The organism is Pseudomonas sp. C5pp, from assembly GCF_000814065.1.
Lineage (GTDB): Bacteria > Pseudomonadota > Gammaproteobacteria > Pseudomonadales > Pseudomonadaceae > Aquipseudomonas > Aquipseudomonas asiatica.
The window spans coordinates 1-57,671 of sequence record NZ_JWLN01000020.1 but is presented as its reverse complement, the minus strand read 5'-3'; the positions used below and the strand labels follow the sequence as shown (position 1 = coordinate 57,671).

Sequence of the window (57,671 nt, the reverse complement as noted above, 5' to 3'; positions counted from 1 at the left end):
GTCGCTGCGGCCGCTGGACCTCTACGCTGCCGCCGAGCGCCTGGACAAGACCAGCCTGCAGGAACTGCGCCTGGATGCCTGCATCGAATGCGGCAGCTGCAGCAGCATCTGCCCAAGCAATATCCCGCTACGCGAACGCTTCCGCCAAAGCAAGACGGAGGTCCGCGCATGAGCCTGATACGCCACCCCATCCCGCAACGGCTGCGCACGGTGATGCTGCTGGTCGTCCTGTGCCTGCTGCCGGGCACCGTCCTGTATGCCTGGCAATTCGGCGTCGTGGTCTGGTTGCAGGTGTTCTGGTGCGTGCTGTTCGCCCTGGGCTTCGAAGCCGCCCTGCTGCGCCTGCGCGGGCATGACGTACGCAAGGGTTTGAGCGACTTCAGCTGGCTGGTGCTGGGCCTGATACTGGCTCGGGCATTGCCGCTGATGGTGCCGTTGTGGTTGATCGCCCTGGCCAGTTTTGCTGCTCTGGCACTATGCAAGCACGCCAGTGGAGGCCTTGGTCGCAACCGTCTCAACCCTGCCATGGTTGGCCTGGGGGTCGTTGCCATCTGCTTCTATCAGCAGCTGTACCCCGCGCCATCGAACCATGCCCCCTGGACCGCAACCCTGGACGCCAAGGCGGTTCTGCTCCAACAACTACAGTTGGTGCCACGCCTGGAGCTCGATGCGTTCGCCGGCGCCACTCAACTGGCGCAGAACGAGTTCACCCATGTTACCCACAATCTGTCGGGGTTCGGCTACATTGCCGGCGGTTTGCTGCTGGCTTCGCTGCGGGTGATCCGCATCGAGATTCCGCTGGCGATGATCGCGAGCACAGTATTGCTGTGCATGGCTGCCGGCCACAGCCTGCAGGAAGCCGTTTACAACCTCAGCCTCGGCGGCTATCTCTTCACCGCCTTCTTCATCGCCACCGATCCGGTCACCAGCCCCGATACCCGCGCCGGTCGCATCCTCTTCGGCGTGACCGTCGGCACGCTGACCGAGCTGATTCGCGAGTTCGGGCTTTACGCCGATGGCCTCTGCTTCGCCGTGCTGGCCGGCAACCTGCTGGTGCCGCAAATCGACCGGTTGGTGCTGCGCATGCAGCGGCCCTGGTACGCAGCAGCGAGTGCCTGACATGGCATTTGGCAAAGAGCCTGGGCCTTGTTCTGGCCCGGCTCAGTGCCCTGCCGACGCCGGCCCCGCCTTGGCGGTAAAGGGCGGTTTGGCGAACCACACCAGCAGGATCAACCCGGCAAACACCCAGGTCATCAGGGTGAAGTAGTCCACCGTCGACATCATGTACGCCTGCCCGTTGAGTATCTGCTCCAGCTGCGCATAGCTCTGCGGGCTGGCCCCGCCCAGCTGCTCCAGGGTATGCCGCGTGGCCGGGTCGAACTGGCTGATGTGCTCGCTCAGGTAGGCATGGTGCTGGTCCGCCCGGCGAATCCAGATCCAGGTGGTCAGCGACGCCGCGAAACTGCCGCCCAAGGTACGCAGGAAGGTCGCCAGGCCCGAGCCATCGGCAATCTGCTGCGGTGGCAGGTCGGACAGCAGGATGCTCAAGGTCGGCATGAAGAACAGCGCAACGCCAATACCCATGAACAACTGCACCAGCGCCACATGCTGGAAGTCCACCTCGCTGGTGAACCCGGCACGCATGTAGCAGCTGCTGCCGATCGCCAGGAACGCCAGCCCGGCCAGCACACGCAGGTCGAAGCGGTGCGCGTACTTGCCCACGAACGGCGACATCAGCACCGGCAACAGGCCGATCGGCGCCACCGCCAGGCCGGCCCAGGTAGCGGTATAGCCCATCTGCGTCTGCAGCCACTGCGGCAGGATCAGGTTGATGCCGAAGAACCCGGCATAGCCCCCTACCAGCACGATGGTGCCCACGCGGAAGTTGCGGTGCGCGAACAGGCGCAGGTTGACCACCGGGTGACGGTCGGTCAGTTCCCAGATCACGAACACCGCCAGGAACACCAGCGAGACCAGGCTTCCGGCAATGATGAACGACGATTCGAACCAGTCCAGGTCGTTGCCTTTGTCCAGCACCACCTGCAAGGCGCCAACGCCGATGACCAGCGTCAGCAGGCCGATGTAGTCCATCGGCTGGCGGCTGGTGACCACCGGCCGGGTGCGCATCTGCTGGCGGACCACGGCTGCGGCGAACAGGCCAATGGGCACGTTGATGAAGAAGATCCACGGCCAGCTGTAGCTGTCGGTTATCCAGCCGCCGAGAATCGGCCCGGCAATCGGCGCCACCACCGTCACCATCGCCAGCAGCGCCAGGGCCATGCCGCGCTTGGCCGGCGGGTAAACGGCGATCAGCAAGGTCTGGGTCATCGGGTACAACGGCCCGGCCACCACACCCTGCAACACGCGAAAACCGACCAGCTCCGGCATCGACTGGGCAATACCGCACAGGAACGAGGCCAGCACGAACAGCAGCGTGGCCCAGATGAACAGCTTCACCTCGCCAAACCGTCGGCTGAGCCAACCGGTGAGCGGCAAGGCGATGGCGTTGCTCACCGCGAACGAGGTGATGACCCAGGTGCCCTGTTCGTAGCTCACCCCCAGGTTGCCGGAAATGGTCGGCAAGGCCACGTTGGCGATGGTGGTGTCGAGCACCTGCATGAACGTCGCCAGCGACAGGCCGATGGTGGTCAGCAGCAGGCTCGGCGGCGTGAACTGGGCAGCAGCGTTGTTGCTCATCGCTGGGCCGTCTTGCCGGTTGCGCTGTTTTCGTGGATCAGCCGGGCGATCAGGTTGTCGGCTTCGACCAGCTGGCGGTCATACACCTGGGTGGTATAGCTGGCCTGCTGCGGTGGCTGCTGGGCCAAGGTCGGGCCGCTCTGGTCGTGCAGGTCGACCTCGACCACGGTGGACAGCCCGATGCGCAGCGGGTGGTCCTTGAGCTGGTCGGGGCTGAGGTGGATGCGTACCGGCACGCGCTGGACGATCTTGATCCAGTTACCGGTGGCATTCTGCGCCGGCAACAGGGCGAAGGCGCTGCCGGTGCCGGCGCCAAGGCTGTCGACCGTGCCGCTGTACCTGACCTCGCTGCCGTACAGGTCGGCACTGATCTGCACCGGCTGGCCGATACGCATGTCGCGCAGCTGGGTTTCCTTGAAGTTGGCATCGATCCACACCTGGTCCAGCGGGATCACCGCCATGGTCGCGGTACCCGGTTGCAGGCGCTGGCCCAGCTGCACGGTACGCTTGGCAACGTAGCCGGTTACCGGTGCCACCAGCGTGGTGCGGGCATGGTCGAGGTAGGCCTGGCGCAGGTCGGCGGCGGCGGCCATCACTTCGGGGTGCGAGGACACCACGGTGTCGTCGACCAGTGCGCTGCTGGTGCTGAGCTGCTGGCGTGCACTGTTGACGGCGGCCTCGGCCACGCTCAGGTCGTCGCGGGCATGGGACAATTCTTCCGCAGCTATCGCGCCGCTGTCGGCCAGTACCTTGCGCCGGTTGAAGTCCTGGCGGGCCTTGCGCAGCTCGGCCTGGCGGGTTTCCAGCTGGGCCTTGAGCGCGTCGACGTTGCTGTACAGCCCGCGCACCTGGCGCACGCTGCGCGCCAGCCTGGCTTCGGCGGCCTGCAAGGCCACCTGGCTGTCGGCCGGGTCGAATTGCAGCAATACCTGGCCGGCGTGGACCAGGTCGCCGTCATCGGCACCGATGCTGGTGACAGTGCCGGTGACCAGCGGGGTGATCTCTACCACGTTGCCGTTGACGTAGGCATCGTCGGTGCTTTCGTGCCAGCGCCCGACCAGGCTGTACCAGGCCCAGGCTCCGACGCCGGCAAGAATCAGCAGCAACACCAGGCCAAGCAGCCAGGCCTTGCGCTTGCGCGACGGTTCGGGCGCGGCGGAGGGAGTCGGGGTGTCTGCGGGAGTGGCCATGGCAATACCTTGGATAATTCGTGACAGGGATCAACGATCGCCGAAGCGGCGGATCGTCAACGGGTCGCCGGCAGCGAGCAGGACCTTGGCCAGCAGGCCTTCCAGGGTCGCGAGCTCTTCGGGTGCCAGCGCGCCGCACAGCTCGTTCATGGCCGCCGCGCCGATTTCCGGCAGGCGGTCAGCCAGGCGCTGGCCATCGGCGGTAAGCGCCAGGCGCACCTGGCGACGGTCGTCGGCGCAACGGTTGCGCACGATCAGTTCCTTCTGCTCGAGGCGGTCGAGCATGCGGGTCATCGATCCGCTGTCCAGGCCCAGGTACCGGCACAGCTCGGCCGGGGTGTCCACCTGGTACTGGGTGACGATGATCAGCACCTTGAACTGCGCGGCGGTGACGCCTTCGGATTCGAGGTGCCAGTCGAGAATGCGGTCCTTCAGGATCGCCGCCCGGCCAAGCAGCATGCCGATGGCGCAGGTCTGGAAGTTTTCGGGAGAGAAATGGGCCATCGGAGGCTGCTCGGGTAATTGTGTAAAAATATTACTGCCTAGGCAGTGAATGTCAAAGCTTTGATTAGGTTGCTATGGAAAATTTCATGATTTCTGCCCCTTGCGCAGCCCCCTGTAGGAGCGGCCTTGCGTCAGGCCTGCTACGGTGTTCGCAGGCCCAGTGCCTCCACCGCCCCGCAGGCAATGGCCATGCCCACCAACTCCGCCAGGCTATCGGCCTGCAACCGCTTCATCACCCGCCCCCGGTACAGGTCCACCGTCTTCACACTGACGCCCAACCGCTCGGCAATTTCGCGGTTGCTCAACCCTTGGGCCAACGGCACGAACACGTCGCGCTCGCGTGGGGTCAGGCCGTCGATGCGCGCCTGCACCCGGGCCAGCGCCTGGTCGTCCTGGCGTGCCCGCCCGGCGCTTTCCAACGCGGCCTGCACGCTGTCGAGCAGCAACTGGTCGTTGTAGGGTTTCTCGATGAAGTCGCAGGCGCCGGCCTTGAATGCCCGCACCACGATCGGCACATCGGCATGCCCGCTGACGAAGATCACCGGCAAACCCAGGCCACGCTCGCGCATCGCCTGCTGCACCGCCAACCCGCCCAGCCCCGGCATGCGCACATCCAGCAGCACACAGGCCGGCCCATCGTCGACGCAGGCGTCGAGAAACGCCTGCCCGCCGGCGAACGGCAAGGCCTGCAAACCCACCGACTGCAACAACCACACCGTCGAGTCGCGCATACCCTGGTCGTCATCGACCACATACACTTTCGCTTGCACCGCCACCTCCCCTTACCCCCTGCTGACCGCCAGGCGGCAGCACAGTACCAGTCCGCCATTGTCACCGGCTCGCGCCCACAGGCTGCCGCCAAAACCTTCGATCAGGCTGCGGCTCATGCTCAAGCCCAGGCCCAGGCCATCGGCCTTGCTGGTGGTGAACGGCGTGAAGATTTCATCCAGGCGCTCGGGCACCACGCCCGCGCCCTGGTCGGCCACCTCGACCAGCACGCCATCACCATCGCGCGCAGCGCCCAGCAGGATACGTGACGGCCGCTCGCCATGCTGCTCGCGGTTGGCATCGATGGCGTTGCGCAACAGGTTCAACAGCACCTGCTCCAGCAGTACCCGGTCGGCATACACCAAGGGCAGCTGCGCGCTCATGCGCAACTCGACCACCACCTGGTCACGCGCGGCTTCCCAGGCGCACAGGCGCATGGCTTCGCCGGCCACCTCGGCCACGTCCAGCGCCTGCAGGCGGCGCGGCCCCTTGCGCAGGAAGGCGCGCAGGCGGCGGATCACTTCGGCGGCATGGGTGGCCTGTTCGCTGATGCGCTGCAGGCCCTGCCCTACCCGCTCTCGGGCCTGCGGGTCGCGCTCCAGGCCCTGCAGGTAACGCTGGCTGGCGTTGGCATAGTTGACCACCGCAGCCAACGGCTGGTTGATCTCGTGGGCAATGCCCGAAGCCAGCTCGCCCAAGGTGGCCAAGCGGGCACTGTGCGCCAGGCTTTCCTGGGCTTCGATGCGCAGGGTGATGTCGCGAGACACGCTGACCACCTCCACCACCGCGCCGGTGTAGGTTTCGCGGATGGCCCGGCTGGCGATTTCGAACCAGCGGTAGCCGCCTGCGGCCTGGCGCACTCGGCAGGTCATGGTGTGGTAGCCGTCCTGGTCCAGGGCAGCGGCGGCCTGGCGCAGCACCTGGCGGCGCTCGCGCGGGTGCAGCAGGGTATGCACGGCCATGCCGCGCAGTTGCTCCGGCCACAGGCCAAGCAGGCGGAATGCTGCCGGCGAAGCATCGAGGAAACGGCCATCGGGGCTATGCCGGGAGATCAGGTCGGTGGTGTTCTCAATGATCAGCCGGTACAGGCGCCGGGCGCGGCTGGCCTCGCGTGCGCCATGACGCTCGTCGCTGGCGTCGCGGCCACGCGCCAGCACCTGCTGGCCCTGGTCGTCAGGGATGAAGCTCCACAGCACGATGCGTTCACCGACCTGCACCTCGACATCGGCGATCGCCCGGCGCTGGCGCAGGCAGGCGCGCACCAGGGCGGCGCAGTTGCCCGGCAGCCAGCTGGCCAGTGCCGGGCCTTCATCGACCCAGGCCTGCAGCGCCGGGTTGAGTGCCAGCGGCCTGGCGTCGCCGGCCAGCATCAGGCTGGGTTGCGGGTCCTTGGCGAGCAAGGGATAGGCAGTGTTGTCCACGGTAGGCGGCTCGTTGTTATAGTAGTTTTACTATATTGCTATAGTCGATATTCCTAATACCATAGCGACTCGCGTAAAACTGCGACAAGGGGAGCGGCCCACCGTCCGCCTCCCTGCACCCTGAACAGAGCTAACAATCAGCCACCGGGGGTCAAGCGCACGGGTTGTGCCTGCCTCCTCTACAGGATTACCGCATGTCGATCTATGCCCAGGGCCTGATGCCCGCTGCCGTCAACCATGTCGCCCTCACCCCGCTGAGTTTCATCGAACGCACCGCTGCCGTATATGGCGATTATCCGGCGGTGATCCACGGTGCCATCCGCCGTAACTGGCAGCAGACCTACCAACGCTGTCGGCGCCTGGCCAGCGCCCTGGTGGGCCGGGGTATCGGCCGTGGCGACACTGTGGCGGTGATGTTGCCCAACATTCCGGCCATGCTCGAAGCCCATTTTGGCGTGCCCATGACCGGCGCCGTGCTCAATACCCTGAACGTACGCCTGGACGCCGAGGCCATCGCCTTCATGCTGCAGCATGGCGAGGCCAAGGTGCTGATCACCGACCGCGAGTTCCACACGGTCATCGAGGCGGCCCTGGCCTTGCTCGAGCACCCGCCATTGGTGGTGGATGTGGATGACCCGGAGTACGGCGAAGGCCGTGCGGTCAGCGAACTGGATTATGAAGCGTTCCTCGCCGAAGGCGACCCGGACTTTGCCTGGGAATGGCCCGATGACGAGTGGCAGGCGATCTCGCTCAACTACACCTCCGGCACCACCGGCAACCCCAAGGGCGTGGTCTACCACCACCGTGGCGCTTACCTGAACGCCCTGGGCAACCAGATGGTCTGGGGCATGGGCCATCGCCCGGTGTACCTGTGGACCCTGCCGATGTTCCACTGCAATGGCTGGTGCTACCCATGGACCATCACCGCGCTGGCCGGCACCCATGTGTTCCTGCGCCGGGTCGACCCGCAAAAGATCCTGACCCTGATCCGCGAGCACCGGGTCAGCCACCTGTGCGGCGCGCCGATCGTGCTCAACGCCCTGGTCAACATGCCCGAGGCGGCCAAGGCGGCCATCGAGCACCCGGTGCAGGCCATGGTCGCCGGCGCCGCGCCACCCGCCAAGGTCATCGGCGCAGTGGAAGAGATGGGCATCCAGGTCACCCACACCTACGGCCTGACCGAAGTCTACGGCCCGGTGACCGTGTGTGCCTGGCATGACGAATGGGATGACCTGTCGCTGGAAGAGCGGGCACGGATCAAGTCCCGCCAGGGCGTGCGCTATCCGACCCTCGACGGCCTGATGGTCGCCGACCCGCAAACCCTCGAGCCGGTACCGCGCGACGGCAACACCCTGGGCGAGATCTTCATGCGTGGCAACACGGTGATGAAGGGCTACCTGAAGAACCCCGAGGCTACCGCCGAAGCCTTCCGTGGCGGCTGGTTCCATACCGGTGACCTGGCTGTGTGGCATACCGACGGCTATGTCGAGATCAAGGACCGGCTCAAGGACATCATCATTTCCGGTGGCGAGAACATTTCCACCATCGAGGTCGAAGACGCCCTGTACAAGCACCCGGCGGTGCTGGAGGCCGCGGTGGTGGCACGCCCGGATGAAAAATGGGGGGAAACCCCGTGCGCCTTCGTTGCCCTCAAACCGGGCCGCGAAGACACCCGCGAAGCCGACATCACCAGCTGGTGCCGCGAGCACCTGGCCGGGTTCAAGGTACCGAAGACCGTGGTGTTCGGCGAACTGCCCAAGACCTCCACCGGCAAGATCCAGAAGTACGTGCTGCGCGACCGGGCCAAAGCCCTCTGAACCCGTAGCGGCCTCTTCGCGGGTAAACCCGCTCCCACAGGTACAGCAATGTGCTCAGGTTTGGCGCGATCCCTGTGGGAGCGGGTTTACCCGCGAAGAGGCCAGCCCAGATTTCCCACTTCTCAAGAGCTACCGATGACCACCTACACAGCCCCCCTGCGCGACATGCGCTTCGTCCTGCATGACGTGTTCAACGCCCCGGCCCTGTGGGCCCGCCTGCCCGCCCTGGCCGAGCGCATCGACGCCGATACCGCCGATGCCATCCTCGAGGAAGCAGCCAAAGTCACCGGCCAGCTGATTGCCCCGCTCAGCCGCAACGGTGACGAGCAAGGCGTGCGCTTCGCCGCAGGCGAAGTCACTACCCCTGACGGCTTCCGCGAGGCCTGGCACACCTACCGTGAAGGCGGTTGGGTCGGCCTGGGCGGCAATCCTGAACATGGCGGCATGGGCATGCCGAAAATGCTCGGTGTGCTGTTCGAAGAAATGCTCTACGCCGCCGACTGCAGCTTCAGCCTGTATTCGGCATTGAGCGCCGGCAGCTGCCTGGCGATCGATGCCCACGCCAGCGAAACACTCAAGGCCACCTACCTGCCGCCCCTGTACGAAGGCCGCTGGGCTGGCACCATGTGCCTCACCGAACCACATGCCGGCACCGACCTTGGGCTGATCCGCAGCCGCGCCGAGCCCCAGGCCGATGGCAGCTATCGCATCAGCGGCAGCAAGATCTTCATCACCGGCGGCGAACAGGACCTGACCGAGAACATCGTCCACCTGGTGCTGGCCAAGCTGCCGGATGCGCCCACCGGTGCCAAGGGCATCTCGCTGTTCCTGGTGCCCAAGTACCTGGTCGAGGCCGATGGCCGCCTGGGGGCGCGCAACGCCGCCCATTGCGGCTCGATCGAACACAAGATGGGCATCAAGGCCTCGGCCACCTGTGTGATGAACTTCGATGGTGCCGTCGGCTACCTGGTCGGCGAGCCGAACAAGGGCCTGGCGGCGATGTTCACCATGATGAACTACGAGCGCCTGTCCATCGGCATCCAGGGCATCGGTTGTGCCGAGGCGTCCTACCAGAGCGCCGCCCGCTACGCCAACGAGCGCCTGCAAAGCCGCGCCGCCAGCGGCCCGCAGGCACAGGACAAGGTCGCCGACCCGATCATTCACCATGGCGATGTGCGGCGCATGTTGCTGACCATGCGCACCCTCACCGAAGGTGGCCGGGCGTTTGCCGCCTACGTCGGCCAGCAGCTGGACCTGGCACGCTACGCCGAAGACGCCGGCGAGCGCGAACATGCGCAACGCCTGGTGGCGCTGCTGACGCCGGTGGCCAAGGCGTTCTTCACCGACAACGGCCTGGAAAGCTGTGTGCTCGGCCAGCAGGTGTATGGCGGCCATGGCTACATTCGCGAATGGGGCCAGGAGCAGCGGGTGCGCGATGTGCGCATCGCACAGATCTATGAAGGCACCAACGGCATCCAGGCCCTCGACCTGCTCGGGCGCAAGGTGCTGGCCGACGGTGGCCAGGCGCTGGCCGGCTTTGCCGCCGAGGTGCGGGCCTTCAGCGTTGATGCGCCGCTGCACCGTGAAGCCCTGCAAGCAAGCCTGGCGCGGCTGGAGGCGACCAGCGCCTGGCTGCGGGCGCGGGCCGGCGAGGATGCCAACCTGGTCAGCGCGGTGGCGGTGGAATACCTGCAGCTGTTCGGGCTGACTGCGTATGCCTACATGTGGGCGCGGATGGCGGCGGTGGCGTTGGCCAGGCGTGACGAGGATGCCGCATTTCATGGGGCCAAGCTTGCGTGTGCGGAGTTCTTCTTCCAGCGGGTCTTGCCGCGCGGGTTGGGGCTGGAGGCCAGTATCCGGGCGGGTAGTGGCAGCCTGTATGGTTTGGAGGCGGCGCAGTTCTGAGAGGCCATGGGGGCGCTTTGCGCCCCATCGCGACACAAGGCCGCTCCTACAGGGGAACGCGATTCCATGTAGGAGCGGCCTTGTGTCGCGATGGGCTGCAAGGCAGCCCCAACGATTTCAGCCATTGTTTTACCTGCGCGAAGGGTTCTCAAACGCTGAAAAACCATCACCAATCCGACGAAAACCGGCACAACTGATAGTCATTCGCCATTACCTCGGTTCTCGGGAGCCCTCCTGCAAGGGTAGAATGCGCAAAACCCGGAGCCGCAATGAACCACGACCGCCTCAATTCCAGCCCAGACGATGCCATCACCGACGCCGCCGCGCACTGGTGCATGCGCCTGCACGCCGAAGATTGCTCGGTGGCCGAGCGCGAGGCGTTCGCCCGCTGGCTGGCGGCCGACCCGCGGCATGCCGAGGAATACCAGGCGATGCTGGAAATCTGGCAAACCGCCGACCTGCTGCCGCGCAATGCCACCGTCATCGACTTCAACCCGCCGCTGCAAAAGGCCGCGCGCCAGCGCAACTGGCGGCCGCTGGCATCCGCCGCCGCGATCGCCCTGGCAGTGCTGCCGCTGGCCGGCTGGGTGGGCTGGGAACAAGGCTGGCTGCCCAATCGCTACCAGCACTTCGAAGCCGGCGCGCACATGCAGACCGTGCAGCTGAGCGACGGCAGCTCGGTGCAGCTCAACCTCAACACCGAGCTCACCTACCTCAACTACAAGGACCAGCGCCAGGTCACGCTCAAGCGTGGCGAGGCGTTCTTCAAGGTGCAGCACGACAGCAGCCACCCGTTCATCGTGCATGCCGGTCGTGGCCAGACCCGCGTCACCGGTACCCAGTTCAACGTGTGGAAGTACCAGGACCAGGTCAAGGTCACCCTGGTGGAAGGTTCGGTACTGGTATCCAGCGACGGCAGCACCGGTGGCTACCGCCTGGGCCCTGGTATGCAGGCCAGCTATCACAAGGGCGACTTCGAGCCGCAACTGGAGCAGAGCGAGGACTACGGCAACAGCCTGGCCTGGCGCGACGGCAAGCTGGTGCTCGACAACCTGAGCCTGGAACAGGCCCTGCCGATAATCAACCGCTACCTCGACGCACCGCTGCTGCTGGCCGACGCCAGCACCGGCCGCATCCGCATCAGCGGTATCTACAACACCCGTGAGGTGGGGCGCCTGGTCAACAACCTGCCCAAGGTGCTGCCGGTCTACCTGACCCGCAGCAAGGACGGCAGCACCGTGCTCAACCGCATCTCGCCACCGCCCGACAAGGGCTGACGCCCTCCCCGTCTTACAGCGTCATCGCCGCCAACCAGCCGAACGCCAGCAGTGGCAGGTTGTAGTGGATGAAGGTAGGCACCACGGTGTCCCAGATATGGTGGTGCTGGCCATCCACGTTCAACCCCGAGGTCGGGCCCAGGGTCGAGTCCGAGGCAGGCGAGCCCGCGTCGCCCAGGGCACCGGCGGTACCAACGATGCACACGGTGGCCAGCGGGTCGAAGCCCAGCTGCACGCACAGCGGCACGAAGATCGCGGCCAGGATCGGCACGGTGGAGAACGACGAGCCGATGCCCATGGTCACCAGCAGGCCCACCAGCAGCATCAGCAAGGCACCGACGCCCTTGCTGTGGTCGATCCACTGCGCCGAGGTTTCCACCAGGCTGTTCACCTCACCGGTGGCCTTCATCACGTCGGCAAAGCCTGAGGCGGCAATCATGATGAAGCCGATCATGGCCATCATCTTCATGCCTTCGGTGAACAGGTCGTCAGTGTCCTTCCAGCGCACGATGCCCGACAGCGAGAAGATCAGGAAGCCGACCATGGCGCCGATGATCATCGAGTCCAGCCACAACTGGACGATGAACGCCGAGGCAATCGCCAGCCCGGCCACCAGCAGGGTCAGCGGGTTGTACTGCACGCTCACCTGCTCCACCTGCTCGATGCGCGCCAGGTCGTAGTCACGCTTCTTGCGGTAGCTGACGAATACCGCCAGCAACAGGCCTGCCAGCATGCCAGCGGCCGGGATGGCCATGGCGTGGGTGACATTCACGCCACTCACGTCGACACCCGCGCGGGCGACGTTGGCCAGCAGGATTTCGTTGAGGAAGATGTTGCCAAAGCCCACCGGCAGGAACATGTACGGGGTGATCAGGCCAAAGGTGATCACGCAGGCGATCAGCCGACGGTCGATGCGCAGGCGGGTCAGCACGTACAGCAGCGGTGGCACCAGCAAGGGGATGAAGGCGATGTGGATAGGCAGGATGTTCTGCGAAGACACTGCCACCACCAGCATCAGGCCCACCAGCAACCATTTGACCTTGCCGCCACTGGCATGGCCCTGGCGGTCGATCATGGCCAGGGCGCGGTCGGCCAGGGCATGGGCCAGGCCGGACTTGGCGATGGCCACGGCAAAGGCGCCCAGCAGTGCATAGGACAGGGCTACCGTGGCCCCGCCGCCGAGGCCGCCGTTGAAGGCCTTGAGCGTACCTTCGATGCCCAGCCCCCCCACCAGCCCACCGGCCAGGGCCCCGACGATCAGGGCGATGACCACGTGCACGCGGGACAGGCTGAGTATCAGCATGATGCCGACCGCGGCGATCACTGCATTCATGGTTGGCTTACCTCATTGCGACAGAAAAAAAGCGCGCACTCTGAAGCAGTGGGCAGCAGATGTCAAAAGCGCCATGTTGCGGCGGATTACACGAGGGCTGAAATTTAAATTGAATGTTTGAATAAAGAAAAAATGGGATGGGCCGATATGGTGGGAAGGCTGGGAGATGCCTGGCTGGAGATTTCTGTCGCCTGTGAGATCGAGCGCCGCCGCGGCGGCGCTCGATCTCACAGACGACACACATCTCCAGCCAGGCACCTCTCAACCCCGCCCAGCCCCAAAGCCATAACCCTTACTGTCCAAAAAAAGGGATACGCCCCATGCCTTTGCGACAACTTTCCATCCAGTGGAAGATCACCCTGCTCGCCGGTCTCTGCCTGGCCGGCATCGTCACCCTGCTCGTCGGCCTGTCGCTGTATCGCATGGACCACAGCTCGGACCTGGTCAAGGCCAGCAGCATGCAGATGCTGACCGAGTCGGCGCAGTCGCGCATCGAGTCGCAGGGCGAGGTGCAGGCGCTGAACATCCGCCGCCAGTTCATGGACGCCTACCAGTACGGCGCCGGTTTCGCCCGCCAGGTGCTGTTCCTGCGCGAGCAGGCGGAAAAGCGCTTTCTCGATGCCTTCGACCTGCGCGAGGACATGACCCGCCAGGTGCGCGCCGCCCTGCAGGCCAACCCTGAGCTGCTCGGCCTGTCGCTGGTATTCGAGCCCAACGCCCTGGACAACAAGGACAGCCTGTTCGCCGGCAAGGCAGAACTGGGCAGCAACGAAACCGGGCGCTTCGCCCTGTACTGGTCGCAGCCGCGTGTCGGCCAGCTGACGGCCATGGCCCTGCCCGAACATGACATGGCCAACACCGAGATCGGCCCCAGCGGCCAGCCAGCCAATACCTGGTGGGTGTGCCCGCGCACGTCCGGCAAGGTGTGCGTGGTGGAGCCCTACTTCTACGACATCGATGGCCAGCAGGTGCTGATGACCAGCATCGTCTTCCCGCTGGCAGTCGACGGCAAGGTGATCGCCACCCTGTCCATCGACATCAACCTCAACAGCCTGCAGGCCCTGAGCCAGGAGGCCAGCCGCAGCCTGTACGAAGGCCGCACCACGGTCGGCATCCTCAGCCCGGTCGGCCTGCTGGCCGGCTACAGCGCCGACGCCAGCAAGCTGGCCCAGCGCTTCGACCAGGTCGACACCGCCAAGGGTGCTGAACTGGTGCGCAAGCTGGCCGACGGCAAGATGACCATCGTGCACGACCAGCAGCGCCTGAAGGTGCTGGCCGCCTTCCAGCCGATTCCGGATGCCCAGCCCTGGGGCGTGCTGCTGGATGTGCCGGAAAACGCCCTGACCGGGCCGGCCGAAGCGCTGAAACAGGAACTGGACGCGCTGAACACCAGCGGCACCCTGCTGGAACTTGGCCTGGGCCTGGCGGCGGCGATTGCCGGCCTGCTGATGGTGTGGCTGATGGCCCGCGGCGTTACCCGGCCGATCCTCGGCGTGGCAAGCATGCTCAAGGACATTGCCAGCGGCGAAGGTGACCTGACCCGCCGCCTGAACTACCAGAAGCAGGACGAACTGGGCGAACTGGCCGGCTGGTTCAACCGCTTCCTCGACAAGCTGCAGCCGACCATCGCCGAGGTCAAACGCTCGGTGCAGGCCGCCCGGGGCACCGCCGACCAGTCTTCGGCAATTGCCACCCAGACCAGCGCCGGCATGGAGCAGCAATACCGCCAGGTCGACCAGGTGGCCACTGCCTCGCACGAAATGAGTGCCACCGCCCAGGACGTCGCCCGCAGCGCCGCCCAGGCCGCGCAGGCCGCCCGCGATGCCGACCAGGCCACCCGCGAAGGCCTGGCGGTGATCGACCGCACCACCCACAGCATCGATGCCCTGGCCGCCGACATGAGCAACGCCATGAGCGAAGTGGAGGGCCTGGCGCAGAACAGCGAGAAGATCGGTTCGGTGCTGGAGGTGATCCGCTCGATCGCCGAACAGACCAACTTGCTGGCGCTCAACGCCGCCATCGAGGCGGCCCGCGCCGGTGAAGCCGGCCGTGGCTTTGCCGTGGTCGCGGACGAGGTACGCAACCTGGCCCAGCGTACCCAGGAATCGGTGGAAGAAACGCGCCAGGTGATCGAGGCCTTGCAGAACGGCACTCGCGAGGTGGTCGGGGCCATGGACAACAGCCACCGCCAGGCCCAGAGCGGCGTGCAGCAGGTTGGCCAGGCAGTCACCGCGCTGCAGCGCATCGGCCAGGCAGTGACGGTGATCACCGACATGAACCTGCAGATCGCCTCGGCCGCCGAGGAGCAAAGCGCAGTGGCCGAGGAAATCAACAGCAACGTGGCAACCATCCGTGATGTCACCGAATCGCTGTCGGGGCAGGCCAACGAGTCGGCGCGGGTAAGCCAGTCGCTGAACAGCCTGGCCAACCAGCAACAGGCGCTGATGGACCAGTTCCGCGTCTGAGTCACTTGCAGGCCGCTGCCAATCGCGTGCAGCGGCCTTCCTGCCGGGCCTGGAGCCGGTCGTCTACACTTGCGGCAACTCAGTAGCGCCACTCCAAGAGGCCCCATGAAAAAGATTCCGACGTTGCTGGCCGGCCTGCTGCTCGCCGTCGGCCTGGCCAGCACCGACAGCGCCGCCTCCGCAGAACGCACCACGCCCATCCGCTTTGGCGCCATCGGCTGGGAAAGCGGTGCCCTCACCACCGAGATCCTGCGGCTGATCGTGGAGCGTGGCTACGGCTACACCACCGACACCCTGCCCGGCAGCACCGTCAGCATGGAAGTGGCCCTGGCGCGCAACGACCTGCAGGTAATCGCCGAGGAATGGGCCGGGCGCAGCCCAGCCTGGGTCAAGGCAGAACAGGCCGGCCAGGTGTTTGCCTTGGGCGACACGGTCAAGAACGCCGAAGAAGGCTGGTGGGTGCCGGCCTACGTGATCGAAGGCGATGCCGCGCGCAAACTGAAACCCGTGGCGCCGCAATTGCGCAGCGTCGAGGACCTGAAACGTTACCCGCAGGTGTTCCGCGACCCCGAGTCACCCGGTAAAGGGCGCTTTCTGAATAGCCCCAGCGGCTGGACATCCGAAACCGTCAACAGCCAGAAACTCAAGGCCTACGGGCTGAATGATCTCTATACCAACTTCCGCAGTGGCTCCGGGGCTGCAATGGATGCCGAAATCGGCTCGGCCATCCGCCGTGGCCAACCGGTGCTGTTCTACTACTGGAACCCGACCCCTTTGATGGGGCGTTACAAACTCATACGCCTGCAAGAGCCACCGTTCGATGCCCAGGCCTGGGCCACCCTCACCGATGCCGGCAACCCCGAGCCCAAGGGCAGCAGCTCGCTGCCGGCCAAATTGTCGATTGGCGTGTCCAAGGCCTTTCGCGAGGGCTACCCGGAACTGGTGAGCATGTTCGAGCGGGTCGACCTGCCCATCGACCGACTGAACAAGGCACTGGCCGACATGAGCGAAAAGCGAACGCCGCCCCGCGACGCTGCCCTCACCTTCCTGCGCAATAACCGCGAGGTGTGGAAAGCCTGGTTGCCTGCGGACATTGCCACCAAGGTCGAGGCCAGCCTGTGAGCGGCGGCTTCCCCGAGGCCCTGCAATTCTCCTTTGCCGACAGCGTCAACAGGCTGGTCGACTGGCTGGTACTGCATTACGGCGATCACCTGCGCAGCGTCTCGGACCAGTTGCTGCAACTGCTGGTCGGCCTGGAAACCCTGCTGCGCCTGATGCCGTGGTGGCTGTTGCTGTTCCTGATCGGCCTGCTGGCCTGGCATGCCAGCCGCAGCGTGCTGCGCAGCGCGGTACTGGTGGCGCTGCTGGCCCTGATCGGCATGCTCGGGTTGTGGGACAAACTGCTGCAGACCATGGCGTTGGTGCTGGTCAGTAGCGGCCTCTGCGTGCTGGTGGGCGTGCCGCTGGGCATCCTGCTGGCTGCCCGGCCACTGGCGAAGCGCTTGCTGTTGCCGGTACTGGATGTGATGCAGACCTTGCCGGCCTTCGTTTACCTGATCCCGGTGCTGATGCTGTTCGGCCTGGGCAAGGTGCCCGCCGTGTTCGCCACACTGATCTATGCCCTGCCACCGCTGGTGCGGCTGACCGAACTGGGCCTGAGCCAGATCGACCCTTCGCTGCTGCAAGCCGCCCATGGCCTGGGGGCCAGCCGCTGGCAGCGGTTGCGGCGCATCGCCCTGCCGCTGGCGCTGCCGAGCATCATGGCCGGGCTCAACCAGTCGGTGATGATGGCCCTGTCGATGGTGGTGGTGGCTTCGATGATTGGCGCCCGCGGGCTGGGCGAGGACGTGCTGTCGGGGATCCAGACGCTGAATGTCGGCCAAGGCGTCGAGGCCGGGCTGGCGATCGTCGCCCTGGCCATGGTGATCGATCGGATCAGCCAGGCCTATGGGCGTGGTGTGCGCTGAGAAATATTGCCTCTACCGGCCTCGACTCGCTGTAGGAGCAGCCTTGTGCTGCGAAAGGGCCGGGCCTGACAATGCATCTCTGTCAGCTTGAAACCGGACCACATCCGCATGTCCCTCAAAGCCCTGCGCACCCTGGTAACCATCGCCCGCCACGGCACCTTCGCCCGTGCCGCCGACCTGCTCAGCCTCACCCCTTCGGCGGTAAGCCTGCACATCAAGACCCTCGAAGACGAACTGCAGGTGACCTTGTTCGACCGCAGCCGCAGGCAGGTGTCGCTGACCGAAGCCGGCCAGTTGGCGGTGGCCCGCGCCGAGACCATCCTGGCTAGCTATGACGAACTGGCCGACGCCCTGGCCAGCGGCCCGAGCCTGCGCGGCCGCCTGCGCCTGGGGGCGATCCACACCGTGCTGGCGCGGCGCCTGCCCAAAGCGCTGGTGTGGATCAAGGCGCACCATCCGCAGCTGCATGTCAGCGTGGCCTCCGGTATGTCGGCGGAACTGGCGCGACGGGTTGAAGACGGCGAGCTCGATGCGGCAATCACCACCGAGCCGGTCAGCCCCTACCCGCAAAGCCTGGACTTCACGCCGTTGTTCGAAGACCGCTTCTGGGCGATCGCCAGCCCCGACCTGGCCGGGCTAAGCGTGCCGCAGTTGCTGGCCAGCCAGCCGTTCCTGCGCTTCGACAAGCGTGCCTGGGCCGGGCGGCAGATCGAGCAGGAGCTGCGCCGCCAGCATCTGCAGGTGAGCGAGCAGATGGAGCTGGACAGCCAGGAAGCGCTGGCGCGCATGGCGGTGATGGGCCTGGGCGTGGCAATCATCCCCATGGCCGATGACGACCTGCAACGCTTGCCACCGGCTACCTGCCTGCCATTTGGCGAACCGCAGCTGACCCGGCGCGTGGTGTTGCTGGAGCATGAGAAGAGCCAGCGGCGGCATTTGAGCGCGGTGCTGAAGACTGCGCTGGAGGCGTGAAGGTTCGCAGGGCCTTGTAGGAGCGGCCTTGTGTCGCGAAAGGGCCGCAAAGCGGCCCCGGCAATTTTGCGGCGATGCCGATATCCTGGGGGCGCTTCGCACCCCTTTCGCGACACAAGGCCGCTCCTACAAGAGCAAGTGTCGACTTCAACCATGCATTTTTTCTCAATGGTCAGTGCAGAAAACAACGTTTTTACAGATCGATCCGCACCAGTAGTCTGTGCCCCGTACCCGACCACGGAACGTCGATCATGCTCCACTTGCTGCTGACTACCCTGCTGCCGATCATCCTGCTGATTGCCCTGGGTACTTTCCTGCGCCTGCGTGGCTTTCTCGCCGATAACTTCTGGCCCGGCGCCGAGCGCCTGAGCTATTACGTACTGCTGCCGTCGCTGTTCCTCCATGGCCTGGCCACCGCCAACCTCGATGGCGTACCGGTGCTGGGCATGGTCGGCGTGCTGATGCTCTCGACCCTGGCCGGGGCCGTGCTGCTGGTGCTGTACCAGGGCGCCATGAACCACGACGGTGCCGACTTCACCTCGGTGTTCCAGGGCGGTATCCGCTTCAACAACTACATCGGCGCCACCCTTGCAGCGGGTATCTACGGCAGCGCCGGCATTGCCCTGGCAGCGGTGGCCAACGCCGCCATCGTGCCACTGGTCAACCTGCTTTGCGTGTTGGTGTTCGCCCGCTTCAGCGCCCGCCATAGCTCACCGGCCACGGTGCTGCGGGCCATCTTCGCCAACCCCTTGATCGTCGGTTGCGCCGGCGGGTTGCTGCTGCGCGCCAGCGGGCTGGGTTTGCCAGCGGGTATCGAACCCACGGTCAAGGCCCTGGGCCAGGCCGCCCTGCCGCTGGGCCTGCTGTGCGTCGGCGCAGCCCTGGGTGGTGCCCGCCTGGGCCAGCAGGTGCGCCCGCTGATGGCGGCGTCGGCATTCAAGTTCCTGGTCATGCCGCTGACCACCTGGGGCTTGTGCCGCCTGCTTGGCCTGGGTGGCCAGGCAGCGGTGGTGGCGGTGCTGTTCCAGGCACTGCCGACCGCGTCATCTTCCTATGTGATGGCCCGGCAAATGGGCGGTAACGCACCGCTGATGGCCACCATCATCGCCCTGCAGACCGTGTTGGCCGCCGCCACCCTGCCTTTGGTGCTGATGCTTGCGCTTGGCTAGACTGTGAACCAGCCCACAGTTCGGGAGCTTGCATCATGCGCCTTTCGTGGATGGTGATCGGCCTGGTTTCGGCCCTGCTCGCAGGCCCCTTGCACGCGGCCGACCCGGCCAAGGCTGCCGTCGCCGAGGACAAGGCCGAGGTGCTCGAGGAAAAAGTGGTGAATGACACACCACCCCCGAAAAAGGCCGAGACCCTCACACCGGGCGAAGCACAGGCAGTGGACCCGGCCGGCCAGGCGCCGCTGGATGACAGCATCACCTGCCTGGCCCGCACCATTTACTGGGAGGCCAAGGGTGCCGACGCCGAAGACATGGCCGCCGTGGCCAACGTCGTGCTCAACCGCCTGGGCCACGATGGCTTTCCGGATACCATCTGCGGCGTGGTCAAGCAGGGTGTGGAAAGCAAAGCCTGCCAGTTCTCCTGGTGGTGCGACGGGCGCCCGGACCAGGTCGAAGAAGCGCAACGCTACGACATTGCCAAGGAAATCGCGCGCAAGGCGCTCAACCAGCAGTTGAAAGACCGCACCGGGGGTGCCTTGTACTTCCATGACCGCAATGTGCACCCGGACTGGGCCAAAGCCTACCGCCGGACGGCGCAGACCAGGCATTTTCTGTTCTACAAACCGAACCAGGCGGTGGCGCGCTGATAGACGCCGGGCGCCAGCAAATCGGCAGACAGGCGTGGTTCGATAGGAATGATTACCAACTATTCGCACTTTTCAGATGATCAGTGGTCTACTTCCTCTTTTACCGCCAGCAACGAATGCCGGCGTTTTCATTGCTTTGCACGATCCCGGGCCAAAAGCCCCGGGCTTGTGTAGGATGAGCAGCGCAAACCACGACGCTGCCAGTCATAGGGAGATCCACATGCGCGTCCTGTCATCCGTTGCCGCCTTGTCGCTGGGCCTGCTCGTCTCGGCCGGGGCCATGGCTGCCACCGGCGAAGAAGCGCAACTGATCGATTCGATCAATGTCTACCGCAGCAAGGCCCAGCCCTGCGGTGGCGAAGCGTCGTTGGAGCTGCCACCGCTCAACAGCGATACCCGCCTGGCGCTGTCGCCAGAGGGTACCCGCGACCTGCAGCAGGCCATGACCCGCGCCGCCTACCCGATGGTCAATGTGCAGGCCATCAGCCTGTCGGGGCCGCGTGATGCGCGCGCTGCCATGCATGCCATCGAAGAGAGCTTCTGCCAGGTGGTGCTCGACCCGCAGTTCGTCGATATCGGCGTCAGCCAGGAAGGCCGCGACTGGCGCATCGTGCTGGCCCGGCCGCTGCTCAGTGGCCGCCTGGGCGATTGGCAGGCCGAGGGACAGAAGGTGCTGCAGGAGATCAACGCCGCGCGCAAGGTGCCGCGCCAATGCGGTGGCCAGCCCTTCGCCGCCGCCCCCGCACTGAGCTGGAGCACGGTGCTGGCCGGGGTTGCCGCCAACCACACCCGGGCCATGGCCAACCAGAACTTCTTCGACCACATCGACAAGGATGGCCGCACCCCCGGTGACCGGGCAGAGCTGGCCGGCTACCTGTACCAGCAGATCGGCGAAAACATCGCCGCCGGGCGTGACACCGCGCGCAAGGTGGTCGATGGCTGGCTGGATAGCCCGGGGCATTGCGCGACGCTGATGAACCCGGACTTCCGCGAGCTGGGCGCTGCGTATGCAGTGGACCCGAAGAGTGATGCGGGGATTTACTGGACAGGGTTGTTCGGGATGCCGCAGTAGGCCGGCTCCCACAGGACTCATTCAAATAGCAGGGACCCTGTGGGAGCGGCTTTAGCCGCGAACACCGGCGCAGCCGGTGCCATGCACCGCGGTGGCTTCTTCGCGGGTAAACCCGCTCCCACAGGGTACGTGGACCGCTTGTGAATTCAGTTCTCTGCGTGACAGCGCAGCTCAAGGGCCGTGCAACCAAACCGTCGCCGCACGCACTTGCCCAGGTAACTGGCATCGCCCAGGCCCACTTCATCGGCAATCTGCGCCAGGCTGTGGCTGGAATTGAGCAGGCGCCAACGCGCCTGTTGCAGGCGCATCTCCAGCCACCAGGCCTTGGCGCTCATGCCATGGCTGGCGTGAAACTGCCGGTCCAGCTGGCGCCGGCTGATGCCCAGCTCAGCCGCCAGCTGCTCCGCGGTCAACGGCGTACCCAGGTGATGACGCATCAATGCCTGCGCGCGCTGCACCTGCCGCCCCTGCCCGGCCCCCAGCTCCAACGAGCGCAAGGCATGGCGGCTGTCACGGGTTTCATCCACCAGCATGTCGGCCAGGCCTTTCAGCGCCCTGGCCCTCCCGCAGGCGCGTGACAACAGCGCGACGGCCAGGTCGATGGCCGCGGTGCCGCCGGCGCAGGTGATGCGGCTACCGTCGATGCAATACAGCTGCTCACTCAGTACCTGCAAATGCGGGAAGGCTGCACGGAATTCGGCTTCGTGGCGCCAGTGCACCACTACCTTGTGCCCTTGCAGCAACCCGCAGGCAGCCAACAGGAAAGCACCGTTGTCGACCGCCACCAGCTTGACGCCGGCCTTGCCAGCCTGCCTGAGCAAGGCCCGGTAGCGAGGCGCCAGCGCGGCAGTGGCCAGCGCGTTGCGCCCGCCGAACACCACCAGGTAGTCGAAACTGGCCAGCTCGAGCTGGCCAGCGACGGCCTCGACCTGCACCACCGCGCCACTGCTCGAAGGCACCGGGTCGAGTGTCAGCCCTGCAACGGTCCAGCTGCAGTAGCGCTGCTGGCTGTAGTCCTCGTCGTCGGCGCTGAAACGCAACTTGTCGAGAAAGGCACCGAACGGCAGCAGGGCAAAATCCGGTAACGGCAAGATCAGCAAGCGGATATCGGGCTGCATTGGCATCACGTCCAGAAACGACCATTCAATGTCCGGATCATACCCTTGCCCGACAAGATCGGCGCCATAGACTGGCGCCCTCTCCATCAACAAGGCATTCCCCACCATGGCACTCGACACCTGGCTCATCTATCTGCTGGCCAGCATCGGCCTGTCGCTGACCCCAGGCCCCAACAGCCTGCTGGCCCTGACCCACGGTGCCCTGTATGGCGCACGCCGGACGTTGTTCACCATCATCGGCGGGGTGTTTGGCTTCAGCGCCCTGATTGCCTTGGCCATGTTCGGCCTCAGCGCATTGCTGCAGGCCTCGGCCTCGGTGCTGAGCGTGCTCAAGTGGGTGGGTGGCGCCTATCTGGTCTGGCTGGGTATCCAGCTGTGGCGCAGCCCGGGCCTGCACCTGGAACTGACCGCGCAAAGTGCGCGGCTGGGCAATGCCGGCCTGTTCCGCCAGGGCCTGCTGTCGGCCATGGCCAACCCCAAGGTGCTGCTGTTCTACGGCGCGTTCCTGCCGCAGTTCATCGACCCGCAGCGTGGGTTGCTGCTGCAGTTCGTGGTGATGGCGGCGACCTTTGCCAGTGTCGAGTTCCTGGTCGAATACCTGTTGGCACGCCTGGCGTTTCGCATCCGGCCATGGCTGGCCAAGGGCGGCAAGGGCTTCAACCGCTGCTGCGGCAGCCTGTTTGCCTTGATTGGTGTGGCGTTGCCGCTTGGGCGGTAGCACTATGCAAAGACTGTCGCGATCGTACAGGGATCGCGACAACCTGCGGGCTCGCATTCAACCCCGGCGTGCTTTGGCCAGGAAGATGATCAAGGCCACGCCCGGCAACCCCGCCCCCACCAGCGCCACACCGTGCCAGCCGAACTGGCTGAACACCGCGCTGGCCACCGCCGAACCCAGCGCCCCACCCAGGAAGATGCTGGTCATGTACACCGCGTTCAGCCGCCCGCGGCTGGCCGGGTCCAGCGCGTACACTTCACGCTGGCCGATGACCATGTTCATCTGCACCGCAAAATCCAGCAGCACGCCAGTCAGCCCCAGGCCGATCACGCTGTAGCCCGGCACGGTCAGCCCCAGCAACAGTGCCGCCGGTGCCAGTAACAACGCCAACAGCGAACCGGCCCGGGCATGCCCGGCATCGGCCAGGCGGCCGGCCATGGGTGCGGCGACGGCGCCTACCGCGCCTACCAGGGCGAATACTGCGATCTGGCTCTGCGACAGGCCATGCTCGGTTGCCAGGGCCATCGGCACCGCCGTCCAGTACAGGCTGAACGCCGCGAACATCAACGCCTGGTACAGCGAGCGCTGGCGCAGCAAGGGATAACGGCGCAGCAGCGTGAGCAGCGACAGCATCAGCCCGGCATAGCTGGCCTTGTGCTCGGGCACCCGCCGCGGCAAGGTCAGGGCCAGCAGCAGGATGATCGCCAGCATCACCCCGGCAGCGCCAATGAACACCGCCCGCCAGCCGAAGTAGTCGGCCACCAGGCTGGACAACGGCCGCGCCAGCAGGATACCCAGCAGCAGGCCGCCCATGATGTTGCCGACCACCCGCCCACGCTGCTGCTCCGGCGCCAGGTGCGCCGCCAGCGGAATGAGCATCTGCACCGCCACGGAACTGAAACCGATCAGCAGTGCATAGCCGAGGAACAGCTGGCCCTGGCCGCTGCTGCTGGTGCCCGCCAGCAGCAGGCTGACGCAGGCCAGCACGGCGGTAGCCACCATCAAGCGGCGGTTTTCCAACAGGTCGGCCAGCGGTACCAGCAACAGCAGGCCCAAGGCATAGCCAAGCTGCGTGAGCGAAACGATGAGGCTGGCATGCTCGGTGGACAGCCCCAGGTCCGGGGCGATCAGGCCGACGATGGGCTGGGCATAGTAGATATTGGCGACGATCGCGCCGCAGCAGAACGCCAGCAGGGCGACCAGGGCCCGGCTGAGGCCGGTGGCGGCAGGCTGCGCGGCGGCAAGGGAGGGATTCATGCGAGTGTCCTCGGCGATGGCTGGAATATGCCGGCCACCTTACCCAGACGCACTCCTGGCGAGAATCCAGCGCTGGCGCAACAGGGCTTTGCGCACTGCGCAACACTAGGTGCTGCGCTGCAACAGGTTTTCGCAAAAGTCGATGAACGCATTCACCCGCCGTGAACCACGATGATTGGGCAGATACAAGGCGTTGATGCTGTCATTGGCCGCGCCGGGGCTGGCCTGCCAATCGGGGAACAGCCGCTGCAGGCGCCCGGCCGCCACATCCTCACGCACCAGCCAGTCGGCCAGCAGCGCGATGCCGCTGCCCGCCAGTGCGGTTTCGCGCAGCATGTCGGCATTGGCACTGCGCAACGGCCCGCTCACGTCCAGTTCCAGACTGTCCTGCCCACGGGCCAGGCGCCAGGGGCGGCCTTTCTGCCCGTAGCGAAAGCGCAGGCAGGCGTGCTCGAGCAGCTGCCGCGGATGCTCCAGCGCGTCACGCCCGGCCAGGTAGCCCGGGCTGGCCACCAGCCAACGCTGGAAGCGACCCAGCTGGCGGCATACCAGCTCGTCATTGGGCGAGGGGTCGCCCAGGCGGATCGACAGGTCATAGCGCCCGTCAAGCAGGTCATCCAGGCGGTCGCTGAGGTCGATGTCCAGCTCCAGAGCCGGATGTTGCGCCAGGAACGGCCCCAGGTGCGGGGCGATGACCCGCCTGCCGAACTCCACCGGCAAGCACAGGCGCAATACACCGACAGGCTCCTCGCCCCGGTCGGCGACACTGGCATCGGCCTCGTCCAGGGCCTCGAAAATACCCCGCGCGCGCTCGTAATAACGGGCGCCGGCCTCGGTCAGGCTGACCTGGCGCGTGGAGCGGTTGAGCAAGGTGGCGCCCAACGCCGCTTCCAGGGCATCGACCAGGCGCGTCACCGACGATGTCGCCAGCCCAAGCTGGCGTGCGGCGGCAGAAAAGCCTTGGGCATCGACGGTGGCCACGAACATTTTCATCGCCAGGAGTTTGTCCATTTGTTGCCCGTCTTCCAAATCCCGGAAAGTTCTTACAAACAGCCGGGCCGGTCAAGAAGCGCGGCGCACGGCAATTGCGTCCATAGTGGAACTACCCCCTTCCAAGCGAGGTTTTCCATGATCCCGACCAACCTGCTGACTACCCTGCCCCCTTGCGACCCCACCAGCTCCGAACGGGTCGATCAACTGCTCAGCCGCCCGGGTGTGCGTGTGGAGCGTATCGTTTCCAGCGGCCAGGCCAGCCCGCCCGGTTTCTGGTACGACCAGGCCGAAGGCGAATGGATCGTGCTGCTCAGTGGCGCCGCCGGCCTGCGCTTCGAGCACGAGAGCCATACCCGCCTGCTGGCGCCGGGCGATTGCCTGGACATCCCGCCGCATTACCGCCACCGCGTGGAATGGACCGCCCCCGGCACCGCCACCATCTGGCTCGCGGTGTTCTACAGCAGCGGCACGCCGTGGCCGGCGTGAATCCGGTAATCGAAAATCGAATGCGGGTTAACCAGCCGACATGAACACCCTGCTTACTGCAATTTTAAGCGCATGATCTAGACTTTTAGCCACACCTTGCAGAGTTCAACCCTGCGACAATCCGCCCCACAGAATTATGTACCAACTTGTTAATTAGCAAGCTAAGAGATTACACTGCGCGCATTCCACCTGCTGAGATCCCTGGCATGAAAGAAACACCGCGCGCCTCTGGCGCCACAAACATCATCCTGGTCGGCCTGGGCGTGATCATCGCCCTGCTCGGCCTCCTCCTGGCTGCGGGCGGCGTCAAGCTGGCCGGCCTGGGAGGTTCCTGGTACTTCCTGATCGGCGGCCTGGCCATGGCCATCGCCGGCGTTCTCATCGCTCGCCGCAAGCCGGCTGGCGCCTGGCTGTACGCGGCGTTCCTGGTCGGCACTGCCATCTGGGCGCTGATCGACGCAGGCCTGGTGTTCTGGCCGCTGTTCTCGCGCCTGTTCATGTTCGGCGCAATCGGCATGGTGGTGGCACTGGTCTACCCGCTGCTGGCCCGTGCCAATGGCGCCAGCGCCGGTCGCGGTGCCTATGGCGTTGCCGGGGTGATGGCCGTGCTGCTGGTGATCGCCGCCGGCAACATGTTCGTCGCCCACCCCAGCGTCGCCCCCACCGGTAAAGGCCCGGGCATGACCCCGGTCGAGGCCGGCAAGGCGCAGAAGGACTGGGCTCACTACGGCAACACCGAAGGTGGCAGCCGCTTCGCCGCGCTGGACCAGATCAACCGCGACAACGTCAACAAGCTGAAAGTGGCCTGGACCTACCGCACCGGTGACGTGGCGCTCAGCGACGGCAACGGCGCCGAAGACCAGCTGACCCCGCTGCAGGTCGGCAACAAGGTGTTCATCTGCACCCCGCACAACAACCTGATCGCCCTTGATGCCGACACCGGCAAAGAACTGTGGAAGAACGCGATCAACGCCCAGTCCAAGGTCTGGCAGCGTTGCCGTGGCATGGCCTACTTCGACGCCACTGCCGCCATCGCCCAGCCGACCCAGCCGAACAGCTCGCCAATCACCGCGGCCAGCGTACCGGCCGGTGCCAACTGCCAGCGTCGCCTGCTGACCAACACCATCGATGGCCGCCTGATTGCCGTCGACGCCGACACCGGCGAGTTCTGCCAGGGCTTCGGCAACAACGGCCAGGTCGACCTCAAGGCCGGCCTGGGCGATGTGCCGGACTCCTACTACCAGCTGTCCTCGGCCCCACTGATGGCCGGCACCACCGTGGTGGTCGGCGGCCGCGTCGCCGACAACGTCCAGACCGACATGCCAGGCGGCGTGATCCGTGGTTTCGACGTGATCACGGGTGAAATGCGCTGGGCCTTCGACCCCGGCAACCCGGAAGATCGCCAGGCTCCGCAGGGCGACAGCACCTATGTGCGCAGCACCCCCAACAGCTGGGCCCCGATGTCCTACGACCCGGCGATGAATACGGTGTTCCTGCCGATGGGCTCGTCGTCCACCGACATCTACGGTGTCGAACGCAGCAAGCTGGACCACACCTATGGCGCTTCGGTACTGGCGCTGGACGCCACCACCGGCAACCAGAAGTGGGTGTTCCAGACCGTGCACAACGACCTGTGGGACTTCGACCTGCCGATGCAGCCGAGCCTGATCGATTTCACCAAGGACGACGGCCAGTCGGTACCTGCAGTGGTAATCGGCACCAAGGCCGGGCAGATCTACGTGCTCGACCGCGCCACCGGCAAGCCGCTGACCCAGGTCGACGAAGTACCGGTCAAGCCAAGCAACATCCCCAACGAGCCGTACTCGCCAACCCAGCCGAAGTCGGTGGGCATGCCGCAGATCGGCGCGCAGACCCTGACCGAATCGGACATGTGGGGCGCAACCCCGTACGACCAGCTGCTGTGCCGCATCGACTTCAAGAAAATGCGCTACGACGGCCTGTACACCGCGCCGGGCACCGACCTGTCGCTGAGCTTCCCGGGTTCGCTGGGCGGCATGAACTGGGGCAGCATTTCCACCGACCCGGTACATGGTTTCATCTTCGTCAACGACATGCGCCTGGGCCTGTGGATCCAGATGATCCCGTCGCAGAACAAGGGCGGTGCCGCTTCCGGTGGCGAAGCGCTGAACACCGGCATGGGTGCAGTACCGCTCAAGGGCACCCCGTATGCAGTGAACAAGAACCGCTTCCTGTCGGTGGCCGGCATTCCGTGCCAGGCGCCGCCATTCGGCACCCTGACCGCCATCGACATGAAGACCCGCCAGGTGGCGTGGCAGGTACCTGTGGGTACCGTCGAGGACACCGGCCCGCTCGGCATCCGCATGCACTTGCCGATCAAGATCGGCCTGCCGACCCTCGGCGGCACCCTGTCCACCCAGGGCGGCCTGGTGTTCATCGCCGGCACCCAGGACTTCTACCTGCGCGCCTACGACAGCAGCAACGGCAACGAAATCTGGAAGGCTCGCCTGCCAGTGGGCAGCCAGGGCGGCCCGATGACCTACGTTTCGCCGAAAACCGGCAAGCAGTACGTGGTGGTCACGGCTGGCGGCGCGCGCCAGTCGACTGACCGTGGCGACTACGTGATTTCTTACGCCTTGCCGTAACACCGCGTCGCCCCCTTCGCGGGTAAACCCGCTCCCACAGGAACTGCACAGTTTGCAAGGGCAGTGAAAATCCTGTGGGAGCGGGTTCACCCGCGAAGAGGCCTTAGAAGACAACCCGAGATTCAGCAATGCCATCCGCAATTCGCATCACCCCCACCCTGTTGCTGGCCCTCGCCAGCAGCACCGCCCTGGCCGACGGCGACCTGATGACCCGCAGCACCCTGACCGGTGACTGGGGCGGCCTGCGTCACCAGCTGGAAGAAGACGGCGTCAGGTTCACCGGCGACTACAGCGGCGAAACCGCCTACAACGCCCACGGTGGCCTGCACCGCTCGGCGCGCTACTCGCAAAACCTGAAACTGGGCGTGCAGTTCGACCTGTCGAAACTGTATGGCCTGGACAACGGCGGCAAGGTCCAGCTGACCATCAACGACCGCCGCGGCAACAGCGCCTCGGAAGACCTGGTGGGCAACCGCCTGCCGATCCAGGAAAACTTCGGTGGCCTGTACACCCGCCTGACCGAGCTGAGCTACGAGCGTACCCTGTTCACCCCGGCGCTCAACGTCAAGCTCGGCTACATGGCCATGGGCAACGACCTCGGCGGCCTGGACAGTGGCATCCTGTGCAACTTCATGAACGCCGGCTTCTGCGGCCACCCGCTGAACATGTCTGGCGGCAGTGGCTGGACCAATTACCCCAATGCCCACCTGGGCGTACGGGTGAAGTACGACCTGTCGCCATCCTGGCAACTGCGTGTGGCGGCGTTCAACGTCGACCCGGAAAGCAATGGCAACTCCAGCCGCGCCTGGCACCTGGGCCCCAAGCACACCACCGGCACCGTGGTACCGGTAGAGCTGGTCTACAAGCTGCAGGGCGAGCTGCCTGGCGAGTACAAACTGGGCTACTACTACGACAGCTCCGACGTGAAGCGCATCGGCAGCGACGAGGAAGTGTCCGGCCGTGGCGGCCACTACCTGCTGGTCGACCAGGCGGTGTGGAACGACCAGGGCTTGCCGGGCCGCAGCCTGCATGCCTTCGGCCAGTACTCGGCGTCGAGCAAGGCCGCCTCGCCATTCACCAAGTGGTATGGCGCCGGCGTGGTGCTGTACAAGCCGTTCGCAGGCCGCGCGAAGGATACTGTGGCCCTGGGCTATGGCCGTGCCGTACCCAACCCGCGTAGCCGCGACGTGCTGGAAGATGCCGCGTTCGATGCCGGGCAGCAGTTCCCCGATATCGACAGCGCCGAGCAGCTGGTCGAGCTGAGCTATGGCTACCAGGCCACGCCGTGGCTGAATCTGCGCCCGGATGTGCAGTACATCATCGAGCCGGGCGCGTTCTCCGGGAAGGACATCGACAACGCGCTGGTGGTTGGCCTGCAGGTCAAGGCTACCTTCTGAATATCCGGGGCCGCGCTGCGGCCCATTCGCGGGTGAACCCGCTCCCACAGGTACTGCACAGCCCTTGAGACTGACGAGGTCCTGTGGGAGCGGGTTTACCCGCGAAGAGGTCAGCGCAATCAACCCTGCCTGAGGTAATCCACCAGCCTCAGCAACATGGCATCACACCCCCGCAACTGCTCGACACTGACGAACTCATCCGGCTTGTGCCCCTGGTCCATGCTCCCAGGCCCGCACACCACAGTCGGGATGCCCGCCTGGTCGAACAGCCCACCTTCGGTACCAAACGCCACCGTACCAAACTCATCCGAGCCACTGAGCAACGCCACCAGGCCTGCCGCCTCGCTATCCGCTGGCGTGGCCAGCCCCGGATATGCACTCAACGGCTGCAGGCGAATGGCGCTTGCGGCGTTGACCTTGCGCATGCGCGGTAGCAGTTCGGCCTCGGCATAGGTTTGCAACTGGTCGGCCACTGCCTGCGCCTCGAACCCCGGCAAAGCCCGCACTTCGAAATCGAATTCGCATTCCGCCGGCACGATGTTCAGCGCCCTGCCCCCTTTGATCACACCGGTCTGCACAGTGGAGAACGGTGGGTCGAAGCGCTCGTCGTGATGCTCCGGCAACGCCAGGGCATCACCGATATCACCGAGCTTGCCGATCAGCTTCGCCGCATACTCGATGGCATTCACCCCATACGGCGCATACGCCGAGTGGCAGGCCGCGCCATGCACCTGGCAACGCATCGCCAGCTTGCCCTTGTGCCCCAGCACCGGCTTGAGTTCGGTGGGTTCGCCAATCAGGCACAACCGTGGCTTGTGCGGGCGCTGCTCCAGCGCGGCCAGCATCGAGCGCACCCCCAGGCAGCCGACTTCCTCGTCGTAGGAGAACGCCAGGTGCACCGGCATGCGCAACGGCTGTGCGAGAAACGCCGGTACAGCCGCCAGCACCGAAGCGATGAAGCCTTTCATGTCGGCCGTACCACGGCCATACAGACGCCCGTCGCGCTCACTCAGGGCAAACGGCTCGACTGTCCAGGCCTGGCCGTCCACCGGCACCACATCGGTATGCCCGGACAACACCACGCCGCCAACGTCCCGGGGGCCGATGGTGGCGAACAGGTTGGCCTTGGTGCCTTCCGGATTATGGAACAGTTCGCTTTCCACCCCCAGCTCGGCCAGGTAGTCGCGGATGAAGCTGATCAGTTCGAGGTTGGAATCCCGGCTGACCGTGGCAAAGCCGATCAGCCTGGCCAGCAGCGCGCGACTGGCAAATTCACTCATCGCCCGGCACCCCGTAGCTTGGCGCGGCAGTCGGGTTGAGGGCGCGGGTGACGTAGTCCTGCATCTGCGGCCGATACGCCTGCCACAGGCCATCGAGCACACCGATCGGGTCTGCTTCGGCCCAGTCCACACGCAGGTCCACCAGTGGCCAGGTCAGTTCGCCGGCAATCTTCAACGCCGCCGAGTGCACAGGCCCCGCCTCGCCACCTGCGGCCATCGCCGCGTGCATGGCCGCCAGCAGGCGGTCGGCCAGATGCCCGCCGGCTTGTTCAAAGGCCTGCACCATCGCCTCGATCACCTGGGTCGAGGCCAACAGGTTGCCTGCCGCCGCACATTGCTCACCGGCCACGGCGTGGTTGGTGCCAAGGGCTTCCTTGCCGGTGAACAGCGCCACCTGGCCATTGCTATCGATTACGGTGACCTGGCGGTACTCGCTCCAACCATTGGCGCTCAGCACCCGGTCCAGCGCAGCGGCAGGCGGCAACTGGCCCTGTTCCAGGGCATCGAGAATCTGCGGGCCCAGCGCCGGCAAGGTGATGTTCTGGGTGGCGACCGCGCCCACACCGGCACGTACCCACGGGCAGCGGGCGCCCACGGCGATGCTCGAAGAGCTGATGGCGATACCGACCTGGCCGGTTTCCTGGCAACGACCGATGATGGAAAAAGTCATGTCATGGTTCCTGTTGTGCTGTGCGATACACGGCATTCTGGGTTGAACCTTTCGGCCGGCGAAACGACCTTTTTCCGAGGGGTTAGGCAGGAAAAAACTTTGCTCTGGCTGAGATCGAGCGCCGCCCGCGCGGCGCTTCGCAGCACAAGGCTGCTCCTACATCTGTTTCGGGCCAATTATTCCTGTCGGCACAGCGCGCGGCCCCTTGGCGTCCAACTCGCAAGCCACAGAATCCAGGGCCTTCGCCGTTTTATCGGCAAGCCCCAGCTAAATACTATTTTCGCCATTTCCACGGCATCCCTAGTCTGGCCCCAGGCAACGGCGGTCCTCCAAACCGACCTGACAAAAACCGCCTGAACAAGGGCTCGGACATGACACTGAACAACCTCGAAATCGACACCCTCGTCGTCGGCGCCGGCCAAGCCGGCGTGGCCATGAGCGAACACCTGAGCAAGCTTGGCGTGCCGCACCTGGTGCTGGAGCGCAAGCGTATCGCCGAGGCCTGGCGCACCGGCCGCTGGGACTCGCTGGTGGCCAACGGCCCGGTATGGCACGACCGCTTCCCGGGGCTGGAATTCAACCTCGACGCCGACGCCTTCGCCGGCAAGGACCAGGTGGCCGACTACTTCGAGCAGTACGTACGCAAGTACAACCTGCCCGTACGCACCGGCATCGAAGTGAAGAAAGTGCTGCGCAACAGCGACCGCCCCGGTTTTACCATCGAAACCAATGAAGGCGTGATTCGCGCCAACCGCGTGGTCGCCGCCACCGGCCCGTTCCAGAAGCCGGTAATCCCGGCCATCGCGCCGAAAGACAGCAACCTGCACCAGATCCACTCCGCTGCCTATTACAACCCCGAGCAGTTGCCAGAAGGCGCTGTGCTGGTGGTCGGCGCCGGCTCCTCCGGCGTGCAGATCGCCGAAGAACTGATGCGTGCCGGGCGCCAGGTGTACCTCTCGGTCGGCGCCCACGATCGCCCGCCACGCGCTTACCGCAACCGTGACTTCTGCTGGTGGCTGGGCGTGCTGGGTGAGTGGGATGCGGAAATCGCCAAGCCTGGCCGCGAGCACGTGACCATTGCCGTCAGTGGCGCCCGTGGCGGCCACACCGTGGACTTCCGCGCCCTCGCCCACCAGGGCATGACCTTGGTCGGCCTGACCCAGTCGTTCGAGAACGGCGTGGCGCGCTTCCAGGACAACCTGGTCGAGAACATCAACCGCGGCGACGAAAACTACCTGGCCCTGCTGGATGCCGCCGATGCCTATATCGAACGCAACGGCCTGGACCTGCCGGAAGAGCCCGAAGCCCGCAAACGCCTGGCCGACCCTGAGTGCATGCGCAACCCGCTGCAGCAACTGGACCTGGCCAAGGCCGGTGTCACCAGCATCATCTGGGCCACCGGTTACGGTGTCGACTTCAGCTGGCTGCAGGTCGACACCTTCGACGCCAACGGCAAGCCCCAGCACCAACGCGGCGTGGCCCGCGAGCCGGGTGTGTACTTCCTTGGCCTGCCGTGGCTGTCGCGTCGTGGCTCGTCGTTCATCTGGGGCGTGTGGCACGACGCCAAGCACGTCGCCGGCCACATCGCCACGCAACGCACCTATGCCGCCTACCGCGACCGCGAACAACGCGCAGCGGATGAGCAGCAGCAACCCAAGATCAGCAACGTCAGCACCCTCGGAGCCCACTGATGCCTACTCATACCCGCATCCGCATGTTCAACACCAAGGCCACCTACCCCAACCAGACCCTGGACAACGACCTGTGCCAGGCGGTGCGCGCCGGCAACACTATCTACGTGCGCGGCCAGGTCGGCACCGACTTCGAAGGCAACCTGGTGGGCCTGGGTGACCCACGGGCGCAGACCGAGCAGGCAATGAAGAACGTCAAGCAACTGCTCGAAGAAGCCGGCTCGGACCTGTCGCACATCGTCAAGACCACCACCTACATCACCGACCCGCGCTTCCGCGAGCCGGTGTACAAGGAGGTAGGCAAGTGGCTCAAGGGCGTGTTCCCGATTTCCACCGGGCTGGTGGTGGCCGGGTTGGCCCAGGCCGAGTGGCTGATGGAGATCGATGTGATCGCCGTGGTGCCAGATTCGGTCTGATCGATCGGTTCAACCTGTAGGAGCGGCCTTGTGTCGCGAAAGGGCCGCAACGCGGCCCCAGGATTGATGCGCAACACTTGAAATTGCTGGGGCTGCTTTGCAGCCCTTTCGCGACACAAGGCCGCTCCTACAGGGAACGCGCCCACTTTTGAAATGGGCTAGAAACCCACTGTCGCCGACAGCAGGTAGGTACGCGGCGTAGACAGCGTCAGCCCCGGCTCGCTGTCATCCGAAGCTCCGGCCGAGCTCCAGTAGCGGTCGTCCAGCACGTTCTCGACACTGGCGCGCAAGGTAACCTGGGTGGCATCCACCTTGAACGCATAACGCGCCCCCAGGTCGTAACGCTCCCAACCGTCGATCTGCTTGCTGTTGTTCTGGTCCAGGTACTGCGAGCTCGAGTGGATGCCCCGCGCCGTCAGGGTCAGGCCGTTCACCCCAGGCACGTCCCATTCGGCACCAAGGTTGACGTTGTACTCGGGCGTGGCCGGCGCGCGGTTGCCATCGTAGGCGCCACCGATGGTGTCGGTCAGTTCGCTGTCGATGTACATCACCCCGCCCAGCACACGCACGCCTTGCACGGGCTCGCCGAACACGCTCAGTTCGATACCGCGGTTGTCGCGCTTGCCATTGGGTCCGAACACCCGCGACGTGGGGTTGGTTTCGTAGGCGGGCTGGCGGATGCGGAAGGCACTGGCGGTAAAGGCGACCTGGCCCAGGTCGTACTTGGCCCCCACCTCGACCTGGCGGCTGGTGAACGGCGGGAAGATCTGGTCTTCGTTGACCGATGTCGACGGCGCAATCTTGCCTTGGCTCAGGCCCTCCATGTAGTTGGCATACAACGACAGCTGGTCGGTAACCTTGAGCAGCACGCCGCCCGAGGGCGACACCTTCTCTTCATCGTAGGCGGTATCCCCCTTGATGCCGTCGCTCCAGTCATCCACCTGCACCCGCTGCCAACGCGCGCCCAGGGTCAGCAGCAGGCGGTCATCGAAGAAGCCCAGGGTGTCGGCCAGGGCCACGCCGGAAAAGCGGTTTTCCGTGTACACCTCAGGGTCGATGCGGGTTGGCGTGCCCGGTGTCGGCGTGGCCACCGGGTGGTAGAGGTTACTGGGCGCCGAGGCATAGCGGGCGCCGCCGTTGGTGAAGTCCATGTAGAAGTAGGTGGCGGCCAGGTTCAGTTCGTGGCTGACCGGCCCGGTATGGAACCAGTTGCGCACGCCGGCCATGGCGGTACGCACGCTTTCATCCCGGGTGAAGTCGCGCGGCTGCACGGTGAAGTCGCCGGCATCGTTGCTGATGGACACGTTGTGGCGCAGGAAGTCATGGTTGCTCTTGCGCGCGCCGACCGCGCCATAGGCCAGCAGCGACTCGCTGATATCGTACTCGGCATGCAGCGCACCGAAGGTGTCGTTGGTGCGCGCCTTGCTCCAGGCCTGGGCGTAGTTGTGGCGTACGTCGTTGGCATCCGGCACCTTGGCATTGGCACCGACCAGCACCCGCTCCTGCGGTGCATCGGTATCGCGCTCGGTATGGCCAAGGTCCGCCGAAAGCCGCAGGCGCTCGCCTCGAAAGTCCAGGCCCAACACCGCCATTTCACGTTCGACACGCTGGTGCTCCCATTCGGTATCGCCCGCCTGTTTCACGCCATTGAAGCGCACGCCGAACTGCTGGCCTTCGCCAAAGCGCCGGCCAACGTCCACCGCACCGCCTGCCTGACCCGCCGAGGCGTAGCTGCCGGTAAACTCGGTGAGCGGCTGGTCGCCGGCCCGCTTGGGCTGCACATTGATGCCGCCGCCGACACTGCCTCGCGGCGAAATGCCGTTGATCAGCTGGCTGGGGCCTTTGATGATGTCGACCCGGTCGGCCATTTCCATGTCGATCGAGTAGGTCGGCAGGATGCCGTACAGGCCGTTGTAGGCCACATCACTGTTGAACAGGCTGAAGCCGCGAATGGTGAACTGCTCGAAGCGCCCACCCGCCGGGTTGGTGGCGCGTACCGATGGGTCGCTGGCGATCAGCTCGCCCAAGGTTCGCGCCTGCTGGTTCTTCACCAGTTCGCTGGTGTAGCTGGTGATGCTGAACGGGGTTTCCATGAAGTCGCGCGTGCCGAGCAGGCCCTGTGAACCCTGACGGGCCACTTGGCCACCGGCATAGGGTTGCGTTTCGTTGCCTGCGGCCAGGCCACCGACGATGCTGGTCGGGGCGATTTCCAGCGCACCACCCGCCTGGGGTGCCGGCATCAATGTGAAAGCGCCCTCGCCCACCGGCAGCAACTGCAGGCCGCTGCCGCGCAGCAGCTGGGTGAAGCCTTCGTCGACGCTGTAGCTGCCGGACAGGCCATTGCTCTGCCGGCCGTTGACCAGCGCCGGGTCCAGCGACAGGCTGACCCCGGCCTGGTCGGCAAACTGGGTAAGTGCCGCACCCAGGCTGGCGGCTGGCACCTGATAGCTGCGCCGGGCAGGTTCATCGGCCCAGGCCGGTGCACACAACAACAGGCTCATGGCGAACAACGGATGTGCCGCACGCGCCAGTGGGCGCAGGCGGCTGGACATGACAACAGGCATTGAACAAGGCTCCCCTTTATTTGCTCCTACCGGTAATGACCGGTGAGCGAAAAAAAGGGGACAGCCTCATGCGCGATTTTCCCGCGCGGCCAGGCTCACCCAGTAACGCGTGCGCGTGTGAACCTGCAACGGCAGGCTGGCGGCGAGCAAGGCCAGCACCTGGTCGGTGTCGTCGAGGCGGAACGTACCGGTCACGCGCAGGGCCTCCAGTTCGGGCGCCCAGCGCAGCACGCCGGGTCGGTACCTGCGCAGCTCGTGCAGCAGCTCGCCCAACGGGCGGTCCTCCAGCCGCAGTACCCCTTCGCGCCAGCCCAGCAGCCATGCGTCCAGGCCGGTGACAGGGCCAACCCCGGCCACTTGCAGGCTGGCCTGCTGCCCGGCCTGCAGCAGCAGCGCCGGGCCTTGCCGCGGCTGCAGGTTGGCCGTGCCCTTGAGCACCGATGCCCGGCAAGCCTGATCGACCAGGCGCAAGCACACCTCGCCAGCATCCAGCGCGACCTGGCCATAGGGCACCTGCAACGTCAGGCTCAGGTTGCCGGGCAACCTGACTGCCACTTCGCCACGCAGCAATGTCAGGCGACGCGCGCCCAGGTCGATATCCACCGCACTGTCGGTGTTCAACTGCACGAATGTGCCATCGCTCAGCAGCACCTGCCGGCGCTCCCCGACCGCGGTGCGCATGTCGGCGGCCCAGGCCTCCAGCGGCAATTCGCGGCTTGCCAGCCAGGCCGCCGGCAACAATGCAGCCACGCCCAGGGCCTGCTTGAGCAGCGCCCGGCGGCCGGTATCCGGGCGGTCCAGGGTGGCCATGGCCAATGCGCCGGGTAGCGCGGAAAAGCGCTGGCGCAACAGCAGTGCCTTTTGCCAGGCGTGTTCGTGCAAGGTGCTACTGGTGCGCCATTGTTCCAGGCGCTGCAGGTCACCCTCGCTGGCAGCGCCAGAGTCCACCAGCGCCAGCCAGCGCGCGGCGGCCTGCAGTGCCTCGCGGGTTTCGGGGGAATGGCTGGTCATTACAGTTCGGCCAGCAGGCAATGCTCGTAGGCCTGCGCCATGTAGCGTTTGACCGAGCGCTCGCAAACGCCCAGGCGCTTGCCGATCTCGGCATAGCCCAGGCCCTCCAGCTGGCTCCAGAGAAAGGCCTTGCGTACCGGCGCCTTGAGGCCGTCGAGCAACTCGTCGAGGGCTTGCAGGGTTTCCAGCAGTACCCAACGCTGCTCTGGCGAGGGCACATGCTGCTCGGGCAACTGCGCCAGTGCATCGAGGTAGGCTTGTTCCAGGCTGCGCCGCTGGTGGAAGTTGCTCAGCAGGCGCTTGCCCACGGTCAGCAGGTAGGCACGCGGTTCGCGAATGTCTGCCAGCGGCTGGGCGCTGGCCAGGATACGCAGGAAGGTATCCTGGCTGAGGTCGGCGGCATCCCAGGCATTGCCCATGCGCCGCCGCAGCCAGGTTTCCAGCCAGCCGCGGTGTTCCCGGTACAGGGCAGGCAGGCTATGCTCCGGTGGCGGCGCGGCGTCGATCATGGGGAAGGCCCTGCGGTGGCGTAAATAAGATTAATTCTAATTTACACCGTGCCGCAGAACCAAGCGGTTTGTTACCAGTCAGGCAATCGCCGCATCCACCAGCACCTGCGCTTCCTGCACCAGGCGCTGCAGGTGCGCCTCGTCGATGAAGCTTTCGGCGTAGATCTTGTAGATATCCTCGGTGCCAGAAGGGCGCGCGGCGAACCAGCCATTGGCGGTCATCACCTTCAGCCCACCGATCGCCTGGCCGTTGCCCGGTGCATGGCTGAGGATCTGCACGATCGGCTCACCCGCCAGCTCGGTCGACCGCACCTGCTCCGGCGCCAGCTTGCTCAGCAAAGCCTTCTGCCGGGCATCGGCCTTGGCTTCGACACGGGTGGCGAACGGCTTGCCCAGCGCCTCGGTCAGGTCGGCGTAGGCCTGGCTCGGGTTGCGCCCGGTGCGGGCGGTCATCTCGGCAGCCAGCAAGGCCGGGATCAGCCCGTCCTTGTCGGTAGCCCAGACCGAGCCATCGCGGCGCAGGAACGAGGCCCCCGCACTTTCCTCGCCACCAAAGCCCAGCGTGCCGTCGAACAGGCCCTGGGCGAAGAACTTGAAGCCCACCGGCACTTCGTACAGTTCACGGCCCAGGCGCTGGGTGACGCGATCGATCAGGCCACTGGACACCACGGTCTTGCCGACGGCGGCATCGCTGCGCCATTGCGGGCGGTGGCGGTACAGGTAGTCGATGGCCACGGCCAGGTAGTTGTTCGGCTGCAGCAGGCCATCGGGGGTGACGATGCCATGGCGATCGTGGTCCGGGTCGCAGGCGAAGGCCACGTCGAAGCGTTCGCGCAGGCCGATCAGGCCCTGCATGGCATAGGGCGAGGAAGGGTCCATGCGGATCTGGCCGTCCCAGTCGACAGTCATGAAGCGGAAGGTCGGGTCGACCTCGGTGTTCACCACTTCCAGGTCGAGCTGGTAATGCTTGGCGATCGCCGACCAGTAGCGCACCCCTGCCCCGCCCAGCGGATCGACGCCCAGGCGCAGCTTGGCGCCGCGGATGACGTCGAAGTCGATGACGTTTTCCAGGTCGGCCACGTAGTTGCTCACGTAGTCGTGGCGCTGGGTGGTGGATGCCTGCAGCGCCTGGGCATGGTCCATGCGCTTGACCCCCGTCAGGTCAGCGGCCAGCAGTTCGTTGGCCTTGGCCTCGATCCACTTGGTCACGTCGCTGTCGGCCGGGCCGCCATTGGGTGGGTTGTACTTGAAGCCACCGCTTTGCGGCGGGTTGTGCGACGGGGTGATGACGATGCCGTCGGCCAGGCCCTGCTCGCGGCCACGGTTATGGCAGAGGATGGCATGGGAAACCGCTGGTGTTGGGGTGTATTCGTCGTCCTTGGACAGCATTACCTGCACGCCATTGGCAGCCAGCACTTCCAGGGCGCTGGCGGTAGCCGGTGCCGACAGTGCGTGGGTGTCGGCGCCGATGAACAGCGGGCCATCGATGCCCTTCTCCTGGCGATACAGGCAGATGGCCTGGGTAATGGCCAGGACGTGGTACTCGTTGAAACTCAATTCAAGCGAAGTGCCCCGGTGCCCCGAGGTGCCGAAGGCCACCCGCTGGGCCGCCACGGCAGCGTCGGGGCGGCCGGTGTAGTAGGCGGTGAGCAGTCGGGGAATATCGACCAGCACGCTGGCCGGAGCCGGCTTGCCTGCCAAAGGACTGAGCGTCATGCAGAAACCTCGAGTTCAACGGATGTTGGTGTTGGAGCGTGCAGTGTACTGAGAGTTGCAATGCCGCGCGATGGGCGGCAGCAAAGAAACAGTGAGCACACCGCATACCCTGTGGGAGCGGCATTAGCCGCGAAGAATCCAACGCGGTGCATGGCACCGGCTGCGCCGGTGTTCGCGGCTAAAGCCGCTCCCACAGGGTACTTGCCAGCCACCGCGGTGGCTGCTTCGCGGGCTCGCCCGCTCCCACAATGGACCCGAGCATGTCCCTCATCTTTGTAATGACCGGCTAGAGTGGTAGCCATACCCCCGAAAACGAGGCCCCATGGCTTTCCACCGCCTGACCCACACCCACCCGCGCCTGAGCATCGCCACTGTGGTCGGCCTGCTCGGCGCCTGGCTGATCCCCGCCAGCGACAGCGTGCAGCACATCCTCGCCGGCTGGAACCTTGGCGTATGGCTGTACCTGCTGCTGGTGCTCTACCTGACCTTGAGCGCCAATGCGGAAAAGGTACGCAAGGTCGCCCGCGTCGAAGACGAAAACGCCGGCCTGGTCCTGCTCACCGTGTGCATCGCCGCCATCGCCAGCCTCGCCGCCGTCACCCTGCAACTGGTGTCCAGCCGTGGCCTGCAAGGCACGGCGCTGGTCGTGCACTACCTCTACACCGGCCTGACCGTGGCCGGTTCCTGGCTGTTGATCGGCTGCATTTTCAGCCTGCACTACGCGCGGCTGTTCTATACCGGACAAAACCACGAACCGCCGCTGCGCTTCGCCGATGGCGAACGCAACCCCGATTACTGGGACTTCCACTACTTCTCGTTCACCATCAGCGTGGCGGTACAAACCTCCGACGTGGGCGTCGCTGGGCGGGGGCTACGGCGGGTGGTGCTGGCGCATTCGCTGGTGGGGTTCGTGTTCAATACGGCGATTTTGGGATTCACCATCAATATCGCTGCCGGGTTGCTCGGCTGATCACACCGCTCGTCCGAAAACATCGCGCGGCAAATTCGATCAAATTGGCAGCACCTGGCGGGTTATCTGCCGTCAACATGCCAGGAAAACGTTTGCCTTGCGGGCCTGCGCAAAATGCCGTCCATGACAAAGATGTGACCTCTGTCATGCATCAGTGAATTTGTCTTATTGGCCGCCGAGAATAGTGCGTCACAGGTGCTATGGTTACCTTCCCGGCGGCCGCATCGATGTGGCCACCCGCTCACCACGTCCAGGTACGAACAAGGAGGCTGGCATGAACAAGATGACGTTCCCCAACGCCTGCCAGGTGATGCGCTGGCATTTCCACCCGCTGGGCTTCGAAGCCAGCATGGATGCGCCACGCAGCATGGTCGCGCGGCTGTTCGACCGCGCCACCGGCGAAACCCTGCTGGCGATTGCCGGCATCCCCTGCTCGGCAATCATGGCCGCCGCCGACGTAGAGCGCATCATCGAGGCCGTCGAGGCGGAGATGGATACTTTCATTCCCGCCTTCACCCTGCGCGACGCGGTCTAGCCCGCTGCGGTACTTTCCTGGCGCATGGCCTGCAACTTGCCCATGAACTGCTCGGCCGGCACCGGCTGGCCCAGCAGGTAGCCTTGCAGCGAATCGCAGCCCAGGCGGGTCAGGAAGTCCTGCTGCCTGTCGGTCTCCACCCCTTCGGCAACGATGCGCAGCCCCAGCGCCTGGCCCAGCGCCACGATTGCCGAAACGATCGCCGCATCGTCGCTGTCCTGCTCCAGGTCGCGCACGAAACCGCGGTCGATCTTCAGCTCGTTGGCCGGCAGGCGCTTGAGGTACATCAGGCTGGAATAGCCGGTGCCGAAGTCATCGATAGACAGGTCCACGCCCATGTCGGACAACCGTTGCAGCACCGTCAGGCTGGCATCGGCGTCGTGCATGGCGGTGGTTTCGGTAATTTCCAGGGTCAGGCAGTTGGCCGGCAGGCTGTTCTGCTGCAGGGCTCGGGCCACGCTCTCGACCAGCCCGGCATGGCAGAACTGGATGGCCGACAGGTTCACCGCCATGCGCCAGCCGTGGTGCCCCTGGTCCAGCCACTGACGCATCTGCCGGCAAGCCTCGATGAGCACCCATTCGCCAATGGGGATGATCAGGCCAGTCTTTTCTGCCAGGCCGATGAAACGGTCGGGCAGCAATAGGCCCTGCTGCGGGTGCTCCCAGCGCAGCAAGGCCTCGGCACCGATCGGCTGGCAATTCTGGGCGTCGAACTTGGGCTGGTAGTGCAGGCGGAACTGGCGCTGCTCCAGGGCCTGGCGCAGGTCCTGCAGTAGCTGCAATTGCTGGCGGGCGTTGCTGTTCATCGACGCGTCGAAGAAGCTGTAGCCATTCTTGCCGGCGCTCTTGGCGTGATACATGGCAGCGTCGGCATTGCGCAGCAGCTCATGCTGGTCCAGGCCATTGCCCGGGTACAGGACGATGCCCAGGCTCGCTGTCAGCTGCAGGTCATGCTCGGCCACGCGGAATGGCCGTGACACCAGGTTGACCTGCTTGACCGCCACATCCATGGCATCGTTCGGCTCGCGCAGCTCCACCAGCAGCACGAATTCGTCGCCACCGATGCGCGCCAACGTGTCCTGGCTGTGCAGGTGCCCGCGCAGGCGCGCCGCCACGGCCTTGAGCAGCAAGTCGCCGATGTGGTGGCCGAAAGCATCGTTGACTGGCTTGAAGCCGTCCAAGTCGATGAACATCAGGGCAAAGCAGCCGCCCTGCTCCGCTACCTTGGCAATGGCCTGCTCGATGCGGTCGGCCAGCAACGTACGGTTGGGCAGGTCGGTGAGCGTGTCGTGCAGGGCCAGCTGGGTCAGTTCCTGATTTGCCAGCGTCAGCGAGCGGGCCAGCTCGGCGGTGCGCGCTTCCAGGCGGGCATCCAGTACCGAGGTGAGCAAGGCCACCGCCAGTACCGCCAGCGTGGTGATCAGTACCAGGTAGACCAGGCCGTCGCCTTGCAGGCCTCCCGCTGCCAGCGCACCGCAGAAGCTGCCTTCGGGGAAATTCGCCGCGGCCATGCCGGTGTAGTGCATGCCAACGATGGCAAAGCCCATCACCACCGCCGCCAGGCCGCGAATCTGCCTCACATAAGGAGTATGCGCGCGCAGACGGAAGGCGATCCACAACGCCGCTGCCGAGGCGGCCACGGCAATCAGCAGCGAGGCCCCGAACAGCGTCGGGTCATAGTCGATGCCCGGCAGCATGCGCAGCGCGGCCATACCGGTGTAGTGCATGCAGGCAATGCCGGTGCCCATGATCAGTGCGCCAAATGCCAATTGCTGCCACGGCAGGCTTGGCTGGCTGACCAGCCACAAGGCAAAGCCCGAGGACAACACGGCAATCAGCAGCGAGAACGCGGTCAGGGCAAGGTCGTAGCCCAGGTCGATGGGCAGGCTGAAGGCGAGCATGCCGATGAAGTGCATCGACCACACGCCGATGCCCATGGCCAACGCGCCACCCCCCATCCACAGGCAGGCAGCCCGGCCTTTGGCCGTGGCGATGCGGCCGGTCAGGTCAAGGGCGGTATAGGACGCCAGAATCGCCACGCACAGCGAAATCAACACCAGCGAAGAGGAGTAGCTACCGGTCAGCATCGAGAGTTCCAGCGGGGCGGGAGGCCCGGAAAAAGCTGACGATTGTACTCAAGGTCAGGCGAAACGCACGGGGTTTTTGCGAATGGGAATGGATCCAAAGGGAAGACGCTATACGGCCTCGCAGAAATGCACTCTCTTTTGTGGGAGCGGCCTTGTGTCGCGAAAGGGCTGCGAAGCAGCCCCAGCAATATCAGCCATTGTGCCGAGAACCTGGGGCCGCTTTGCGGCCCTTTCGCGACACAAGGCCGCTCCCACAAAGCACTGCCAATATTTCAGTCCTGCTCGGCAAACGCCTGTTCCGCATCCCAACCACCACCCAGCGCGGCAACCAGCTGCACGCTTGCCACCAGGCGCCCTTGCAGCAGGTTCAACACACTGCGCTCGTTGCTCAGCGCCGTGGTCTGCACGTTGACCACATCCAGATAGCCGATCAGCCCGGCGCGGTACTGGTTCTCGGTCAGACGCAGCGACTCGCGGGCAGCATCCAGTGCCTCCTGGCGCACCACCGCCTCATCGCCATACACCTTCAACTGCACCAGCAGGTTTTCCACTTCCTTGAAGCCGTCGAGCACGGTCTGGCGGTACTGCGCCACGGTCTGGTCGTACACCGCTACCGTGCGGTCCACCTCGGCACTGCGCTTGCCGGCGTCGAACAAGGTCAGCGCCAGCTGCGGGCCCACCGACCAGTAGCGGTTGGGCAGTTCGATCCAGTTGCTGAAGCTGCTGCTGGAGTAACCGCCACTCATGCTCAGGCTCAGGTCCGGGAAATACGCCGCCCGCGACACGCCGATGTTGGCGTTGGCAGCCATCACGTTGCGCTCGGCCGCAGCGATGTCCGGGCGTCGCTCCAGCAACTGCGAAGGCAAGGCCACCGGAATTTGCGGCAGCGCCGGAATGGATTTGCTGTCGGCCAGGGCGAAGTCCGCCGGGGTCTTGCCCAGCAACACGGCAATGGCGTTCTCGAACTGCGCGCGCTGCCAGACCAGGTCGATCAGGTCGGCCTGGGTGCTCTTGAGCTGGGTACGCGCCTGGGCCACTGCATCAGGGCCGGCGACGCCAGCGCGATACTGGTTTTCGTTCATCCGCAGGGAACGTTCATACGCTGCCACGGTGGCTTCCAACAGGCGTTTCTGCTCGTCGATCACCCGCAACTGCAGGTAGTTCTGCACCAGTTCCGACTGCTGGCTGAGGCGGATCGAGGCCAGGTCGGCCAGACTGGCTTCGGCACTGGCTTCGTTGGCGTTCAGGGTCTCGCGCAGCTTGCCCCACAGGTCGATTTCCCAGCTGACGCCGAGCTGGGCATTGTAGGTGTTGCGAATGCCACTGCTGTTGTTGGACAGGCTCGAGCTGGAGCTGCCGGTACCCTGGGCCGAGCGGGTCTTGCCGACGCTCAGGTCCAGGCTGGGGAACAGCGCCGCCCGGCTGCTGCGCACCAGCGCCTGGGCCTGGCGATACTGGGCCTCCGATTGGGCCACGGTCTGGTTGCTGCGGTTGAGCTCTTCGACCAGTGCATTGAGCCCGGCATCGCCGTAGATTTCCCACCAGGCGCCGCGGGCGATGGCATCGGACGGCGTGGCCTGGGTCCAGCCTTCGGCGTGCTTGAACTGCGCCGTGCTGCTCAGCTCCGGGCGGTGGTAGTCCGGGCTCAGGGTGCAGGCGCTGAGCAAGGCGACGCACAACCCGGCGCCGAGCAGGCGCGAGCCACGCCCACGGGTCAGCGTCTGCAGGGCGCGGTGAAGTGGGGTCTGGGCAAAAGTCATAGCGGGGTTTCCAGGGCGGCGTCGGTGCGCACGCCACGCCAACGGTTGAAACGGTGACGCAGGCGGTCCAGGTACAGGTAGACCACCGGTGTCGTGTAAAGAGTGAGGACCTGGCTGAACACCAGGCCGCCAATGATGGTCAGGCCCAGAGGCTGGCGCATTTCCGCACCTTCGGCGCGGCTCAGCAGCAGCGGCAAGGCACCGAGGATGGCCGCCAGGGTAGTCATCAGGATCGGCCGCAGGCGCAGCAGGCAAGCCCGGCGGATCGACTCTTCCGGTGTCAGGCCTTGGTGGCGCTCCAGCTGCAAGGCCAGGTCGATCATCAGGATGGCGTTCTTCTTCACCACGCCGATCAGCAGGAACAGCCCCAGCAGCGAGATCAGGCTGAACTCGCCGCCGGTGACGTACAGCGCCAGCAAGGCACCGACGCCGGCCGAGGGCAGTGTCGAGAGAATGGTCAGCGGGTGAATGTAGCTTTCGTAGAGGATGCCCAACACCAGGTAGACCAGCACCAGCGCGCCAAGGATCATCAGCGGCTGGCCTTCCTGGGTCTTGGCAAAGGCATCGGCGGTACCGCCGAGCTTGGCGATCACTTCCTCGGGCAAGCCCAGCTTGGCCACCGCACGCTCCAGCGCCGCCATGGCCTGGTCGGGGCTGTAGCCTTCGGCGACGTCGAAGGCGATACTTTCGGCGGCGAACTGGCCTTCGTGGCTGACCCGGTCGTTGGCCAGGCTGTTCTCGTAGTGGGCAATGGTCGACAGCGGTACGCGGGCACCGTCGGCGGTAATCACCTGCACCTGCTCGAGGGTGCTCGGGTCCCAGGCGTACTTCGGGTTGATCTCGAGCACTACCTGGTACTGGTTGAGGCTGTCGTAGATGGTGGAGATCTGCCGCTGGCTGTAGGCGTTGTTCAGCACCGTGGTGACCATGTCCATGTCGATGCCCAGGCGCTTGGCCTGGTCGCGGTCGACCACCAGGGTCACCTGCTGGGTGCCGGCACCGTCGCGGGCGTCGATGGCAGTCAGTTGCGGCAGTGCACGCAGCGCCGCCACCACTTTCGGGAACCATTCGCGCAGGGCCGCCAGGTCTCCGCTCTGCAGGGAGTACAGGTACTGCGAAGAGGTCTGGTCACGGCCACCACCGCCCAGTTGCAGGTCCTGGTCGGCCATCAGGAACAGGCGCCCGCCGGGTACCTTGGGCATTTCCTTGCGCAGGCGTTCGATCACCTTCTGGGCGTCGAGCTTGCGCTCGCTGATCGGCTTCAGGCGCACCAGCACAAAGGCATTGTTAGTCCCGCTGTTGCCACCGATGAAGCCGGCAACGCTCTGCACTGCCGGGTCGGCCAGCAAGGCGCGGCGGTAGATTTCCATTTTCGGTTGCATGACGCTGAACGACAGGCCATCGTCGCCACGGATGAAGCCTATCAGCTGGCCGGTATCCTGCTGCGGCATCAGCGTTTTCGGCACCACCACGTACAGGGCGATGTTGATGCCGATGGTGGCCAGCAGGCTGATCAGCGTCAGGCGTTTGTGGCGCAAGGCCCAGCCCAGGCTGCGGTCATAGGCATCGACCATGCGCTGGTGCAAGTGTTCGCTCCAGCGCTGCAGACGTGTCGGCTCGGCCTGGTGCGGTTTGAGCCAGCGGGCGCACAGCATCGGCGTGAGGGTCAGCGACACCACCAGCGACACGATGATCGCCGCCGCCAGGGTGATGGAGAACTCCTGGAACAGGTTGCGCACGATGCCACCCATGAACAGGATGGAGACGAATACCGCCACCAGCGACACGTTCATCGACAGCAAGGTGAAACCCACTTCCTTGGCGCCCAGGAAGGCCGCTTTCATAGGTGGTTGGCCGTCCTCGATGTGCCGGGATATGTTCTCCAGCACCACGATGGCATCGTCCACCACCAGGCCGGTGGCGAGAATCAGCGCCATCAGCGACAGGTTGTTGAGCGAGAAGCCGCACAGGTACATGACCGCAAAGGTGCCCACCAGTGAGACCGGCACCGCCAGGCTGGGGATCAGCGAAGCACGCAGGTTGCCGAGGAACAGGTAGACCACCAGGATCACCAGCACCACGGCGATCAGCAGGGTGTGCTCGGCTTCCTTGAGGGTTGCCTTGATCACTGGCGAACGGTCCATGGCCACGTTCAGTTGCACGCTGGCCGGCAGCAGCGACTGCAGGGCCGGCAACTGCGCCTTGATCTGGTCGACCGTTTCAATGATGTTGGCGCCTGTCTGGCGGTTGACCACCAGCAGCACCGCGCTCTGGTCATTGAAGAAGCCGCTGTTGTAGCGGTTCTCGACGCCGTCGGTGATGGTCGCCACGTCGGAAAGGCGCAGGATGGTGCCGTTCTGCTGGCGGATCACCAGCGGCTCGTAGTCCTTGGCGCTTTCCAGCTGGTCATTGGCGCGCACCTGCCAGTTGCGCTCGGCGTCCTCGACAAAGCCCATCGGCCGGCGCTGGTTGGCGTTGGACACGGCAGTACGTACTTCATCCAGCGACAGGCCGTACTGGTTGAGCAATTGCGGCTCGACGGCAATGCGCACCGCCGGCAGCGAACTGCCGCCGATCTGCACCTCCCCTACCCCGGGCACCTGGGCCAGGCTCTGCGACAGGATGGTGTCGGCCAGGTCGTACAGCTGGCCCTTCTGCAGCACGTCCGAAGTCAGCGACAGCACCATGATCGGTGCCTGCGACGGGTTGATCTTCTTGTAGGTGGGCATGCTGCGCATACCGCTGGGCAGCAGGTTGCGGGTGGCGTTGATCGCCGCCTGCACCTCGCGCGCCGCACCGTCGATGTCGCGGCCCATCTCGAAGCCGATGATCACCCGTGTGGAGCCCTGGTTGGAGCTGCTGGTCAGGGTGGTCACGCCGGCAATGCTGCCCAGCTTGCGCTCCAGCGGCGTGGCCACGGTGGACGCCATCACTTCCGGGCTGGCGCCTGACAGGTTGGCCGACACCACGATTACCGGGAAGTCCATCTGTGGCAGCGGTGCCACCGGCAGCAGGCCGAAGCTGACCCCGCCCAGCAGCATGATCGCCAGGCTCAACAGCATCGTCGCAACTGGGCGACGGATGAAAGGACCGGACAGGTTCATGCCTCGGCCTGCTTCACGTCAGTGGCCGGGCGCCAGCGGCGGGCCAGGCGGTCGAAGTACAGGTAGATGACCGGGGTGGTGAACAGCGTCAGCACCTGGCTGACCAGCAACCCGCCGACCATCACCAGGCCCAGCGGCTGGCGCAGCTCGGCACCGGAACCGGTGGCGAGCATCAGCGGCACGGCGCCGAACAGCGCGGCCAGGGTAGTCATCAGGATCGGCCGGAAGCGCAGCAGCGCCGCCTGGTAGATGGCATCGCGCGGGCTCATGCCCTGCTGGCGCTCGGCCTCGAGGGCGAAGTCGATCATCATGATCGCGTTCTTCTTGACGATGCCGATCAGCAGGATGATGCCGATGATGGCGATCATGCCCAGGTCGTTGCCGCTGATGAGCAAGGCCAGCAAGGCGCCGACCGCTGCCGACGGCAGGGTCGAAAGAATGGTCACCGGGTGGATGTAGCTCTCGTACAGCACGCCCAGCACGATGTACATGGTCACCACCGCCGCCAGGATCAACAGCAAGGTGCTCGACAGCGATGCCTGGAAAGCCTCCGCCGCGCCCTGGAAGCGGGTCTGCACGCCCAGCGGCATGCCGATGTCCTTCTGCACCTGCTCGATCACCTGCACCGCCTTGCCCAGCGAAGCGCCGTGGGCCAGGTTGAACGACAAGGTCACCGCCGGGAACTGGCCAATGTGGGAAATGGCCAGCTGGGCCTGGCGCTGCTCGATGCGCGCCAGCGCCGACAGGCGCACCTGGCCGCCATCGGTGGCCTTGACGTGGATCGACTCCAGCGCCTGCGGGCCGATCACCGCCGCATCCTGCGACTGCAGCACCACGCGGTACTGGCTGGCCTGGGTGTAGATGGTCGAAATCTGACGCTGGCCGAAGGCGTCATACAGGGCGTTGGTGATTTGCGACACGCTGATGCCCAGGCGGCCGGCCATGTCGCGGTCGATCACCAGGTACACCTGCAGGCCCTTGTCCTGCAGGTCGCTGGCCACGTCGGCCAGTTCCGGGCGCTGCTGCAGCGCCTGCACCAGCTTGCCGCTCCACTGCGCCAGCAGGTCGGCGTCGGGCGACGAGAGGCTGAACTGGTACTGGGTCCGGCTGACCCGGTCCTCGATGCTCAGGTCCTGCACCGGCTGCATGAACAGGCGGATGCCCACCAGCCGATCGACTTGCGGCTGCAGTCGGTTGATTACCTCGCTGGCAGTGACATCACGCTCGCCATGGGGTTTGAGGTTGATCAGCAGGCGGCCGCTGTTGAGCGTGGCGTTGTCGCCATCGACACCAATGTAGGACGACAGGCTCTGCACCGCCGGGTCCTGCAGGATCACCTTGCTCAGCGCCTGCTGGCGTTCGCTCATGGCGGCGAACGAGGTGGACTGCGGCGCTTCGGAAATGCCCTGGATCACCCCGGTGTCCTGTACCGGGAAGAAGCCCTTAGGCACCACCATGTACAGGAATACGGTGAGCGCCAGGCTGGCCACGGCCACCAGCAGCGTCAGCGGCTGGCGCTTGAGCACCCACTGCAGGGCGCTGCCGTAGTGCCTGATCAGCCAGTCGATCCAGGCGCCACTGGCGCGGTAGAACCGGCCCTGTTCCTCTTCCTTGGGCTCGCGCTTGAGCAGGCGCGCGCACATCATCGGCGTGAGGGTTAGCGATACCACCAGGGAAATCAGGATGGCCACCGCCAGGGTGATGGCGAACTCGCGGAACAGGCGGCCGACCACATCTGCCATGAACAGCAGCGGGATCAGTACCGCGATCAGCGAGAAGGTCAGCGAGATCAGGGTGAAGCCGATTTGCCGGGCGCCCTTGAGCGCCGCCTGCATGGGCGTCTCGCCCTCCTCGATGTGCCGGGAGATGTTCTCCAGCATGACGATGGCGTCGTCGACCACGAAACCGGTGGCGATGGTCAGGGCCATCAGGGTCAGGTTGTTGACCGAGAAACCGGCCAGGTACATCACGCCGAAGGTGCCGATCAGCGACAACGGCACGGCGATCGACGGGATGAGCGTGGCGCTGAAACGGCGCAGGAAGACGAACGTGACCATTACCACCAGGGCGATGGCGATCAGCAGTTCGTGCTGCACGTCCTTGACCGCGGCGCGGATGGTCTGGGTGCGGTCGGTGAGCACCGACACATCGAGGCCGGCCGGCAGGTTGTCGGTGATCGACGGCAGCAAGGCCTTGATGCGGTCGACCACTTCGATGACGTTGGCGCCCGGCTGGCGCTGGATGTTCAGCAGCACGGCGTGGTTTTCGTTGGCCCAGGCAGCCAGGCGCTCGTTTTCGGCGCCGTCGACGATTTCTGCAACATCCTTCAGACGCAGAGGCGCGCCATTGTTGTAGGCCAGGATCAGGTTGGCGTATTCCTCAGGGGAACGCAGCTGGTCGTTGGCGTCGAGCATCGACACCCGGGTCGGGCCGTCGAAGTTGCCCTTGGGCTGATTGACGTTGGAAGCGCCGATCAGGGTGCGTACGTCCTCCAGGTTCAGGCCGTTGGCTGCCAGGGCATCGACGTTGACCTTGATCCGCACCGCCTGGCGCTGGCCACCGGCAATGCTGACCATGCCCACACCGCTGATCTGTGCGAGCTTCTGTGCCACACGGGTATCGACCAGGTCGTTGAGCTTGGGCAGCGGCATGGTCTTGCTGGAGATGGCCAGGGTCAGCACCGGGGTGTCGGCCGGGTTGACCTTGTTGTACACCGGCGGCGCCGGAAGGTCGCTGGGCAGCAGGTTGCTGGCGGCGTTGATCGCGGCCTGCACCTGTTGCTCTGCAACGTCCATGTTCATGTCGAGGTTGAAGCGCAAGGTCAGCACCGAGGCGCCGCCGGAGCTGGTCGAGGCCATCTGCTCCAGGCCTGGCATCTGGCCGAACTGACGTTCGAGCGGCGCGGTAACCGCGCTGGTCATGACCTGCGGACTGGCGCCTGGGTACAGGGTCATGACCCGGATGGTCGGGTAATCCACCTGCGGCAATGCGGAAACCGGCAGCAGCTTGTAGGCGATCAGGCCGGCCAGGACGATGGCCAGCATACTCAGCGTGGTGGCAACCGGCCGCAGAATGAACAGACGCGAGAGGTTCATGCGCCCGCCTTGCCTGCTGCGCTACCAGGCTGTGCTTGACCGGGCTGCACATCGCCAGTGCTTGCCGAACCCTTGGCTTCCTGGCCTTGCAGGTGCTGGCCCGGGGTGGTCGGCACCTGCGAGCTGTCTTCGACAACTTCCACCTTGGTGCCTTCGCGCAGGCGGTCGGTGCCTTCCAGCACCAGGCGGTCGCCGGCCTTGAGGCCCTCGAGAATGACGCTGTTCTCGCCGTCGCTGGCGCCGACCTTGAGCTTGCGGATGTTGACCGTGTTCTGGTCATTGACCACGTAGGCGAAGGAGCCGTCATTGCCGAACTGGATGGCCGCCGCCGGGGCCATGGTCACCTGCTTGAGGGTGTCGGCCAGCAGGCGCACGTTGACGAACTGGTTGGGGAACAGGGCCAGGTCCTTGTTCTCGAAGCGGCCCTTGAACTTGAGGGTGCCGGTGGTGGTGTCGATCTGGTTGTCGATGCTGCCCAGCACGCCGGTGGACTGCAGCTTGCTGTCACTGCGGTCCCAGGCTTCGACCGGCAGGCTGGCGCCGCTGCGGTAGCGCTCCAGCACGGTGCTCAACTCGGTTTCCGGCAGGGTGAAGGCAACACTGATCGGCTCGGTCTGGGTGATCACCACCAGCGCGGTGGTGTCGTTGGCCGCCACCAGGTTGCCCAGGTCGAGCTGGCGCAGGCCTACGCGGCCGTTGATCGGCGCGCGGATCTGGGTGAAATCGAGGTTCAGGCGGGCGTCGTTGACCTGCGCCTGGTTGGTCTTCACCAGCCCCTGGAACTGTGCCACCTGCGCTTCGGCGGTGTCGAGGGTTTGCTTGGCGATGCTGTCTTCGGCGTACAGGCCTTTATAGCGGGCCAGGTCGACCTGGGCGTTCTTCAGTTGCGCCTGGTTCTGCGCCAGGGTGCCCTCGGCCTGCTGCAGGGCAATGCGGTACGGGCGCGGGTCGATTTCGGCGAGCAGGTCGCCGGCCTTGACCTGCTGGCCTTCCTTGAAGTGGATCTTGACCAGCTCGCCAGCCACGCGGCTGCGCACGTTGACGGTGTTGGTCGCGGTGACTGTGCCCAGGGCCTTGTAGTACAGCGGGAAGTCGCCCACCCGCACCGGCTCGACGCGCACCGGCACCGGGTCGCTGGAGCCGCCGAAGCCCGGGCGACCGCCCATCATGCCCATGCCCTTGCCGCCGCGCCCGCCACCGGCTTCTTTATGCGCAGGCGTCGCTGCGGGCCACAGCCACCAGGCCAGTGCAGCCACCAGCAGCAGGATCAGCAGGCCGACGAGCCAGCGACGAGGGGAGCGGGAATTGGACACTTGCATGGGTTGAACGAACCTTGTTCGGAATGACGGCTTGGGGAGAATGAACGATAAGCACTGGCATCGTTTTAGCAAAGCGCCTTTACCAGAGGTTTACCTTTGCCTGACGTTGCCAAGGGGTTGAACTTTAAATGAAAACGGCCCGGAAAGCGTTCCGGGCCGTTTACAGGGTGTTGCCTGGAGCGGTGGCGGGCTGAAAGGTTTCGATTGCCTGTGCCGGCCCCTTCGCGGGTAAACCCGCTCCCACAGGTGCAGTGCACTACCTGTAGGAGCAGCCTTGTGCTGCGAAGGGGCCGGCACGGCAAAAGAGACTCTGTGGCAGTAATGGCCTCTTCGCAGCACAAGGCTGCTCCTACATAGGTACCGCGCAGTCCTGAAGCATTGTGCAGTACCGGTGGGAGCGGGTTTACCCGCGAAGGGGCCGGCACAGGCGATCGACGCCCGCCCTGCCCCACACAACTCTTACTTCAGTACAGCCAGCGCTGCATCGTAGTTCGGCTCATCAGCGATTTCGCCAACCAGCTCGCTGTGCAGCACCTTGTCGTTTTCGTCCAGCACCACCACGGCACGGGCAGCCAGGCCGGCCAGCGGGCCATCGGCGATGGCCACGCCGTAGTTTTCGAGGAACTCGCGGCCACGCAGGGTCGACAGGTTCTTCACGTTGTCCAGGCCTTCGGCGCCGCAGAAGCGTGCCTGGGCGAACGGCAGGTCGGCGGAGATGCACAGCACCACGGTGTTGGCCACATCGTTGGCCTGGGCATTGAACTTGCGCACGGAGGTAGCGCAGGTCGGGGTGTCGACGCTCGGGAAGATGTTCAGCACCTTGCGCTTGCCGGCGTAGTCAGTCAGCGACTTGTCAGCCAGGCCTTCACCTACCAGGGAGAAAGCCGGAGCCTGGGCGCCGGCTTTCGGCAGCTCGCCGTTGACCTGAACCGGGTTGCCTTTGAGAGTCACTTGAGCCATGACGAAATCCTTATGCGGGTTTGAAAAGGACACTGAGTTAAGCATGAAGGCGGCCGGGTGCCTATGGGGGCAGTGAAATTGTTCTATTACCGGACAATTCTTGTGGACAAAAAAAATGCCCGGGTGGCTACAAGCGCCCCGGGCATTACTTTTGCGGATGGCGTATCAGCCCAACAGGCCGTATACCACCGAGGTCAGCGCAACCAGGCCGACGACTACCACGAACACGTTGGAGGCAGCACCGCTGTACTTGCGCATGGATGGCACGCGGCGAATGGCGTACATCGGCATCAGGAACAGCAACACCGCGAGGATGGGGCCACCGAGCGACTCGATCATGCCGAGGATGCTCGGGTTGAGGGTGGCGACAATCCAGCACACCACCAGCATCAGCGCGGCAACCACCCGGTCCAGGGTCTTGGCCGCCGGGCGTGCACCGGCCTTGGTGATGATGCCCTTCAGGCCTTCGCTGGCGCCGATGTAGTGGCCGAGGAACGACTTGGCAATGGCCACGAAGGCGATCAGCGGTGCAGCGAACGCGATGGTCGGGTTGCTGAAGTGGTTGGCCAGGTACGACAGGATCGACAGGTTCTGCGCCTTGGCCTCGGCCAGCTGGGCGCTGCTCAGGGTGAGCACGCAGCTGAACACGAAGAACAGCACCATCACCACCATCAGCAGGTGGGCACGGCGCAGGATCTGGCCGCTACGCTCATCGGCATGCTCGCCGTAGCGGCGCTTCTGGTCGACGGCAAAGGCGGAGATGATCGGCGAGTGGTTGAACGAGAACACCATCACCGGAATCGCCAGCCACAGGGTGTGCAGGAAGGCCGAAGCTGGCGGTACCTGGGTGGCGCTGTCGAGAATGCCACCGGTCCAGTGCGGCACCAGGTACAGGCCCAGCAATGCCAGGGCGACGATGAACGGGTAGACCAGCAGGCTCATGACCTTGACCGTGGCCTGCTCCCCGCAGCGCACGATGGCCAGCAGGCCGAGGATCAGCACGAACGACAGGATGGCCCGTGGCGGCGGCTGCATGTGCAGCTGGTGCTCCATGAAGCTGGACACGGTATTGGTCAGCGCCACGCTATAGATAAGCAGGATCGGGAAGATCGCGAAGAAGTACAGCACGGTGATCGAGGCGCCGGCGGTAATGCCGAAGTGCTCCTTGACCACTTCGGTGATATCGCCGTCATTGCGCCCGGAAAGGACGAAACGGGTCAGCCCGCGGTGAGCGAAATAGGTCATCGGGAAGGCCAGCATGGCCAGGATCAGCAACGGCCAGAAGCCGCCAAGGCCGGCGTTGATCGGCAGGAACAGGGTTCCGGCGCCGATCGCTGTGCCGAACAGGCCCAGCATCCAGGTGGTGTCGTGACGCGACCAGCTGCCGAGGGTGGCGGGGGTCGATTCTGCAAAGCGTTGTTCAACGCTTGGGGCCTGCTCATTCATTCCGGGTGAAGCTCCACTCGCAAGACTGCAACAGGCTGAGAATGGCGAAATAGACGTTTCGCCCAACTCAACCGAAAAAGGGAGCGCGATTGTGCACGGAAAGGTTGCACTTGCGAAGCCCTTTTCCGAGGAGCGGTTGCACTTGTCTTTACAAGCGGGTTGTGCCCGTGGACTGCAGGAGGGATTTGACAGATGTAGGAGCGGCCTTGTGTCGCGAAAGGGGCGCGCAGCGCCCCCAACGTTTGCAGCTTCGCCGCGAATATTGCCGGGGCCGCTTTGCGGCCCTTTCGCGACACAAGGCCGCTCCTACAAAGGCCGCGCCCCACAGAAGCGGCCTGGTACGGTGTTACTTCTGGACGGCGGCGAAGGCTTCGGCAACCCGTTGCAGGTTGGCCGGGCGCAGGCCGGACATGCATACGCGGCCGCTGTCGATCAGGTACACGCCGAACTCGTCACGCAGGCGGCGCACCTGCTCGACGCTGAAGCCGGTGTAGCTGAACATGCCGCGCTGGCGCAGGAAGAACTGGAAGTCCTGGCCTGGCAGCAGCACAGCCAGGGCATCGACCAGCGCCTGGCGCATGTCGAGGATACGTTTGCGCATCACTTCGACTTCCTCGGCCCACTGGGCATTGAGGGCGGCATCGCCGAGCACGCCAGCAACCAGCTGGGCGCCGAAGTTGGGCGGGCTGGAGTAGTTGCGGCGCACGGTAGCCTTCAGCTGGCCGAGCACGCTCTGGGCAGTGGCTTCATCGTCGCAGACCACCGACAGGCCGCCGACACGCTCGCCGTACAGCGAGAAGATCTTCGAGAACGAGTTGCTGACCAGGCACGGCACGCCGGCGCGGGCCATTTCGCGGATGGCGTAGGCGTCTTCCACCAGGCCTTCGGCGAAGCCCTGGTAGGCGATGTCGAGGAACGGGATCAGTTGGCGTGCCTTGACCACTTCAACCACCTGTTGCCACTGGTGCTGTTCCAGGTCGGCGCCGGTGGGGTTGTGGCAGCACGGGTGCAGCAGCACCACGCTGTTGGCCGGCAGGGTCTGCAGGGTGGTCAGCATGCCTTCGAAGTCCACGCCACGGGTGGCCTGGTCGAAGTACGGGTAGGTGTGCACCTTGAAGCCGGCGCCTTCGAAGATGGCGCGGTGGTTGTCCCAGGTCGGGTTGCTGACCCAGACTTCGGACTGCGGGAAGTAGCGCTTGAGGAAGTCGGCGCCGACTTTGAGTGCGCCGGAACCGCCTACGGTCTGCACGGTGGCCACACGCCCGCCGGTAACAGCCGGGTGATCGGCACCGAATAGCAGCGCCTGGATCGCCTGGCGGTAGCTGGCCAGGCCTTCCATCGGCAGGTACAGAGAGGCTTCGTGGTCCTGGCCGGCGATGCGTTTCTCCACCGCATCCACAGCCGCCAGTTGCGGCACCACGCCGGCCTCATCGTAGTACAGGCCGATACTCAGGTTGACCTTGTCGGCGCGCGGGTCGGCCTTGAAGGTTTCCATCAACGAGAGGATCGGGTCGCCGGCATAGGCATCGACATGTTTGAACACAGCGTGCAGCTCCTTGGATCAGGACAGTTCGAAAAGGCAGCCCTGAGCATACCCGGAGTGCGGGCTCAGGAACATCAACTATTGTGCAAGGTTGTCTATGCAACATTGCATGGCTGAGGATTGGTGCTGGATTCTTCGCGGGTAAACCCGCTCCCACAGGTCATGCACAATTTTCGAATCCTGTGATAACCCTGTGGGAGCGGGTTTACCCGCGAAGAGGCCGGGTCAGCCAAGCAATTCTTTCAGGCCTTGCAACTCCTGCTCGGTCACCGCCACCCCCTCCTCCTCGGCCACCTCGCGCTCGCGGTAACGCCGCTCGCCCGGCATGCGCGTCAGCCCTACCGCCTGCATCTGCTCGACCAGCTCGCGGCTGCGCTGGGCAAAACGTTCGCCCTCGGCCTTGTTCGGGTCGATGACAATGATCAACTGCCCGGTCCACGGCGTCTTCGCCCCCGGGTGCCCCGACCAGTCGAACTCCCAGGAAAAATGCCCGCCGGTCAGCGCCGCCGCCAGCAACTCGACCATCATCGACAAGGCCGAGCCCTTGTGCCCGCCAAATGGCAGCAAGGCGCCGCCTTCCAGAATCGCCTTGGGGTCGGTGGTCGGCTCGCCATTGGCATCCACACCCATGCCCTGCGGCAATTGCTGGCCAGCACGCGCGGCAATCTGCACGTCGCCATGGGCCATGGCGCTGGTGGCCATGTCGAAGACGATCGGGTCATGTTCGGCGCAAGGTGCGGCAAAGGCGATGGGGTTGGTGCCGAATAGCGGCTTGCGGGCGCCGTGCGGCACCACACAGGTCATGCTATTGACCACGCTCAGGGCTACCAGGCCTTCGTCTGCGAAAGGCTCCACATCCGGCCACAGCGCGGCGAAGTGGTGCGAGTTGTGGATCGCCAGCACGGCAATGCCCGCGTTGCGTGCCTTCGCCACGAGAAGTTCACGGGCCGCCGCCAGCGCCGGCTGGGCGAAGCCGCCTGCGGCATCGACGCGAACATAACCGGGCGCCACGTCGCTGACCTTCGGCGTGGCCTGGCCATTGACCCAGCCACTGGCCAATGTCGAAACATAGCCGGGCATGCGGAACACCCCATGGCTATGGGCACCATCGCGCTGGGCGCTGGCGCAGTTGTGGGCCAGCACCCGGGCCACGCTTTCGCTGCAGCCATGGCGCTGGAAAATGCTCTGCAACAGGCCC

The 57,671-nt window shown here is 65.2% G+C and carries 44 protein-coding genes and 1 pseudogene (1 of these 45 running past the window's edge); 21 read left to right on the top strand and 24 right to left on the bottom strand.

Annotated features, from left to right (window positions below; genetic code table 11):
- Both rsxC and RR51_RS17170 read left to right on the top strand, forming a co-directional pair.
- Positions 1–172, top strand: the end of a protein-coding gene (gene rsxC, locus RR51_RS17175) for an electron transport complex subunit RsxC (protein WP_039614213.1). Its footprint begins 1,229 nt before the window's first position; only the last 172 of its 1,401 coding nucleotides appear in the window; its start codon lies beyond the left edge, outside the window; it ends in the stop codon at positions 170–172.
- Complete coding sequence (locus tag RR51_RS17170) at positions 169–1,119, top strand: RnfABCDGE type electron transport complex subunit D (protein ID WP_039614212.1); 951 nt, start codon at positions 169–171, stop codon at positions 1,117–1,119. The genes rsxC and RR51_RS17170 overlap by 4 nt, the downstream gene beginning before the upstream one ends.
- A 42-nt stretch (positions 1,120–1,161) precedes the next feature.
- On the opposite strand, the gene RR51_RS17165 is transcribed toward RR51_RS17170, so the two are convergent.
- The 5 genes from RR51_RS17165 to RR51_RS17145 form a co-directional block, all read right to left on the bottom strand.
- Positions 1,162–2,697 carry a DHA2 family efflux MFS transporter permease subunit gene (locus tag RR51_RS17165; RefSeq protein WP_023663084.1) on the bottom strand — a complete coding sequence of 512 codons (1,536 nt, stop codon included), beginning with the start codon at positions 2,695–2,697 and terminating at the stop codon, positions 1,162–1,164.
- Positions 2,694–3,887: an HlyD family secretion protein gene (locus tag RR51_RS17160; RefSeq protein ID WP_039614211.1), complete on the bottom strand. Its 1,194-nt coding sequence runs from the start codon at positions 3,885–3,887 to the stop codon at positions 2,694–2,696. Before RR51_RS17160 ends, RR51_RS17165 begins: the two co-directional genes overlap by 4 nt.
- A 30-nt stretch (positions 3,888–3,917) precedes the next feature.
- Positions 3,918–4,391 carry a MarR family winged helix-turn-helix transcriptional regulator gene (locus RR51_RS17155; protein ID WP_003260288.1) on the bottom strand — a complete coding sequence of 158 codons (474 nt, stop codon included), beginning with the start codon at positions 4,389–4,391 and terminating at the stop codon, positions 3,918–3,920.
- Positions 4,392–4,531: 140 nt separating this feature from the next.
- Positions 4,532–5,161, bottom strand: a complete 630-nt coding sequence (locus RR51_RS17150; RefSeq protein ID WP_039614210.1) for a response regulator transcription factor — start codon at positions 5,159–5,161, stop codon at positions 4,532–4,534.
- Positions 5,162–5,173: 12 nt separating this feature from the next.
- The gene (locus tag RR51_RS17145) at positions 5,174–6,580 is read right to left on the bottom strand and encodes a sensor histidine kinase (protein WP_039614209.1); all 1,407 of its coding nucleotides are present in this window, start codon (positions 6,578–6,580) and stop codon (positions 5,174–5,176) included.
- A 194-nt stretch (positions 6,581–6,774) separates the two neighbouring features.
- Between RR51_RS17145 and RR51_RS17140 the strand changes: the two genes are divergently transcribed.
- The 3 genes from RR51_RS17140 (at position 6,775) to RR51_RS17130 (ending at position 11,579) form a co-directional block, all read left to right on the top strand.
- Positions 6,775–8,397 carry an acyl-CoA synthetase gene (locus RR51_RS17140; RefSeq protein WP_013972947.1) on the top strand — a complete coding sequence of 541 codons (1,623 nt, stop codon included), beginning with the start codon at positions 6,775–6,777 and terminating at the stop codon, positions 8,395–8,397.
- Positions 8,398–8,532: 135 nt separating this feature from the next.
- Positions 8,533–10,302 (top strand): acyl-CoA dehydrogenase C-terminal domain-containing protein, encoded by a 1,770-nt coding sequence (locus tag RR51_RS17135; RefSeq protein WP_039614208.1) that lies wholly within the window; start codon positions 8,533–8,535, stop codon positions 10,300–10,302.
- Between the two features lie 269 nt (positions 10,303–10,571).
- The gene (locus RR51_RS17130; protein WP_039614207.1) at positions 10,572–11,579 is read left to right on the top strand and encodes a FecR family protein; all 1,008 of its coding nucleotides are present in this window, start codon (positions 10,572–10,574) and stop codon (positions 11,577–11,579) included.
- 13 nt (positions 11,580–11,592) lie between these two features.
- Here the strand turns inward: RR51_RS17130 and RR51_RS17125 are convergent, their stop codons facing one another.
- Positions 11,593–12,912 carry a Na+/H+ antiporter family protein gene (locus RR51_RS17125; protein WP_013972950.1) on the bottom strand — a complete coding sequence of 440 codons (1,320 nt, stop codon included), beginning with the start codon at positions 12,910–12,912 and terminating at the stop codon, positions 11,593–11,595.
- A gap of 320 nt (positions 12,913–13,232) precedes the next feature.
- Between RR51_RS17125 and RR51_RS31970 the strand changes: the two are divergent.
- From RR51_RS31970 to RR51_RS17090, 8 genes and pseudogenes are all read left to right on the top strand, one after another.
- Positions 13,233–14,519: pseudogene (locus RR51_RS31970) on the top strand (PDC sensor domain-containing protein); the annotation flags it as partial.
- A 102-nt stretch (positions 14,520–14,621) separates the two neighbouring features.
- Positions 14,622–15,377 (top strand): methyl-accepting chemotaxis protein, encoded by a 756-nt coding sequence (locus RR51_RS31965; protein ID WP_371034575.1) that lies wholly within the window; start codon positions 14,622–14,624, stop codon positions 15,375–15,377.
- 105 nt (positions 15,378–15,482) lie between these two features.
- On the top strand, positions 15,483–16,499 hold the full coding sequence (locus RR51_RS17115) for an ABC transporter substrate-binding protein (RefSeq protein ID WP_039614205.1): 1,017 nt from the start codon (positions 15,483–15,485) through the stop codon (positions 16,497–16,499).
- On the top strand, positions 16,496–17,344 hold the full coding sequence (locus RR51_RS17110) for an ABC transporter permease (RefSeq protein ID WP_039614204.1): 849 nt from the start codon (positions 16,496–16,498) through the stop codon (positions 17,342–17,344). Before RR51_RS17115 ends, RR51_RS17110 begins: the two co-directional genes overlap by 4 nt.
- Positions 17,345–17,452: 108 nt before the next feature.
- The gene (locus tag RR51_RS17105) at positions 17,453–18,316 is read left to right on the top strand and encodes a LysR family transcriptional regulator (RefSeq protein WP_038409756.1); all 864 of its coding nucleotides are present in this window, start codon (positions 17,453–17,455) and stop codon (positions 18,314–18,316) included.
- A gap of 251 nt (positions 18,317–18,567) precedes the next feature.
- Positions 18,568–19,485 (top strand): AEC family transporter, encoded by a 918-nt coding sequence (locus RR51_RS17100; protein WP_013972955.1) that lies wholly within the window; start codon positions 18,568–18,570, stop codon positions 19,483–19,485.
- A 35-nt stretch (positions 19,486–19,520) separates the two neighbouring features.
- Entirely contained in the window at positions 19,521–20,132 is a 612-nt protein-coding gene (locus tag RR51_RS17095; protein ID WP_039614203.1) for a cell wall hydrolase, read from the top strand.
- Between the two features lie 220 nt (positions 20,133–20,352).
- Positions 20,353–21,204 (top strand): CAP domain-containing protein, encoded by an 852-nt coding sequence (locus tag RR51_RS17090; RefSeq protein ID WP_039614202.1) that lies wholly within the window; start codon positions 20,353–20,355, stop codon positions 21,202–21,204.
- Between the two features lie 146 nt (positions 21,205–21,350).
- Here RR51_RS17090 and RR51_RS17085 read toward each other — a convergent pair whose 3' ends face one another.
- Positions 21,351–22,322, bottom strand: coding sequence for a GlxA family transcriptional regulator (locus RR51_RS17085; protein WP_039614201.1), 972 nt, complete (start codon positions 22,320–22,322; stop codon positions 21,351–21,353).
- Between the two features lie 106 nt (positions 22,323–22,428).
- Here RR51_RS17085 and RR51_RS17080 point away from each other — a divergent pair, with 106 nt between their 5' ends.
- A complete protein-coding gene (locus RR51_RS17080; RefSeq protein WP_004376275.1) occupies positions 22,429–23,040 on the top strand; it encodes a LysE family translocator in 612 nt (203 codons plus the stop codon).
- A gap of 57 nt (positions 23,041–23,097) precedes the next feature.
- Here RR51_RS17080 and RR51_RS17075 read toward each other — a convergent pair whose 3' ends face one another.
- Both RR51_RS17075 and RR51_RS17070 read right to left on the bottom strand, forming a co-directional pair.
- On the bottom strand, positions 23,098–24,297 hold the full coding sequence (locus tag RR51_RS17075; protein ID WP_039614200.1) for an MFS transporter: 1,200 nt from the start codon (positions 24,295–24,297) through the stop codon (positions 23,098–23,100).
- 105 nt (positions 24,298–24,402) lie between these two features.
- Complete coding sequence (locus RR51_RS17070) at positions 24,403–25,308, bottom strand: LysR family transcriptional regulator (protein WP_039614199.1); 906 nt, start codon at positions 25,306–25,308, stop codon at positions 24,403–24,405.
- A gap of 117 nt (positions 25,309–25,425) precedes the next feature.
- Here RR51_RS17070 and RR51_RS17065 point away from each other — a divergent pair, with 117 nt between their 5' ends.
- The 3 genes from RR51_RS17065 (at position 25,426) to RR51_RS17055 (ending at position 29,797) form a co-directional block, all read left to right on the top strand.
- Positions 25,426–25,776 carry a cupin gene (locus RR51_RS17065; protein WP_039614198.1) on the top strand — a complete coding sequence of 117 codons (351 nt, stop codon included), beginning with the start codon at positions 25,426–25,428 and terminating at the stop codon, positions 25,774–25,776.
- Positions 25,777–25,982: 206 nt separating this feature from the next.
- On the top strand, positions 25,983–28,400 hold the full coding sequence (locus RR51_RS17060) for a glucose/quinate/shikimate family membrane-bound PQQ-dependent dehydrogenase (protein ID WP_023661444.1): 2,418 nt from the start codon (positions 25,983–25,985) through the stop codon (positions 28,398–28,400).
- Positions 28,401–28,528: 128 nt separating this feature from the next.
- On the top strand, positions 28,529–29,797 hold the full coding sequence (locus RR51_RS17055) for a carbohydrate porin (protein ID WP_039614197.1): 1,269 nt from the start codon (positions 28,529–28,531) through the stop codon (positions 29,795–29,797).
- A gap of 119 nt (positions 29,798–29,916) precedes the next feature.
- Here the strand turns inward: RR51_RS17055 and argE are convergent, their stop codons facing one another.
- Positions 29,917–31,077 carry an acetylornithine deacetylase gene (gene argE, locus RR51_RS17050; protein ID WP_039614196.1) on the bottom strand — a complete coding sequence of 387 codons (1,161 nt, stop codon included), beginning with the start codon at positions 31,075–31,077 and terminating at the stop codon, positions 29,917–29,919.
- A complete protein-coding gene (locus tag RR51_RS17045; RefSeq protein WP_039614195.1) occupies positions 31,070–31,747 on the bottom strand; it encodes a DUF1028 domain-containing protein in 678 nt (225 codons plus the stop codon). The genes argE and RR51_RS17045 overlap by 8 nt, the downstream gene beginning before the upstream one ends.
- 371 nt (positions 31,748–32,118) lie before the next feature.
- On the opposite strand from RR51_RS17045, the gene RR51_RS17035 reads away from it, so the two are divergent.
- Together RR51_RS17035 and RR51_RS17030 are read left to right on the top strand one after the other, a co-directional pair.
- Entirely contained in the window at positions 32,119–33,438 is a 1,320-nt protein-coding gene (locus RR51_RS17035; RefSeq protein WP_015270678.1) for a flavin-containing monooxygenase, read from the top strand.
- Entirely contained in the window at positions 33,438–33,854 is a 417-nt protein-coding gene (locus tag RR51_RS17030) for a RidA family protein (protein WP_039614193.1), read from the top strand. Before RR51_RS17035 ends, RR51_RS17030 begins: the two co-directional genes overlap by 1 nt.
- A gap of 158 nt (positions 33,855–34,012) precedes the next feature.
- Here RR51_RS17030 and RR51_RS17025 read toward each other — a convergent pair whose 3' ends face one another.
- The 4 genes from RR51_RS17025 to pgm form a co-directional block, all read right to left on the bottom strand.
- Positions 34,013–36,418 (bottom strand): TonB-dependent receptor, encoded by a 2,406-nt coding sequence (locus tag RR51_RS17025; protein WP_039614192.1) that lies wholly within the window; start codon positions 36,416–36,418, stop codon positions 34,013–34,015.
- Between the two features lie 66 nt (positions 36,419–36,484).
- Entirely contained in the window at positions 36,485–37,429 is a 945-nt protein-coding gene (locus RR51_RS17020; RefSeq protein ID WP_039614191.1) for a FecR domain-containing protein, read from the bottom strand.
- Positions 37,429–37,938, bottom strand: coding sequence for a sigma-70 family RNA polymerase sigma factor (locus RR51_RS17015; RefSeq protein WP_013972971.1), 510 nt, complete (start codon positions 37,936–37,938; stop codon positions 37,429–37,431). Before RR51_RS17015 ends, RR51_RS17020 begins: the two co-directional genes overlap by 1 nt.
- 78 nt (positions 37,939–38,016) lie before the next feature.
- Complete coding sequence (gene pgm / locus RR51_RS17010; protein ID WP_039614190.1) at positions 38,017–39,654, bottom strand: phosphoglucomutase (alpha-D-glucose-1,6-bisphosphate-dependent); 1,638 nt, start codon at positions 39,652–39,654, stop codon at positions 38,017–38,019.
- A gap of 322 nt (positions 39,655–39,976) precedes the next feature.
- Here pgm and RR51_RS17005 point away from each other — a divergent pair, with 322 nt between their 5' ends.
- Complete coding sequence (locus RR51_RS17005; protein ID WP_013972973.1) at positions 39,977–40,624, top strand: DUF1345 domain-containing protein; 648 nt, start codon at positions 39,977–39,979, stop codon at positions 40,622–40,624.
- A gap of 274 nt (positions 40,625–40,898) precedes the next feature.
- Complete coding sequence (locus RR51_RS17000; protein ID WP_039614189.1) at positions 40,899–41,159, top strand: DUF1652 domain-containing protein; 261 nt, start codon at positions 40,899–40,901, stop codon at positions 41,157–41,159.
- On the opposite strand, the gene RR51_RS16995 is transcribed toward RR51_RS17000, so the two are convergent.
- The 9 genes from RR51_RS16995 to RR51_RS16955 form a co-directional block, all read right to left on the bottom strand.
- Entirely contained in the window at positions 41,156–43,246 is a 2,091-nt protein-coding gene (locus tag RR51_RS16995; RefSeq protein ID WP_039614188.1) for a putative bifunctional diguanylate cyclase/phosphodiesterase, read from the bottom strand. The genes RR51_RS17000 and RR51_RS16995 overlap by 4 nt on opposite strands.
- 272 nt (positions 43,247–43,518) lie before the next feature.
- Positions 43,519–45,006, bottom strand: a complete 1,488-nt coding sequence (locus tag RR51_RS16990; protein ID WP_039614187.1) for an efflux transporter outer membrane subunit — start codon at positions 45,004–45,006, stop codon at positions 43,519–43,521.
- A complete protein-coding gene (locus RR51_RS16985) occupies positions 45,003–48,110 on the bottom strand; it encodes an efflux RND transporter permease subunit (protein WP_039614186.1) in 3,108 nt (1,035 codons plus the stop codon). The genes RR51_RS16990 and RR51_RS16985 overlap by 4 nt, the downstream gene beginning before the upstream one ends.
- Positions 48,107–51,205, bottom strand: a complete 3,099-nt coding sequence (locus tag RR51_RS16980) for an MdtB/MuxB family multidrug efflux RND transporter permease subunit (protein ID WP_039614185.1) — start codon at positions 51,203–51,205, stop codon at positions 48,107–48,109. The genes RR51_RS16985 and RR51_RS16980 overlap by 4 nt, the downstream gene beginning before the upstream one ends.
- A complete protein-coding gene (locus RR51_RS16975; RefSeq protein ID WP_039614184.1) occupies positions 51,202–52,524 on the bottom strand; it encodes an MdtA/MuxA family multidrug efflux RND transporter periplasmic adaptor subunit in 1,323 nt (440 codons plus the stop codon). The genes RR51_RS16980 and RR51_RS16975 overlap by 4 nt, the downstream gene beginning before the upstream one ends.
- Positions 52,525–52,983: 459 nt before the next feature.
- Positions 52,984–53,484, bottom strand: coding sequence for a thiol peroxidase (gene tpx / locus RR51_RS16970; RefSeq protein ID WP_039614183.1), 501 nt, complete (start codon positions 53,482–53,484; stop codon positions 52,984–52,986).
- Between the two features lie 165 nt (positions 53,485–53,649).
- Positions 53,650–54,930 carry a serine/threonine transporter gene (locus tag RR51_RS16965; protein ID WP_013972981.1) on the bottom strand — a complete coding sequence of 427 codons (1,281 nt, stop codon included), beginning with the start codon at positions 54,928–54,930 and terminating at the stop codon, positions 53,650–53,652.
- A 346-nt stretch (positions 54,931–55,276) separates the two neighbouring features.
- Positions 55,277–56,473 (bottom strand): amino acid aminotransferase, encoded by a 1,197-nt coding sequence (locus RR51_RS16960; RefSeq protein WP_039614182.1) that lies wholly within the window; start codon positions 56,471–56,473, stop codon positions 55,277–55,279.
- Positions 56,474–56,698: 225 nt separating this feature from the next.
- The coding region (locus RR51_RS16955) for an Ldh family oxidoreductase (protein ID WP_039614181.1) at positions 56,699–57,671 on the bottom strand (973 nt) is incomplete at its 5' end.

Coding starts and splice junctions, on each gene's coding strand:
- RR51_RS16975 (WP_039614184.1), bottom strand. CDS start 52,524: ATGCAAGTGTCCAATTCCCGCTCCCCTCGTCGCTGGCTCGTCGGCCTG.
- RR51_RS17100 (WP_013972955.1), top strand. CDS start 18,568: ATGCTCCACTTGCTGCTGACTACCCTGCTGCCGATCATCCTGCTGATT.
- RR51_RS17075 (WP_039614200.1), bottom strand. CDS start 24,297: ATGAATCCCTCCCTTGCCGCCGCGCAGCCTGCCGCCACCGGCCTCAGC.
- RR51_RS17125 (WP_013972950.1), bottom strand. CDS start 12,912: ATGAATGCAGTGATCGCCGCGGTCGGCATCATGCTGATACTCAGCCTG.
- RR51_RS17135 (WP_039614208.1), top strand. CDS start 8,533: ATGACCACCTACACAGCCCCCCTGCGCGACATGCGCTTCGTCCTGCAT.
- RR51_RS17060 (WP_023661444.1), top strand. CDS start 25,983: ATGAAAGAAACACCGCGCGCCTCTGGCGCCACAAACATCATCCTGGTC.
- RR51_RS17090 (WP_039614202.1), top strand. CDS start 20,353: ATGCGCGTCCTGTCATCCGTTGCCGCCTTGTCGCTGGGCCTGCTCGTC.
- RR51_RS16990 (WP_039614187.1), bottom strand. CDS start 45,006: ATGACTTTTGCCCAGACCCCACTTCACCGCGCCCTGCAGACGCTGACC.
- RR51_RS17115 (WP_039614205.1), top strand. CDS start 15,483: ATGAAAAAGATTCCGACGTTGCTGGCCGGCCTGCTGCTCGCCGTCGGC.
- RR51_RS17140 (WP_013972947.1), top strand. CDS start 6,775: ATGTCGATCTATGCCCAGGGCCTGATGCCCGCTGCCGTCAACCATGTC.
- RR51_RS31965 (WP_371034575.1), top strand. CDS start 14,622: ATGGAGCAGCAATACCGCCAGGTCGACCAGGTGGCCACTGCCTCGCAC.
- RR51_RS17045 (WP_039614195.1), bottom strand. CDS start 31,747: ATGACTTTTTCCATCATCGGTCGTTGCCAGGAAACCGGCCAGGTCGGT.
- tpx (WP_039614183.1), bottom strand. CDS start 53,484: ATGGCTCAAGTGACTCTCAAAGGCAACCCGGTTCAGGTCAACGGCGAG.
- RR51_RS17080 (WP_004376275.1), top strand. CDS start 22,429: ATGGCACTCGACACCTGGCTCATCTATCTGCTGGCCAGCATCGGCCTG.
- RR51_RS17130 (WP_039614207.1), top strand. CDS start 10,572: ATGAACCACGACCGCCTCAATTCCAGCCCAGACGATGCCATCACCGAC.
- RR51_RS17155 (WP_003260288.1), bottom strand. CDS start 4,391: ATGGCCCATTTCTCTCCCGAAAACTTCCAGACCTGCGCCATCGGCATG.
- RR51_RS16985 (WP_039614186.1), bottom strand. CDS start 48,110: ATGAACCTGTCCGGTCCTTTCATCCGTCGCCCAGTTGCGACGATGCTG.
- RR51_RS17035 (WP_015270678.1), top strand. CDS start 32,119: ATGACACTGAACAACCTCGAAATCGACACCCTCGTCGTCGGCGCCGGC.
- pgm (WP_039614190.1), bottom strand. CDS start 39,654: ATGACGCTCAGTCCTTTGGCAGGCAAGCCGGCTCCGGCCAGCGTGCTG.
- RR51_RS17055 (WP_039614197.1), top strand. CDS start 28,529: ATGCCATCCGCAATTCGCATCACCCCCACCCTGTTGCTGGCCCTCGCC.
- RR51_RS17165 (WP_023663084.1), bottom strand. CDS start 2,697: ATGAGCAACAACGCTGCTGCCCAGTTCACGCCGCCGAGCCTGCTGCTG.
- RR51_RS17170 (WP_039614212.1), top strand. CDS start 169: ATGAGCCTGATACGCCACCCCATCCCGCAACGGCTGCGCACGGTGATG.
- RR51_RS17005 (WP_013972973.1), top strand. CDS start 39,977: ATGGCTTTCCACCGCCTGACCCACACCCACCCGCGCCTGAGCATCGCC.
- RR51_RS17065 (WP_039614198.1), top strand. CDS start 25,426: ATGATCCCGACCAACCTGCTGACTACCCTGCCCCCTTGCGACCCCACC.
- argE (WP_039614196.1), bottom strand. CDS start 31,077: ATGAGTGAATTTGCCAGTCGCGCGCTGCTGGCCAGGCTGATCGGCTTT.
- RR51_RS17160 (WP_039614211.1), bottom strand. CDS start 3,887: ATGGCCACTCCCGCAGACACCCCGACTCCCTCCGCCGCGCCCGAACCG.
- RR51_RS16995 (WP_039614188.1), bottom strand. CDS start 43,246: ATGCTGACCGGTAGCTACTCCTCTTCGCTGGTGTTGATTTCGCTGTGC.
- RR51_RS17000 (WP_039614189.1), top strand. CDS start 40,899: ATGAACAAGATGACGTTCCCCAACGCCTGCCAGGTGATGCGCTGGCAT.
- RR51_RS17020 (WP_039614191.1), bottom strand. CDS start 37,429: ATGACCAGCCATTCCCCCGAAACCCGCGAGGCACTGCAGGCCGCCGCG.
- RR51_RS17015 (WP_013972971.1), bottom strand. CDS start 37,938: ATGATCGACGCCGCGCCGCCACCGGAGCATAGCCTGCCTGCCCTGTAC.
- RR51_RS17025 (WP_039614192.1), bottom strand. CDS start 36,418: ATGCCTGTTGTCATGTCCAGCCGCCTGCGCCCACTGGCGCGTGCGGCA.
- RR51_RS16980 (WP_039614185.1), bottom strand. CDS start 51,205: ATGAACCTCTCGCGTCTGTTCATTCTGCGGCCGGTTGCCACCACGCTG.
- RR51_RS17105 (WP_038409756.1), top strand. CDS start 17,453: ATGTCCCTCAAAGCCCTGCGCACCCTGGTAACCATCGCCCGCCACGGC.
- RR51_RS17070 (WP_039614199.1), bottom strand. CDS start 25,308: ATGGACAAACTCCTGGCGATGAAAATGTTCGTGGCCACCGTCGATGCC.
- RR51_RS17030 (WP_039614193.1), top strand. CDS start 33,438: ATGCCTACTCATACCCGCATCCGCATGTTCAACACCAAGGCCACCTAC.
- RR51_RS17095 (WP_039614203.1), top strand. CDS start 19,521: ATGCGCCTTTCGTGGATGGTGATCGGCCTGGTTTCGGCCCTGCTCGCA.
- RR51_RS17085 (WP_039614201.1), bottom strand. CDS start 22,322: ATGCAGCCCGATATCCGCTTGCTGATCTTGCCGTTACCGGATTTTGCC.
- RR51_RS16965 (WP_013972981.1), bottom strand. CDS start 54,930: ATGAATGAGCAGGCCCCAAGCGTTGAACAACGCTTTGCAGAATCGACC.